This is a genomic window from Pseudomonas sp. GW-45, from assembly GCF_056896675.1.
This window is the reverse complement of the sequence record NZ_CM167674.1, coordinates 1,492,844-1,548,893: the sequence shown is the minus strand read 5'-3', so window position 1 is coordinate 1,548,893 and position 56,050 is coordinate 1,492,844. Positions and strand designations below refer to the sequence as shown.

At 54.9% G+C, this 56,050-nt stretch carries 58 protein-coding genes and 3 pseudogenes (2 of these 61 cut by a window edge); 41 read left to right on the top strand and 20 right to left on the bottom strand.

Annotated elements, in window-relative coordinates:
* Nucleotides 1–294 carry the 3' portion of a hypothetical protein gene (locus AC1XYH_RS07040; RefSeq protein ID WP_483325917.1) on the top strand. The gene continues 138 nt to the left of window position 1, outside the view, so the window shows 294 of its 432 coding nt (coding positions 139–432); its start codon lies beyond the left edge, outside the window; its stop codon occupies nt 292–294.
* Nucleotides 295–321: 27 nt separating this feature from the next.
* Here the strand turns inward: AC1XYH_RS07040 and AC1XYH_RS07035 are convergent, their stop codons facing one another.
* Nucleotides 322–1,554, bottom strand: coding sequence for a cation:proton antiporter (locus tag AC1XYH_RS07035; protein WP_483325916.1), 1,233 nt, complete (start codon nt 1,552–1,554; stop codon nt 322–324).
* 224 nt (nt 1,555–1,778) lie between these two features.
* Nucleotides 1,779–2,150, bottom strand: coding sequence for a hypothetical protein (locus AC1XYH_RS07030; RefSeq protein ID WP_483325915.1), 372 nt, complete (start codon nt 2,148–2,150; stop codon nt 1,779–1,781).
* A gap of 121 nt (nt 2,151–2,271) precedes the next feature.
* On the opposite strand from AC1XYH_RS07030, the gene AC1XYH_RS07025 reads away from it, so the two are divergent.
* The 4 genes from AC1XYH_RS07025 (at nt 2,272) to AC1XYH_RS07010 (ending at nt 4,543) form a co-directional block, all read left to right on the top strand.
* On the top strand, nt 2,272–2,712 hold the full coding sequence (locus AC1XYH_RS07025; protein ID WP_483325914.1) for a MaoC/PaaZ C-terminal domain-containing protein: 441 nt from the start codon (nt 2,272–2,274) through the stop codon (nt 2,710–2,712).
* Between the two features lie 316 nt (nt 2,713–3,028).
* Nucleotides 3,029–3,340: a hypothetical protein gene (locus AC1XYH_RS07020; protein ID WP_483325913.1), complete on the top strand. Its 312-nt coding sequence runs from the start codon at nt 3,029–3,031 to the stop codon at nt 3,338–3,340.
* Between the two features lie 100 nt (nt 3,341–3,440).
* On the top strand, nt 3,441–4,220 hold the full coding sequence (locus AC1XYH_RS07015) for a DUF4062 domain-containing protein (protein WP_483325912.1): 780 nt from the start codon (nt 3,441–3,443) through the stop codon (nt 4,218–4,220).
* Between the two features lie 101 nt (nt 4,221–4,321).
* Nucleotides 4,322–4,543: a penicillin-binding protein gene (locus tag AC1XYH_RS07010; protein ID WP_483325911.1), complete on the top strand. Its 222-nt coding sequence runs from the start codon at nt 4,322–4,324 to the stop codon at nt 4,541–4,543.
* Nucleotides 4,544–4,579: 36 nt separating this feature from the next.
* On the opposite strand, the gene AC1XYH_RS07005 is transcribed toward AC1XYH_RS07010, so the two are convergent.
* The gene (locus AC1XYH_RS07005) at nt 4,580–5,290 is read right to left on the bottom strand and encodes a GGDEF domain-containing protein (RefSeq protein WP_483325910.1); all 711 of its coding nucleotides are present in this window, start codon (nt 5,288–5,290) and stop codon (nt 4,580–4,582) included.
* A 199-nt stretch (nt 5,291–5,489) separates the two neighbouring features.
* Here AC1XYH_RS07005 and AC1XYH_RS07000 point away from each other — a divergent pair.
* Nucleotides 5,490–7,042, top strand: a protein-coding gene (locus tag AC1XYH_RS07000) for an IS3 family transposase (protein WP_169850854.1) whose coding sequence is annotated in 2 segments (ribosomal slippage) — nt 5,490–5,952 and nt 5,952–7,042 — 1,554 coding nt in all. Because the reading frame shifts where the segments join, the coding sequence is not laid out codon by codon here.
* A gap of 20 nt (nt 7,043–7,062) precedes the next feature.
* Here the strand turns inward: AC1XYH_RS07000 and AC1XYH_RS06995 are convergent.
* A complete protein-coding gene (locus AC1XYH_RS06995; RefSeq protein ID WP_483325909.1) occupies nt 7,063–7,782 on the bottom strand; it encodes a CHASE domain-containing protein in 720 nt (239 codons plus the stop codon).
* Between the two features lie 368 nt (nt 7,783–8,150).
* Between AC1XYH_RS06995 and AC1XYH_RS06990 the strand changes: the two genes are divergently transcribed.
* Nucleotides 8,151–8,717, top strand: a complete 567-nt coding sequence (locus AC1XYH_RS06990) for a DUF2959 family protein (RefSeq protein ID WP_483325908.1) — start codon at nt 8,151–8,153, stop codon at nt 8,715–8,717.
* Here the strand turns inward: AC1XYH_RS06990 and AC1XYH_RS06985 are convergent.
* Nucleotides 8,674–10,226 (bottom strand): IS3 family transposase gene (locus AC1XYH_RS06985; RefSeq protein ID WP_169850854.1). Its coding sequence is split into 2 segments (ribosomal slippage): nt 8,674–9,764 and nt 9,764–10,226, totalling 1,554 coding nucleotides; the frame shifts between segments, so codons are not numbered across the junction. The genes AC1XYH_RS06990 and AC1XYH_RS06985 overlap by 44 nt on opposite strands.
* On the opposite strand from AC1XYH_RS06985, the gene AC1XYH_RS06980 reads away from it, so the two are divergent.
* Together AC1XYH_RS06980 and AC1XYH_RS06975 are read left to right on the top strand one after the other, a co-directional pair.
* Entirely contained in the window at nt 10,169–10,465 is a 297-nt protein-coding gene (locus AC1XYH_RS06980; protein WP_483325907.1) for a DUF2959 family protein, read from the top strand. The genes AC1XYH_RS06985 and AC1XYH_RS06980 overlap by 58 nt on opposite strands.
* 189 nt (nt 10,466–10,654) lie before the next feature.
* Nucleotides 10,655–11,071: a hypothetical protein gene (locus AC1XYH_RS06975; protein ID WP_483325906.1), complete on the top strand. Its 417-nt coding sequence runs from the start codon at nt 10,655–10,657 to the stop codon at nt 11,069–11,071.
* A 103-nt stretch (nt 11,072–11,174) separates the two neighbouring features.
* Here the strand turns inward: AC1XYH_RS06975 and AC1XYH_RS06970 are convergent, their stop codons facing one another.
* The gene (locus AC1XYH_RS06970) at nt 11,175–12,302 is read right to left on the bottom strand and encodes a zinc-binding dehydrogenase (RefSeq protein WP_483325905.1); all 1,128 of its coding nucleotides are present in this window, start codon (nt 12,300–12,302) and stop codon (nt 11,175–11,177) included.
* 504 nt (nt 12,303–12,806) lie between these two features.
* Between AC1XYH_RS06970 and AC1XYH_RS06965 the strand changes: the two genes are divergently transcribed.
* The 5 genes and pseudogenes from AC1XYH_RS06965 to blaOXA all read left to right on the top strand — a co-directional run.
* Nucleotides 12,807–13,688: a mechanosensitive ion channel family protein gene (locus tag AC1XYH_RS06965; protein ID WP_483325904.1), complete on the top strand. Its 882-nt coding sequence runs from the start codon at nt 12,807–12,809 to the stop codon at nt 13,686–13,688.
* A gap of 201 nt (nt 13,689–13,889) precedes the next feature.
* Nucleotides 13,890–14,789, top strand: coding sequence for a YihY/virulence factor BrkB family protein (locus AC1XYH_RS06960; protein WP_483325903.1), 900 nt, complete (start codon nt 13,890–13,892; stop codon nt 14,787–14,789).
* 268 nt (nt 14,790–15,057) lie between these two features.
* On the top strand, nt 15,058–16,257 hold the full coding sequence (locus tag AC1XYH_RS06955) for a serine hydrolase domain-containing protein (RefSeq protein WP_483325902.1): 1,200 nt from the start codon (nt 15,058–15,060) through the stop codon (nt 16,255–16,257).
* A gap of 202 nt (nt 16,258–16,459) precedes the next feature.
* On the top strand, nt 16,460–16,948 hold the full coding sequence (locus AC1XYH_RS06950; RefSeq protein WP_483325901.1) for a GFA family protein: 489 nt from the start codon (nt 16,460–16,462) through the stop codon (nt 16,946–16,948).
* Nucleotides 16,949–17,125: 177 nt separating this feature from the next.
* Nucleotides 17,126–17,809 (top strand): annotated as a pseudogene (blaOXA, locus tag AC1XYH_RS06945) (class D beta-lactamase); the annotation flags it as partial.
* 3 nt (nt 17,810–17,812) lie between these two features.
* Here the strand turns inward: blaOXA and rarD are convergent.
* Entirely contained in the window at nt 17,813–18,718 is a 906-nt protein-coding gene (rarD, locus tag AC1XYH_RS06940; protein WP_483325900.1) for an EamA family transporter RarD, read from the bottom strand.
* Between the two features lie 211 nt (nt 18,719–18,929).
* On the opposite strand from rarD, the gene AC1XYH_RS06935 reads away from it, so the two are divergent.
* From AC1XYH_RS06935 to AC1XYH_RS06920, 4 genes are read left to right on the top strand one after another with little or no spacing between them, the layout of a single operon-like run.
* Complete coding sequence (locus tag AC1XYH_RS06935) at nt 18,930–19,136, top strand: ParD-like family protein (protein ID WP_483325899.1); 207 nt, start codon at nt 18,930–18,932, stop codon at nt 19,134–19,136.
* Nucleotides 19,137–19,170: 34 nt separating this feature from the next.
* Nucleotides 19,171–19,902, top strand: coding sequence for a type I methionyl aminopeptidase (gene map / locus AC1XYH_RS06930; RefSeq protein WP_483326322.1), 732 nt, complete (start codon nt 19,171–19,173; stop codon nt 19,900–19,902).
* Nucleotides 19,903–19,947: 45 nt separating this feature from the next.
* Nucleotides 19,948–20,304 carry a MerR family transcriptional regulator gene (locus AC1XYH_RS06925; protein WP_483325898.1) on the top strand — a complete coding sequence of 119 codons (357 nt, stop codon included), beginning with the start codon at nt 19,948–19,950 and terminating at the stop codon, nt 20,302–20,304.
* A 58-nt stretch (nt 20,305–20,362) separates the two neighbouring features.
* Nucleotides 20,363–20,743, top strand: a complete 381-nt coding sequence (locus tag AC1XYH_RS06920; protein ID WP_483325897.1) for a carboxymuconolactone decarboxylase family protein — start codon at nt 20,363–20,365, stop codon at nt 20,741–20,743.
* A gap of 73 nt (nt 20,744–20,816) precedes the next feature.
* On the opposite strand, the gene AC1XYH_RS06915 is transcribed toward AC1XYH_RS06920, so the two are convergent.
* The 3 genes from AC1XYH_RS06915 to AC1XYH_RS06905 all read right to left on the bottom strand — a co-directional run bounded on the left by AC1XYH_RS06915 (nt 20,817) and on the right by AC1XYH_RS06905 (nt 24,510).
* Entirely contained in the window at nt 20,817–22,508 is a 1,692-nt protein-coding gene (locus tag AC1XYH_RS06915; protein ID WP_483325896.1) for a sensor domain-containing diguanylate cyclase, read from the bottom strand.
* Nucleotides 22,509–22,665: 157 nt separating this feature from the next.
* Nucleotides 22,666–22,797 carry a putative transporter small subunit gene (locus AC1XYH_RS06910; protein WP_483325895.1) on the bottom strand — a complete coding sequence of 44 codons (132 nt, stop codon included), beginning with the start codon at nt 22,795–22,797 and terminating at the stop codon, nt 22,666–22,668.
* Nucleotides 22,798–22,857: 60 nt separating this feature from the next.
* On the bottom strand, nt 22,858–24,510 hold the full coding sequence (locus AC1XYH_RS06905) for a sodium:solute symporter family protein (RefSeq protein WP_483325894.1): 1,653 nt from the start codon (nt 24,508–24,510) through the stop codon (nt 22,858–22,860).
* Nucleotides 24,511–25,145: 635 nt separating this feature from the next.
* Here AC1XYH_RS06905 and AC1XYH_RS06900 point away from each other — a divergent pair.
* Complete coding sequence (locus AC1XYH_RS06900) at nt 25,146–25,388, top strand: hypothetical protein (RefSeq protein WP_483325893.1); 243 nt, start codon at nt 25,146–25,148, stop codon at nt 25,386–25,388.
* The gene (locus tag AC1XYH_RS06895) at nt 25,385–25,978 is read left to right on the top strand and encodes a hypothetical protein (protein ID WP_483325892.1); all 594 of its coding nucleotides are present in this window, start codon (nt 25,385–25,387) and stop codon (nt 25,976–25,978) included. The genes AC1XYH_RS06900 and AC1XYH_RS06895 overlap by 4 nt, the downstream gene beginning before the upstream one ends.
* A gap of 63 nt (nt 25,979–26,041) precedes the next feature.
* Here AC1XYH_RS06895 and AC1XYH_RS06890 read toward each other — a convergent pair whose 3' ends face one another.
* The gene (locus AC1XYH_RS06890) at nt 26,042–26,566 is read right to left on the bottom strand and encodes a lysozyme inhibitor LprI family protein (RefSeq protein WP_483325891.1); all 525 of its coding nucleotides are present in this window, start codon (nt 26,564–26,566) and stop codon (nt 26,042–26,044) included.
* A gap of 237 nt (nt 26,567–26,803) precedes the next feature.
* Here AC1XYH_RS06890 and panB point away from each other — a divergent pair, with 237 nt between their 5' ends.
* The 9 genes from panB (at nt 26,804) to AC1XYH_RS06845 (ending at nt 36,482) form a co-directional block, all read left to right on the top strand.
* Nucleotides 26,804–27,589 carry a 3-methyl-2-oxobutanoate hydroxymethyltransferase gene (gene panB / locus AC1XYH_RS06885; protein ID WP_483325890.1) on the top strand — a complete coding sequence of 262 codons (786 nt, stop codon included), beginning with the start codon at nt 26,804–26,806 and terminating at the stop codon, nt 27,587–27,589.
* A gap of 248 nt (nt 27,590–27,837) precedes the next feature.
* Nucleotides 27,838–28,539, top strand: coding sequence for an aspartate/glutamate racemase family protein (locus tag AC1XYH_RS06880; RefSeq protein WP_483325889.1), 702 nt, complete (start codon nt 27,838–27,840; stop codon nt 28,537–28,539).
* Between the two features lie 75 nt (nt 28,540–28,614).
* Complete coding sequence (locus AC1XYH_RS06875; protein WP_483325888.1) at nt 28,615–29,226, top strand: LysE family translocator; 612 nt, start codon at nt 28,615–28,617, stop codon at nt 29,224–29,226.
* A 78-nt stretch (nt 29,227–29,304) separates the two neighbouring features.
* The gene (locus AC1XYH_RS06870; RefSeq protein ID WP_483325887.1) at nt 29,305–29,721 is read left to right on the top strand and encodes a GFA family protein; all 417 of its coding nucleotides are present in this window, start codon (nt 29,305–29,307) and stop codon (nt 29,719–29,721) included.
* A gap of 238 nt (nt 29,722–29,959) precedes the next feature.
* Entirely contained in the window at nt 29,960–30,475 is a 516-nt protein-coding gene (locus AC1XYH_RS06865; RefSeq protein WP_483325886.1) for a sigma-70 family RNA polymerase sigma factor, read from the top strand.
* A 5-nt stretch (nt 30,476–30,480) separates the two neighbouring features.
* On the top strand, nt 30,481–31,467 hold the full coding sequence (locus tag AC1XYH_RS06860) for a FecR domain-containing protein (RefSeq protein WP_483325885.1): 987 nt from the start codon (nt 30,481–30,483) through the stop codon (nt 31,465–31,467).
* A gap of 141 nt (nt 31,468–31,608) precedes the next feature.
* Nucleotides 31,609–34,008, top strand: coding sequence for a TonB-dependent siderophore receptor (locus tag AC1XYH_RS06855; protein ID WP_483325884.1), 2,400 nt, complete (start codon nt 31,609–31,611; stop codon nt 34,006–34,008).
* Between the two features lie 66 nt (nt 34,009–34,074).
* Nucleotides 34,075–34,956 (top strand): alpha/beta hydrolase, encoded by an 882-nt coding sequence (locus AC1XYH_RS06850; RefSeq protein WP_483325883.1) that lies wholly within the window; start codon nt 34,075–34,077, stop codon nt 34,954–34,956.
* 416 nt (nt 34,957–35,372) lie between these two features.
* Nucleotides 35,373–36,482: a zinc-binding dehydrogenase gene (locus AC1XYH_RS06845; protein WP_483325882.1), complete on the top strand. Its 1,110-nt coding sequence runs from the start codon at nt 35,373–35,375 to the stop codon at nt 36,480–36,482.
* Between the two features lie 75 nt (nt 36,483–36,557).
* Here AC1XYH_RS06845 and AC1XYH_RS06840 read toward each other — a convergent pair whose 3' ends face one another.
* Nucleotides 36,558–37,331, bottom strand: a complete 774-nt coding sequence (locus tag AC1XYH_RS06840; RefSeq protein ID WP_483325881.1) for a substrate-binding periplasmic protein — start codon at nt 37,329–37,331, stop codon at nt 36,558–36,560.
* A gap of 143 nt (nt 37,332–37,474) precedes the next feature.
* On the opposite strand from AC1XYH_RS06840, the gene AC1XYH_RS06835 reads away from it, so the two are divergent.
* A complete protein-coding gene (locus tag AC1XYH_RS06835; RefSeq protein ID WP_483325880.1) occupies nt 37,475–37,912 on the top strand; it encodes a DUF3465 domain-containing protein in 438 nt (145 codons plus the stop codon).
* Between the two features lie 90 nt (nt 37,913–38,002).
* Here the strand turns inward: AC1XYH_RS06835 and AC1XYH_RS06830 are convergent, their stop codons facing one another.
* Together AC1XYH_RS06830 and AC1XYH_RS06825 are read right to left on the bottom strand one after the other, a co-directional pair.
* Nucleotides 38,003–38,848 (bottom strand): MOSC domain-containing protein, encoded by an 846-nt coding sequence (locus AC1XYH_RS06830; protein WP_483325879.1) that lies wholly within the window; start codon nt 38,846–38,848, stop codon nt 38,003–38,005.
* Nucleotides 38,849–39,043: 195 nt separating this feature from the next.
* Nucleotides 39,044–39,307, bottom strand: coding sequence for a DksA/TraR family C4-type zinc finger protein (locus tag AC1XYH_RS06825; protein ID WP_483325878.1), 264 nt, complete (start codon nt 39,305–39,307; stop codon nt 39,044–39,046).
* Between the two features lie 121 nt (nt 39,308–39,428).
* Here AC1XYH_RS06825 and zapE point away from each other — a divergent pair, with 121 nt between their 5' ends.
* Both zapE and AC1XYH_RS06815 read left to right on the top strand, forming a co-directional pair.
* The gene (gene zapE, locus AC1XYH_RS06820) at nt 39,429–40,586 is read left to right on the top strand and encodes a cell division protein ZapE (RefSeq protein WP_483325877.1); all 1,158 of its coding nucleotides are present in this window, start codon (nt 39,429–39,431) and stop codon (nt 40,584–40,586) included.
* A gap of 102 nt (nt 40,587–40,688) precedes the next feature.
* Nucleotides 40,689–40,952, top strand: coding sequence for a YebG family protein (locus tag AC1XYH_RS06815; protein WP_483325876.1), 264 nt, complete (start codon nt 40,689–40,691; stop codon nt 40,950–40,952).
* A 255-nt stretch (nt 40,953–41,207) separates the two neighbouring features.
* Here AC1XYH_RS06815 and AC1XYH_RS06810 read toward each other — a convergent pair whose 3' ends face one another.
* A complete protein-coding gene (locus AC1XYH_RS06810; protein WP_483325875.1) occupies nt 41,208–41,753 on the bottom strand; it encodes a DUF411 domain-containing protein in 546 nt (181 codons plus the stop codon).
* Between the two features lie 189 nt (nt 41,754–41,942).
* Between AC1XYH_RS06810 and AC1XYH_RS06805 the strand changes: the two genes are divergently transcribed.
* From AC1XYH_RS06805 to AC1XYH_RS06790, 4 genes and pseudogenes are all read left to right on the top strand, one after another.
* Complete coding sequence (locus tag AC1XYH_RS06805; RefSeq protein ID WP_483325874.1) at nt 41,943–42,260, top strand: cupin domain-containing protein; 318 nt, start codon at nt 41,943–41,945, stop codon at nt 42,258–42,260.
* Nucleotides 42,261–42,539: 279 nt separating this feature from the next.
* On the top strand, nt 42,540–44,438 hold the full coding sequence (locus tag AC1XYH_RS06800) for an alpha/beta fold hydrolase (protein WP_483325873.1): 1,899 nt from the start codon (nt 42,540–42,542) through the stop codon (nt 44,436–44,438).
* 192 nt (nt 44,439–44,630) lie between these two features.
* A pseudogene (locus tag AC1XYH_RS06795) lies at nt 44,631–45,359 on the top strand (cache domain-containing protein); the annotation flags it as partial.
* Nucleotides 45,360–45,488: 129 nt separating this feature from the next.
* Nucleotides 45,489–46,277 carry a methyl-accepting chemotaxis protein gene (locus tag AC1XYH_RS06790; protein ID WP_483326321.1) on the top strand — a complete coding sequence of 263 codons (789 nt, stop codon included), beginning with the start codon at nt 45,489–45,491 and terminating at the stop codon, nt 46,275–46,277.
* A 59-nt stretch (nt 46,278–46,336) separates the two neighbouring features.
* Here AC1XYH_RS06790 and AC1XYH_RS06785 read toward each other — a convergent pair whose 3' ends face one another.
* The 5 genes from AC1XYH_RS06785 to AC1XYH_RS06765 all read right to left on the bottom strand — a co-directional run bounded on the left by AC1XYH_RS06785 (nt 46,337) and on the right by AC1XYH_RS06765 (nt 50,704).
* A complete protein-coding gene (locus AC1XYH_RS06785) occupies nt 46,337–46,927 on the bottom strand; it encodes a TetR/AcrR family transcriptional regulator (RefSeq protein WP_483325872.1) in 591 nt (196 codons plus the stop codon).
* A gap of 236 nt (nt 46,928–47,163) precedes the next feature.
* Complete coding sequence (locus AC1XYH_RS06780) at nt 47,164–48,489, bottom strand: glycerophosphodiester phosphodiesterase family protein (RefSeq protein WP_483325871.1); 1,326 nt, start codon at nt 48,487–48,489, stop codon at nt 47,164–47,166.
* Between the two features lie 229 nt (nt 48,490–48,718).
* Nucleotides 48,719–49,336, bottom strand: a complete 618-nt coding sequence (locus tag AC1XYH_RS06775; protein ID WP_483325870.1) for a TPM domain-containing protein — start codon at nt 49,334–49,336, stop codon at nt 48,719–48,721.
* Between the two features lie 19 nt (nt 49,337–49,355).
* On the bottom strand, nt 49,356–50,099 hold the full coding sequence (locus AC1XYH_RS06770) for a TPM domain-containing protein (protein ID WP_483325869.1): 744 nt from the start codon (nt 50,097–50,099) through the stop codon (nt 49,356–49,358).
* Entirely contained in the window at nt 50,096–50,704 is a 609-nt protein-coding gene (locus tag AC1XYH_RS06765; RefSeq protein WP_483325868.1) for a LemA family protein, read from the bottom strand. The genes AC1XYH_RS06770 and AC1XYH_RS06765 overlap by 4 nt, the downstream gene beginning before the upstream one ends.
* Before the next feature lie 161 nt (nt 50,705–50,865).
* Here AC1XYH_RS06765 and rhlE1 point away from each other — a divergent pair, with 161 nt between their 5' ends.
* The 5 genes and pseudogenes from rhlE1 to AC1XYH_RS06740 form a co-directional block, all read left to right on the top strand.
* The gene (rhlE1, locus tag AC1XYH_RS06760) at nt 50,866–52,122 is read left to right on the top strand and encodes an RNA helicase RhlE1 (RefSeq protein ID WP_483325867.1); all 1,257 of its coding nucleotides are present in this window, start codon (nt 50,866–50,868) and stop codon (nt 52,120–52,122) included.
* 211 nt (nt 52,123–52,333) lie between these two features.
* Nucleotides 52,334–53,671 carry a DUF1329 domain-containing protein gene (locus AC1XYH_RS06755; protein ID WP_483325866.1) on the top strand — a complete coding sequence of 446 codons (1,338 nt, stop codon included), beginning with the start codon at nt 52,334–52,336 and terminating at the stop codon, nt 53,669–53,671.
* Nucleotides 53,672–53,884: 213 nt separating this feature from the next.
* Nucleotides 53,885–54,694 (top strand): annotated as a pseudogene (locus tag AC1XYH_RS06750) (cache domain-containing protein); the annotation flags it as partial.
* A gap of 63 nt (nt 54,695–54,757) precedes the next feature.
* Nucleotides 54,758–55,600, top strand: coding sequence for a methyl-accepting chemotaxis protein (locus AC1XYH_RS06745; RefSeq protein WP_483326320.1), 843 nt, complete (start codon nt 54,758–54,760; stop codon nt 55,598–55,600).
* A gap of 211 nt (nt 55,601–55,811) precedes the next feature.
* On the top strand, nt 55,812–56,050 hold the start of the coding sequence (locus AC1XYH_RS06740) for a hypothetical protein (protein ID WP_483325865.1). It continues 316 nt past the right edge of the window; the window shows 239 of its 555 coding nt (coding positions 1–239); it begins with the start codon at nt 55,812–55,814; its stop codon lies off the right edge, out of view.

Sequence of the window (56,050 nt, the reverse complement as noted above, 5' to 3'; positions counted from 1 at the left end):
TCAGATACCCGCTACGTAAGGCGTATGCTGGCTGCTGCAAAGGTTGTCACATCTGATCAAGAACTGCCCTTCACTTCTTGGGATGCCCTACCCGATCTAGCCTTACTGCCCATCAAACATCATCAGAAAGATGGCAAAGCATTCTGGCATTGGGTGGTTTTCCAGCGGGTTGACGGGCAGCCTTGCGTGCTGGACTCCGCAAGCTATCTAGACTCGAATATCCGCACCGACTTTGCCGAGATGCAGCCGCAATGGTTTATCGCGGTCGGTACGCAGCCCGCCGTAGCGAGCTGATTCAGAAGGCGCTATGTGGCAGGTGCTTCAGTCGCCAGCACCCAACACCTTCTTGACCGTCAAACCCTGCACCAGGATCGAGAACACCACGACCACATAGGCCATCGTCAGAATCATATCGCGCTCTTCGCCTAGTGGTAACGACAGCGCAAGCGCAACCGAGATACCGCCTTTCAGGCCGCCCCAGGTCAGGGCTTTTATCGGATTGGGTTTGAATTCTTTAAAGGGTTTTAGAGCCAATACGGGTATGCCTACCGCAACGTAGCGGGCTAAGAGAGCCAGCGGAATCGCAACCAGGCCAGCCACTACCGCGTGCCACTCAAAGACGATGATGAGCAGCTCGAGCCCCACCAGCAAAAACAGCACGGCGTTTAGGACTTCGTCGACCATTTCCCAAAAAGCATCCAGCTGTTGCTCTGTCTTTTTAGACATAGCGAACTGTCGTCCATGATTGCCCAGCATCAAACCGGCGACGACCACCGCCAGCGGGCCAGAGGTGTGCAAGCGGCTAGCCAACGCATAGCCCCCAGCCACCAGCGCCACGGTGACTAATACCTCTACCTGATAGTTATCCAGATGCTTCAGCAAGTGATAACCCAACAACCCCAGCAAGAACCCCAGCACCAGCCCACCCACGGCCTCCTGCAAAAAAAGCATACCAATGCTATCCAGCGATGCCTCACGCTGACCCTGCGCTATCCCCAAAATCGCTATGAACATCACCACCGCAACCCCGTCATTAAACAGCGACTCGCCGGCAATTTTGGTGGTGAGACCAGAGGGAGCGTCTAGCGATTTGAGAATGGCTATCACGGCTACCGGATCGGTTGGCGCCACCACAGCACCAAACAAGAGGCAGTAGATAAACGGCAATGGGCTACCCAACCAGCCCAGCACGTACCACATGGCGCCACCCACGAGGAAGGTGGTGACTACTACCCCCAAGGTCGCTAGCAACGCCACCAGCCACTTCTGGTCGGCCAGCTCATCCAGATTCACATGAAAGGCCCCGGCAAACAGCAGAAAGCTCAACAGCCCATTGAGTAGCGTCGGCCCCAGGTCGGCCTCGCCCACTAGCTGTTCAGCCCAATCCGCCACGCTGCTCATGCCGAGGTGATTAAGCCCAAGCAATATGAGCGAGAAGATCAACGAGAATGCCATGATGGCGATACTGCTGGGCAGGCCAAAGAAGCGCGCGTTGATATAGCTAAACAGCGCAGCGAGGCTCAGCAAAATGGCGATAACTTCGAATAGAGACATGGTTCCCTATGTCCTGTTGTAGATAGCTGAAATGAGAGTTGCAGCGGCAGCATAGCTAGGCTTTATCCAGAGGCATACTGAGTAAAGCCAGAACTGCGTAGAAGGTAACTAAAACACGAAAATCGTTTTATAAAACAAGAACAGTGACGCAAGAAAGGCGCCTGACAAAAAATCACTGCGGGCATGCGCCTAACCGCCAAGAAAAAAGGCGCGTAAACCGCGCTCTACAGCCCCAGATACTCGGCAATCAAAAACGCCTCGCCCTGCCCTTCCTGCTTACCAAAATAGCTAACTGGCTCGCGAACATCGCCCTCGATATAACCTACCTCGCAATCAATATCGTATTTTTTGGCAAGATCATTAAACAGGTTCACCGGGAAATTTAACTGAATGTGCTTTTTTACCGGCTGGCTGATACCCAGCTGCCAGTCTTCAGAGTCGTCGCTATCACATTCATTGATCAGGGTTACATGATTCGCTTCGTTCGCATCGGCGTACGCCTGCAAGGCCGTTTGCAGCTCTGGCAGATTTTGTTTGAGCTTTTTTTCCTGCTTTTCATCAAGGCGGTCGCAGGCGATGAGAACATATATAAGCATGTGGGTTACCCGTGTTGGATTCAGCGGCTACTCTACCACAGGCCATTGCCTTGCTTAACGCACAAACCAGCGGCCCGGCGGCCGTGCTAACAACCCCAGCCACATAAAGACAAGGAGTCACATGAGGTATTTTGCAGACATACTGCCCGGCGAAACATTTACCCTGGGGCCGCGTGAGATTACCGAGGCAGACTCACTGCGCTTCTGCCAGGAGTTCGACCGCTTGCCGATTCACCTGGACCCAGCCCACGCCAGCCAGTCGATTTACGGCGAGCTAATCGCCAGCGGTCTGCATACCCTTTCACTCACCGCCTCCATAGTGGTCGACGGCTTTCTCAAACACACTTCAATGACCGGCGCATCCGGCATGGAACAAGTGCGCTGGCATCGCCCGGTTACCCTCCCTAACCTACTCAGTGTGAAAGTCACCATCCTGAGTACCAGCCCACCGCAGCCCGGTAAAGCGTTTGGGGTGATTAGCTGCAAGCTAGAAACCACAGACTGCAATGCGCAGCTGGTGATGTCTGCGATTGTGAACTATTTGCTTGGTGCTGGTGAATAACAACTGAACTCCAGGAAGCCCCATGGTTGGCAGGGCCAAAAAACTGGAGCACTATGCCAGTAACTGCAAGCCGGCAAACGCCTCCCCCCAGATGCGGCAAGGACGCCCGCTTACAGCTTGAATGCAACGCGCATTCGGTATAACACGCGACTAATGGTGTTAAGCCGCATGCGGTATAACGTGCACAAATGAGCTGAGGTAGAACATGGAAGATACTGGTTTTATGAGCCTTTTACTTATAACGCGTGGCGGCCGCCGCGCGTTGTGTCGACGTGTTCGATCTAATCACTGTTAGGTCTATCAATAAGGTGCATCTATGAATAATCAGGAATGTCCGCTGTGCGCTGTAACGGCAGATTTCAAGGTTGTTAACTCACCCTTCGGCAAAATTTTTTCATGCAAAGAGTGCGGTGATTTTTTTATTGATTCGGCTAGCGAGAACTATCTTTTAGAAATTGCAGAAGTTACACGAACAGAACTTAGAAACAGATTAACCGAACTAGCCAAGTCCAGTAAAAATGAACGGCTTTTAGTTATTCGCGAGCCGCGAAACGATGAGATTCATGGAGATGGCCACGGGGTCGCAAAATTGAGAATGCTTACCGAATGGAAAAATCGGAGCGCGTAGAAAAGACCTAACAAATGGTTCAAACCGTTCGCTGCGCTCGCTCGGACGGGCTAAAGCCCGCCCCTTAACCAAACGTTAGACATTTTAGGGAAGGCTCAGTGTGCCAATCACCATATTCGTGAGTTCGACGTTTGCTGATCTTGAACGACACCGAAGCCTCGTGAGAGACGCCATTACGCGACTTGAACACGCGTCAAAGGCAATGGAGTTTTTCGGGGCCCTTCCTGAGAGTCCCAAACAGGAGTGTCTGCGTCTAGTTCGGGCATCTAACGTATATGTTGGCATATTTGGCATGAGGTACGGCTTCGTTGATGCGTCATCCGGAAAGTCGCTGACCCAATTGGAATACGAGGAGGCACAAGCAATTCGGTTGCCTAGCCTCGTCTATTTGATGGATGAGGACTTACATCTTCTACCGCCGAAGCATGTAGAGGCTGGAGAATCGGCACTCAAGCTCCTGGATTTCAAGAAGACGCTGAAGAAAAACCACGTAGTGAACTTCTTCTCTTCCCCAGAGGACCTCACCGCAAAAGTAACTCAGGATCTAGTGAAGCTCCTGGGTGCTATAGAGCGCACTCCGAACGCCCAGGTCTTATCCCAGATCGCGGTCAATTCGGTTCTGCGTCACCCGCTCACAGAACCGCGCTACAACTTCCTAAAAGGCAAGATTGACCGCATCTTCACGCCTCCGCCACCTGACGCAATACTTCGAGAAGCATTAGAGCTCATCATCGGTGGAGACAAAATGGCGGCAGCCTTTGTCCTTAGCAGAGGAACGCCCATGGGAATGGACGAGGCTGTTGATGGCCTCATGGCCATCGAGAAAATGCTGAACGGCATCCTAGAGAACTCATCAAAGGCAAATTCGAAAGATGTCTAACAAGCGGCAGCACGGTGACCGCTTCTCCGCCGCTCCGCGGCTACAAATCGGCACGTGCCCCGGGCGTTATGAATACAGATAATCAGAGAATGAGTAGATAAATGAGCGAAAAAATGAGTGAGTCATCCCTGAACGCATTGAAAGTCGCGTTTACTTACATGCCAAGATCAATTGAAGTAACTAAATTTGAGTACGGTGATCGTTACCAAAAAGTCTTAGACCACATTGAAACAGTGAGAGAAATATTATTGATGAATGACGTTGACCCTGAAGAGGTTTATGGTGAAATAAACCCGGAGAGCTCCCCGAATTCAACCTATTAAGCGGCCAGTAAACCGCCGTCAGTTGACGGTTTTTGCTCAACACATTTCCACTCTATTTCGACCCGCATGTTTCGCACGGTAGAGCGCAGCGTCTGCGTGTTGCTTGAGTTCATCCAGACTGTTGGGCTCCCCCGGCACCATTGAGCATACGCCTGCGCTGATCGTCACTCGATTACTGACATCGGAAAACTCGTGCTGCATCGCCGCCTGTTCAATGGCGGCTCGACAGGCTTCGGCGACGAGCTCGCCATTTGCCGTATCGGGCAGAATGATCGCGAACTCTTCCCCTCCGTAGCGGGCCAGCATATCGGTCGGCCTGCGCACGACACCCTGTAGAACGCGCGCTACATTTCTCAGGCACTCATCACCAGCGGGGTGCCCATAATGATCGTTGTAGAGCTTGAAGTGATCAATATCCAGCATGATCAATGACAGTGGTTGGGTTTGTCGCACGCCCCGAGCCCACTCCTGTTCGAGAAATTGATCAAAATGCCTTCGGTTCGCCAGTTGGGTCAAGCCGTCGGTAAGCGACATCTTCTCCAGTTTTTCCTTGCTGGCAACGAGAGCGCGGTTCCGATTGACGTTGATCAGCGCATAGATCACCAGCAATGCAATGAAAAAAGAACCTGACACCATGATCAACGCCGGCAGAAAGCTACGTCGGGCATCGATATAGGTCTGTGACGGCTTGGCTTGAATCTTCCAGGTGCGGCCCGCCACGTCGGCCAGCAGGGTTTTATACCCCATTTCACTTACCCACCTGGAAGCTGCAGGATCGGCATTGCTGTACAGCGGGTTAGGTTGCGCGTCGGTAACGTCTACCACCTGAAACAGCAGACTGCGGTTGTTTCTGATACCAATCGCTTGATTGCCCCCGGTGTCAGGCTAGTTGTCGCCTGAGCTGATTTATCAAAACGATAGATCGGGGGCGTCAAAGAGAGCTGTAATGTCGAGCTATTCACCTGAGCGTAAAGCTGCCCTGCTGAACAAGTTACTCCCGCCACTCAACCACTCCGTAGCTGAGCTCGCTCGCCAAGAAGGTGTCCCCGAAGCGACGCTGTATGCTTGGCGCACCAAGCTCAAAGCAGGAGGCGCGGTAGTGCCTGGAGACAAGAACAACACCGATGACTGGCCCGCTGAAGCCAAGTTCGCAGCGGTATTGCATGCGGCCACCCTGAGCGAGATCGAGCTCAGCGAATACTGCCGCAGCAAAGGTTTGTACCCCGAGCAAATCAGCGCGTGGCGTCAAGCCTGCATTACGGGCCAGATGTCCGCTAAAGCGCAGCTCAAGGCAGAGCGAGATCAAGCACGTGCCGACAAGAAACGCATTACCGAACTGGAGCGCGAGTTGCGGCGCAAGGACAAGGCGCTGGCGGAAACCGCCGCCATATTGGTACTGAGAAAAAAGATGAATGCCTTCTGGGGAAACGACAGCGAGGACGTTTGACCTCGCTGCCAGAACGGCAACAACTCGTTGAACGCTTTAACCACGCCGTCGCCTCTGGCGCGCGCAAGGCGGTGGCCTGCGCAGAGATCGGCCTGTCGTTACGCAGCCTGCAACGCTGGGCGCTGACACCGGTTATACAGGCCGATGTGCGTACGACCACGCCACGTCCGCGCCCGAGCAATGCCCTGAGTGCTGAGGAGCGTCGCACCATCCTGGAGGTCTGTAACAGCCCGCCATTTGCCAGCTTGCCGCCGAGTCAGATCGTGCCAAGGCTGGCCGATCAAGGCCGCTACCTGGCTTCAGAGGCGACCTTTTACCGCGTGCTGAAAGCCGCTGATCAGCAGCATCGCCGCGGTCGCAGTCATGCGCCGCACAAGCACGCCGCACCGACCACGCACAGTGCAACGAAGAGCAATCAGGTCTGGTCATGGGACATCACCTACCTGCCATCGCCAGTGCGCGGGCAGTATTACTACCTGTACTTGATCGAGGATATCTACAGCCGCAAGGCCGTGGGCTGGGAGGTTTACGAGCAAGAAAGCGGCGAGCGGGCGGCCGGACTGATGCAGCGTACCGTGCTCGGCGAGCGCTGCGCGGGCCAACCCCTGGTGCTGCACTCGGATAACGGTGCGCCAATGAAATCAGTGACGCTGCTGAGCAAGCTGTACGACCTTGGCATCACCCCGTCGCGCGGACGACCCCGTGTAAGCAATGACAATCCCTACTCGGAATCGCTGTTTAGAACCCTGAAATACTGCCCGCAATGGCCGCAGGATGGCTTTGCCGATTTGGAAGCCGCACGCAGCTGGGTGCGCGACTTTATCCGCTGGTACAACCATGAACACCGCCATAGCCGCATCCGCTTCGTGACCCCGGCACAGCGCCATCGCGGCGAGGATCAAGAAGTACTGGCCAAGCGTCATGTGCTGTACCAGCAAGCCCGTCATAGACACCCTCATCGCTGGTCAGGTGCAACGCGAAATTGGCAACCTATCGGCGCCGTCACACTCAACCCAGAGAGGGAGCAGCCGGCAGTGAAAATAGCAGCTTAAAAACACGGCTGACGCGACAACTACCTTGCAAAACGCCGATTGGCCAGTTCCCCAACCAGAAAGACGCCGTTAATGTAACCATAATGGGCCTCACGCCGCTGTTCCAGGTTGGTCGGTCGGCCCTTATAAAGGGGAGCAAACACCAAAAAACCCTGCTGTTTTTCAGACTCTTGCACCAGTTTGATGCCAGCAGTCGCAACCATCCTGCCCGTGTCGCGTGAAGTTTCAATTGCTGCGCGTCGATTGGCTTCACTGGCTAGGTCAAAACCCATCGCAGCACCATTCTTCTCCAATGGCGCTATGAACTGCACAGGGACGTACCAGCTCCGTTCGGCTACAGGAACCACTCTGTTTTCAGCATCACTTTCGCTAAGACGCCAATCCGGAAAAAGGCGCTGCTGTTCCCTTTCCAAATTCGCTATCTGGTTGCGCTCAATGGACGGGGCCCAAGCAAAGGCCATGATCGCAGGTGAACGCTCGAGTATGCCTTGGGTGATGGATTTGAAACGCTCAGCGTCCATACCGGGCACAACCTCGATGGCCGCTTTCAAAGCAAAAAGCACCTCGAGGTTGAGAAGTACCTCCCGCTCCAATACCGCCGCAATCTGGTCAATATCACCCTGAAATTCGTTGGAAATTGCCAAGGTATCCTGAACGTAAAAGCTACGACTCAATGCCGCGCAGAGAGACAATCCCAGCACAGCCAGGATCACAATCGGGACAAAGGGAGAGCGCTTCAACTTGGCGGCCGGCGGCCGCTTGGGCCCCAGAGTTCTAACGCGCTTCAATGCAAAGGGTCTCCAACGTAATGATTCAAGTGAATAAACACTGACACTGATCTCGCAGCAATTCCTGAATATGACGATCCATGAGTGCAACAGTTCCGCACAGACGCATAGTGCAGCAGGCAGATTGCCAGCACCATCACTCCGTGTCATGTAACTGTCCAAGCTCACCTGACAGCACTCGCTCCTGAACGGGCAAGGACTACCGACAATCCCGCTTGTGTGATTTCGTCATCCAGACATACGCTATGCGTAATCCTGTGCGCTAAGGCGGTCATCTGCTCTGATCTAGCTCATCTGAATTTAACTAGAGGTAATGACGCATGTCGTTCATTCGTTTGCTTTTCGTTTCTTTGTTGGTGGTGGCAGCCGCGGGCTGTCAGTCGGCGTATTACGGCGCGATGGAGAGAGTGGGCGTTCACAAACGCGACATCATGGTTGATCGCGTGGAGTCGGCTCAGGAAGCGCAGACCGATGCAAAGGAGCAATTCGAGTCCGCCTTGGCGCAATTCCGATCCATTATTCAGATCAAGGATCAGGACCTGGCCACACGCTACGACAGACTGAACGACGAATACGAAGACAGTAAAGCCGCAGCTAAAGCGGTGACCGTGCGCATTGATGCGGTCGAAGATGTTTCCGAGGCATTGTTCGATGAGTGGGAGGATGAAATTGAGCTATATAGCAGCGCCAGCCTCAAACGCCAAAGTGCAGCCAAGCTAATCCAGACACGACGGCAGTACCAGGGACTCATCAAGGCTATGCGCAGTGCAGAGGCCCGCATGGAGCCAGTATTACGAGCATTCCACGGCGTTTTGCAAGGTAGTTGTCGCGTCAGCCGTGTTTTTAAGCTGCTATTTTCACTGCCGGCTGCTCCCTCTCTGGGTTGAGTGTGACGGCGCCGATAGGTTGCCAATTTCGCGTTGCACCTGACCAGCGATGAGGGTGTCTATGACGGGCTTGCTGGTACAGCACATGACGCTTGGCCAGTACTTCTTGATCCTCGCCGCGATGGCGCTGTGCCGGGGTCACGAAGCGGATGCGGCTATGGCGGTGTTCATGGTTGTACCAGCGGATAAAGTCGCGCACCCAGCTGCGTGCGGCTTCCAAATCGGCAAAGCCATCCTGCGGCCATTGCGGGCAGTATTTCAGGGTTCTAAACAGCGATTCCGAGTAGGGATTGTCATTGCTTACACGGGGTCGTCCGCGCGACGGGGTGATGCCAAGGTCGTACAGCTTGCTCAGCAGCGTCACTGATTTCATTGGCGCACCGTTATCCGAGTGCAGCACCAGGGGTTGGCCCGCGCAGCGCTCGCCGAGCACGGTACGCTGCATCAGTCCGGCCGCCCGCTCGCCGCTTTCTTGCTCGTAAACCTCCCAGCCCACGGCCTTGCGGCTGTAGATATCCTCGATCAAGTACAGGTAGTAATACTGCCCGCGCACTGGCGATGGCAGGTAGGTGATGTCCCATGACCAGACCTGATTGCTCTTCGTTGCACTGTGCGTGGTCGGTGCGGCGTGCTTGTGCGGCGCATGACTGCGACCGCGGCGATGCTGCTGATCAGCGGCTTTCAGCACGCGGTAAAAGGTCGCCTCTGAAGCCAGGTAGCGGCCTTGATCGGCCAGCCTTGGCACGATCTGACTCGGCGGCAAGCTGGCAAATGGCGGGCTGTTACAGACCTCCAGGATGGTGCGACGCTCCTCAGCACTCAGGGCATTGCTCGGGCGCGGACGTGGCGTGGTCGTACGCACATCGGCCTGTATAACCGGTGTCAGCGCCCAGCGTTGCAGGCTGCGTAACGACAGGCCGATCTCTGCGCAGGCCACCGCCTTGCGCGCGCCAGAGGCGACGGCGTGGTTAAAGCGTTCAACGAGTTGTTGCCGTTCTGGCAGCGAGGTCAAACGTCCTCGCTGTCGTTTCCCCAGAAGGCATTCATCTTTTTTCTCAGTACCAATATGGCGGCGGTTTCCGCCAGCGCCTTGTCCTTGCGCCGCAACTCGCGCTCCAGTTCGGTAATGCGTTTCTTGTCGGCACGTGCTTGATCTCGCTCTGCCTTGAGCTGCGCTTTAGCGGACATCTGGCCCGTAATGCAGGCTTGACGCCACGCGCTGATTTGCTCGGGGTACAAACCTTTGCTGCGGCAGTATTCGCTGAGCTCGATCTCGCTCAGGGTGGCCGCATGCAATACCGCTGCGAACTTGGCTTCAGCGGGCCAGTCATCGGTGTTGTTCTTGTCTCCAGGCACTACCGCGCCTCCTGCTTTGAGCTTGGTGCGCCAAGCATACAGCGTCGCTTCGGGGACACCTTCTTGGCGAGCGAGCTCAGCTACGGAGTGGTTGAGTGGCGGGAGTAACTTGTTCAGCAGGGCAGCTTTACGCTCAGGTGAATAGCTCGACATTACAGCTCTCTTTGACGCCCCCGATCTATCGTTTTGATAAATCAGCTCAGGCGACAACTAGCCTGACACCGGGGGTCCAGGACCAAGTGCTGTTTCTAAAGCACAATCTGAATGCGCGCGCGATTGACTCGCTACAGGGTGAACTGGGGAGTATCGAAACCGACGTTGCCCAACTGATCAGGGAGATGGAGAGATCCATTGCCGAATCAGACGCCTTTATCAGCAGCCTCCAGAATTAGAACCAATGAAGTTAGACGAGCAACCACTCCAGACCCTTTGAGCCATAAGGATGGAATATTCTAGGTAACTATCTGAAACTTGTTTGCCGATGATGGCTAGTTTTGGGGATTGTTAGTTGGATCACAATGCCAATAATGCTAATTCTTTTGTATCAAAAATAAGAAGCAGAGAATGTGGAGAGCTCAAGAATGAGAGCATTTATTATTATTTTTACCGTCGCCATACTGACAGGTTGCGTAGGCCCCACCGTTCCGGTCCAAGGTTACAACGGATTGACGGTTCCGCCGTCAACGTGGAGAACGCAAAATTATCGTGTCCCGGGTGAAAATACTGGGCTGTTACTACTCCAGCGCGATACGGGCATGAGAGGCGCTGCATGCAAGCCTGGAATTTCACTCGACGGTGAAGATATTGCGCGTATTGATGTGGGTCAGAAGCTTGAGATCCACTTGAATGCCGGGCGGTATTTAGTTCGTGCGAATCCGAATCCAAACTGCGCAGCAAGTGTGGCGGAAACCTATGTAGAGATTGCGGAGTCTAGCACTACGGCTTATCGCCTAGGCTTTGTCGATCGCCAGATGATCTTGGTGCCTGCCGGGCAGTAGCTGGCGCCTGACTATTATTTTGTATCATCGAACAGAGCGGGATAGGCGCTGAAGTCGATCCGACTCCAGCGCCCAAGCTAGCCTTGCGGCCAGAGACTGAAACTTAGCTCTGTGGCTTGATCAGGAACTTCTCTCCGGTGGCTTGCTTGCCGTAAACCGCCATCGACTCCAGTTTTAACGCACCGGCCAAGGACACTTCGTGAGTGTAGCTACTGGCGAAGGTGGTTTTGATCTCGGCGGCGATGCGCTTGCGCATGGCAGCGACGGTGTCCTTATTCAATTTCCCTAACGCGCTGAACAACAAGAAGCCGTTCACACCCCAAGCAAAACCGAAGCTGCGGTTCAGTGTGATGGGGCCGCGATCAAGGCCGCCATAAACGTAAACCTGTTTGTAGATGGTAGATCCATACACGCTGTATTCAGTGATGTCGCGAGAGACGGCCACTTCCATACAGGTGAGGATATCGCTAGTCAATCGCCCGCCACCGATAGGGTCGAAGGCGATGGTCGCGCCGGTTTCGATCAGTGCCTGGGTCAGGTCAGCCATAAAGCTATCGCTGCTAGAGTTGACCACGTACTTGGCACCCAGATCGCGCAGCAAGGCTTCCTGTTCTGGCTTGCGGACGATATTGACCAGGTCGATGCCGTCGGCGATGCAGATGCGGTTAAGCATTTGCCCGAGGTTAGAAGCGGCGGCCGCGTGAACGATAGCCTTGTGACCTTCAGCGCGCATGGTTTCTACCATGGCCAATGCGGTCAGCGGGTTAACGAAGCTGGAAGCGGCCTCAACCGCAGTAGTACCCGACTCCAGTTCCAGACAGCTCTGCACATTGGCACGGAGAAATTTGCGGTAGCTACCACCGCCGATGAAGGCGACGGTTTTTCCCATCAGCGCTTGTGCAGCGGCGGATGAGCCAGCAGCGATGACGGTACCAGCGCCTTCGTTGCCCACGGGTATCGCCTTGCCAATGCGATTTTTAACAGCGCCCATAAACTTGGCCGGGAAATCGGCAGTGATGACCGGGCGATCGGCGCTACCGGATTGCTTGGCAGTCGTCATATCGGCCGCGCTGAACATCACGCCCAGATCCGACGGGTTAATGGGGGCGGCTTCGATGCGGATGATCACGTCGTTTTCGCCGGGCTCGGGAATCTCGATCTCGCGCAGGGCGAGTTCCAGCTTGTTGTTTTCGCTAATGGTGGAAATAAGTTCGATGTTGGTATCTGACACTTTTATTCTCCTGAAAAAGATAGGTGCTCTGGCACTGCGCTAACCGGTGTTAGCGCATATAACGAGGGGCAAGCCCTTAGCGCCTGAGTGATGCGCGTCGCTGGACTGTCTGATCGTAGCCTAAACAGTGCGCTGCCACCCAAACTGACATGCCTTGGGCTTCGTTCTGTGCATTATTGCGCTAATGATCAACTCGCCGTCTTTTATCCGAGGTCGTGAGGCACACCGCAACCGAGCCCGGTGAGTTGATCGCGCATGCGTAATAGGTGAATGAAGCGAGCCTGGTTACACCGAAATAGCATTTTACCGACGGTCAACTGATCGCTATTGTGAGCGAGAGCCGATGAGTGTTGTTGTCCGCAGCCGGTTGGTGACCAGGGTATTTATGTGGTGTTTATGAGCTGATAGCGCGCTACCAACTTATACACAATGGCATAGTCGCTCGCGGGCCGCTTCGGGTAAAACTGAATTACTCTCGATAATAACAAAGTACAAGGAAAGCTGATGGAGTTTGATATTAATCCTATCGCTATTTTAAAAGATCAGCTGCAAGGTGCCCTGACATCAACCATCGAAAGCGCCCCGCAACTGATCGCCGCTCTGGCTTTTTTGTTTTTAACCTGGCTGATCAAAGTCATTGTGGTGAAAGTGTTCACTAAAGCGAGCACGCGATCCGGTTTGCGCCCCTCTCTGCAGGAAGCCCTTCGTAAAATCATCGTCATAGGCATTTGGAGTATCGGCATTTTGATTGCGGCGATGATAGCAATGCCGGGGTTAACGCCAACCAAACTGTTGGCTGGCCTGGGGGTTGGGTCCATCGCCATTGGTCTGGCGTTTAAGGATACCTTTGAAAACCTGCTGGCCGGGCTGCTGCTATTGATGCGCGAACCCATGCGCATTGATGACTATATTGAATGTGAAGAAGTCGAAGGACAGGTCAAGCACATCAGCATCCGCGATACCTATATCCGGCGCACTGATGGGGTACTGACCATAGTGCCTAACGGGTACCTCTATTCGAATCCGTTGCGTATTTTGACCGAGCAATCATCGCGGCGCATCACCATTCAATGCGGTGTTGGCTACAGCGAAAATGTGGACGACAGCCGCGAGGTTATTCGTAAAGCGGTGGAGAGTGTCAAGACGGTCAATAAAGATAAGCCGGTACAGGTTTTTGCGCAGGGTTTTGGCGCGAGCTCAATTGATTTTGAGGTGACATGGTGGACCCAGAGTAGGCCTGTTGATATTCGCGAATCTCGCGACCAGGTAGTAGCGGCCGTTAAAAATGCGCTGGATAAGGCAGGAATTGAAATTCCATTCCCACAACGAACACTGACATTCAGTGGTCCCATTCCCTTTGCTGGAAAAGACGATAAAGAGTCGTAACGCCCGAATGGGCCTTGGTCTGGCGCTGGCTCTATTTTAAGCATGCGTTGACTACCGCGTCTGACGACAGGTTTTCTATCCTATGGCAGGTGTTTAGGCTCGGTGCCCATGCCTATAATGCCTCCTACCCGCGAGATTGACTTCGAGACAAGGTGTTTTGACGATGGTTTTAAGCTTTCACCGCAACGTGTCCCTATGATCATGTACTGGTTCAGCATTTTACGGGCCGCGATCAAGAACTGGCTCGATAGTCAGGCCTTTATTTATGCAGCTGCATTGGCGTTTTTTACTGTTTTTTCCATAGCGCCGGTTCTCGTTGTGGTTGTCGCGCTGGTGGGTCTGGTTATTGGCGAGAGCGCTGTTACCGGGCAACTCTTTGGGCAGCTGGAGGGTACGCTTGGTCCAGAAGCCGCCGAGACAATACAAACTGCAGTGGCTAATTCACAAATCGACCAGAGCGGCATCTGGCCGGCGTTAATCGGGATATTTGCCACCATCGTGGGTGCCACCACGGTGTTCGCAAAAATGCAGCAGTCGCTGAATCAGATATGGGGCGTTGCGCCCCGCCCTGCTCGAAACAACCTGTGGGTATTTATTAAAAGTCGCTTGCTGTCGCTCACCATCATTCTGGCAATTGGCTTTATTCTGCTGGTCTCGCTGATGTTGTCCGTCATTTCTAGCGCCATTATGGCCTACGCGAAAGATTGGCTGCCTATTCCGGGTGGAACTATGGTCGGTGTGGAGTTGGCCCTGTCGCTGGTCGTGACCACGCTGTTGTTCGCTGCCATGTTCAAGATCCTGCCCGACGTAGTGCTGTCGTGGCGCGACGTGCTATTGGGGGCGTTTATTACGGCAGTGTTGTTTACGGTGGGCCGCACCCTTATCTCCATTTACCTGGCCTATACAGCAACGGCGTCAGCCTACGGCGCCGCAGGCTCCCTGGCGCTGCTGCTGCTGTGGGTTAACTACTCCTCGATGATCCTGCTGTTCGGCGCGGCCTTCACGCGGGCCCACCTGGAAGGTAGCGGTAGGCAGGTGCGCCCCAAGAGCACGGCGGTACGTGTGCAACGGGAATTGATAGGTGAAGCGCCGAAAAACTGAACACAGATCGCCGCATCACCTCGGCTAGCCTGCAGCGTGCAGCATCACGCTGTAGCTAGTCTTCAGTTGCCAAAAACAGTCGCGCCGCTGCCTGACGTCATCTGCAAAATGTTGGGTGTGTTCTAGAGCCCGATAACCGACTTGCAGCAAGAAAAACATTCCCCTATCAACTATCCCAAAATCACCACCGCTTATACGCCAGACAACATCGCCCAAAAGCCTCCCCGCTCCCCTACTATGGCCAAACAAAAATAATAGGAGAGTAAGCGTGAAAAAAGGGATCATCTCGATCGTATTGCTGCTGGTAGTGGCGTGCGGCGTTTTCTGGGCCACAGCCGACAAGGATATGCGCAGGCTGGTTTTGAGCTTCCCCACTAGCCCTAATGTGCTTTTCTGGTCTACCGCGCAGCGCGATGCCGGTTTTCGTGCGTTGGACCGCGTACCAGCCTTGAGCGAGTCGCGGGTCATTGCTGCCGGCGAAAATGTGTACCCACTGCCCGAGGGTGCGCCGCTGGAAATTGGTATAGACATTGATGCTTATATGCGATCGCAACGCGCTGCTGCTTTGGTAATCGTGCAGGACGGCAAGGTGCGGGTTGAGGAATACGGATTGGACTTTGGCCCTGAAGGTCGCTGGACCAGCTTCTCGGTTGCCAAATCCTTCACCTCCACGTTGGTGGGCGCCGCCATCAAAGATGGCTACATCAAAAGCATCGATGACATGGTGTCGGACTATATCCCTGATCTAAAGGGCTCCGCTTACGACAACGTGACGATCAAGCAGCTGCTGACCATGACCTCCGGCGTAGCCTGGAATGAGGATTACGCTGATCCGCAATCAGATGTGGCGTTGTTTAACGGTCACAAGGCTGAGCCGGGCGTGGATGTGACCGTGAGTTATATGCGGCAACTGAAATCCGAAGCGGCACCCGGTACCAAGTGGGTTTATAAAACCGGCGAGACCAATTTGATTGGCGTGCTGGCTAGCTCTGCCAGCAACAAGACCTTGTCTGACTACCTTTCCGAGAAAGTCTGGAAGCCCTTCGGCATGGAGCAGGACGCCACCTGGCTATTGGGCTCCACCGGGCATGAAATCGGTGGTTGCTGCATGCAGGCTGCAACCCGTGACTTTGCGCGCTTTGGCTTGTTTATCATGGGCGGTGGTATGGCCGGTGGAGAGCAGGTGTTACCTGACGGTTGGATCGCAGCAGCAACCACCAAGCAGGCGGATATCGGTGTGCCCGGACACGGCTACGGCTATCAGTGGTGGACGCTGGATGATGGTGCCTACGTGGCCCAAGGGATTTTTGGCCAGGGCATCTTTATCGATCCCAAGCGGCAGCTGGTAATTGCCTCGAATGGCAACTGGCCGCAGGCAACTGACCGGCAAGGAGGCAATCAGGCTAAAGAGCGTTTGGCCTTTTACCGGCAGGTGCAATCGGCAATCGATGCCGAGGCAAAGCCTTAGTTTAGTGGGTTAAAAATCACTGCTTAGAACCAGAGCTGGGGAGCCAAGCTGCAGCGACATGCTGATGTTGTTTGGCTCCCCACTTAACCCATAACCCAATGCGCGGCGTTCTGTTGCTCATCGACTGCTAACCTTACCTCTGTTAACGGCAAGCCACCCGCCTCTCTCGCCGGTGGTCCTTCAAACAATCGGAGGTAAACCCATGCATCTCAAAGGCTCCTGCCACTGCGGTCGTGTTCAGTTCTCACTGGAATCCGCTCAGCCCTACCCCTTCAATCTCTGCTATTGCTCCATCTGCCACAAAACAGCGGGTGGTGGCGGTTATGCCATCAACCTTGGCGGCGATTATCAAACGCTCAAGGTTGATGGCCAAGAGCACGTAAAGGTGTATCAGGCGATGATCACCAATGAGACCACCGGTGAGCCGCGACAAAGCTCGGGGCAGCGGCATTTTTGCAGCGAGTGCGGCAGCGCTTTATGGCTGTGGGACCCGAACTGGCCGGAGCTGGTACATCCACAGGCTTCTGCCATCGATACGGCTTTACCGGTGCCGCCGGAGCGCACGCACCTGATGCTGGGCTCCAAGGCGCCCTGGGTTAAAGTGCAGGCCGGCCCGAACGACAAGCTGTTTGATAAGTACCCCCGAGAGTCGTTAGCCGAGTGGCACGCGCGGTTGAGGCTTGGTGGTTAAGACTTAGCGCTTTAAAGTAGCCGTTAGTTCGCGCCTGCCGAAGGTGCTTTGCAAAACCGGAATAGCCTTGAGAACCATGCCTAAAATCATACTCTGCCTGCTGATTACTCTTGCTCTGCCGCTACAAGCCGCCCCCAAGAACGTGCCGACTGGGCCGCAGAATTTGCTGCGCAAGATGCCGTAGGCACCATTCTGGTGGTAGATGAGCGCGTACCGAATAAGCCTATTGCTTGGGTGCATAATCAGGAGCGCGCTGCGCAGCGCTTCTCGCCCGCCTCTACCTTCAAAATTGCACACACGCTGATGGCGCTGGATGCTGGCGCGGTGCGCGATGAGTTTCAGGTGTTCCCATGGGATGGCATTGAGCATAGTTTTGCCGGACACAATCAGGATCAAAACCTGCGCTCCGCCATGCGCAATTCAACCGTTTGGGTTTACCGAGGTTTTGCAAAAGAAATTGGCGAAGCTAAAGCGCGAGACTATTTGCAACGCCTTGATTACGGCAACGCGGACCCTTCCGTAGAGCAAGGCGATTATTGGATTGATGGCAAGCTGGCGATTACTGCCGAAGAACAAATCGAGTTCTTGCAGCGCCTCTACCGCAACCAACTACCCTTCACTATTGAGCATCAACGCCTGGTTAAGGATTTGATGATCGTAGAAGCCGACCGCAATTACATTCTGCGCGCTAAAACCGGCTGGGAGGGTCGTTACGGCTGGTGGGTTGGCTGGGTTGAATGGCCAAGCGGGCCGGTATTCTTTGCACTCAATATCGATACGCCCAATCGGTTAAACGACCTGCCAAAACGAGAAGGAATCACCCGCGCCATTCTCGCAACCATCGATTCCGAGCTTAAGTGAGTATCAAGCCGCCGGGCGCTTTCTTGCGCCTTGTAGCGTTCGCCAAGCTGACCAGGAATATAACGCCAGAGCGAGCCAGATAAGCGCAAAGCTGGCCAGCTGTATGCCGCTGATCGCTTCCTCGAATACAAACACCGCAATCAAGAATTGCATGCTTGGATTGATGTACATCAGAAAGCCCACCGTGGCCAAGCGCAGCCGTCGGGCCGCCCCAGCGAAGGCCAACAGCGGGATCGCAGTCACCACGCCACTCGCTACCAGCAGCAATAGCGTGCGGGCATCCTGAGTAAAATGCGACAGCTGCATCTGGGCCAGCGCAGCCAGAGCTAGTAAGGCTAACGGTAACAACAGCAAGGTCTCTACAAACAAGCCAGACAACCCATCAAGCAAGATCTGTTTGCGCAGCAAGCCGTAGGTACCAAAACTCAGCGCTAGAATCACAGCAATCCAGGGCATGGTCCCCAGAAGGGCCAATTGCACCAGTATGCCCAATACCGCCAACGCAACCGCCACACCCTGCAGGCGCGCCATACGCTCGCGCAAGATCAGCATGCCCAGCACCACATTCACCAGAGGCGTTAAAAAGTAGCCGAGGCTGGCCTGTAGCACATGGCGTGTTTCTACCGAGTAGATATACACGCCCCAGTTCAACGCAATCAACACGGCACAGGCCAACACTCGGCCCAGTCTTGCGGGGTGCGCTAATGCCTCCACTACCGGAGCCCAACGGCGCATCAAGGTGATAACCATCGCCAGAAATACGCACGACCAAACAATCCGGTGCACCAGTATTTCGTAAGCCGGTACGCCATCAAATAATGCGAAGAACAGCGGAAAGCAGCCCCACATCATGTAGGCGCTGAGGCCGTAGGCGATGCCCTGGCTATTTTCGTTGAGTTTGCTGGCCATTCAAAGCTCGGTTAACTAAGAGTGTATAAGTCCCGCCAATTCTACAGGCGCTGCGGCTACTGCATAACGAAACTCAGACGCGGGGCCAAATAGAACCCCATGTGCAGCCATAGTGACTATAGGCCAACTTTGATGATCACTTGCGGCGCTCCTTACATCAGAATATGCTTCATATACGAATCATATATGTTGCATATATTCAGAGGTCGCTATGGGTATTGTCAAAATCAGTGATGAGCTGCACGAAGATGTGCGCAGGGCTAGTTCAGTTATGGTGCGCTCCATTAATGCTCAAGCTGAGTACTGGATAAAAATGGGCAAGCTCGCCGAGGCCAATCCGGACATGTCGTTTTCTCAAATCATGCGGGAGCAAATGCAGCATGCCGACATTGATATGAGGAATATCGTCAGTGGATGAAATAAAACTGAAAGGCCCAAAGGAGCTGGAGCTAATGCGCGAAGCCGGTCGGCTTTTGGCGTTAGTGTTTGACCATCTGGATAGCCAGGTAACAGCCGGTATCTCCACGATGGACATCAACAATCTGGCGGAGCGGTACATCGTTGGACAACTTGGCGCCCGCCCCGCCAGCAAGGGCCAGTATGGCTATCAATATGTACTGAATACTTCGGTCAACCACGTGGTGTGCCATGGCGTACCTGCAGATACCCAAATACTGAAAACAGGCGACATCGTTAACGTTGATATCACATTGGAAAAAGGCGGGTTTATCGCTGACTCCAGCAAAATGTATATGATTGGCGATGTGCTCCCGCTCGCAAAACGGCTAATCGATACAACCTATGAAGCCATGTGGCAAGGCATCCGAACCGTTAAGCCGGGCGCCACTTTGGGCGACGTTGGGCATGCCATTCAGCGCTACGCAGAGCAACACGGTTACTCCGTTGTGCGTGAGTACTGCGGGCATGGCATAGGTCGGGAAATGCATGAAGAACCGCAGGTTATGCATTTTGGCCAGCGTGGCAAAGGCCTGATTCTACGCGAGGGCATGACGTTCACCATTGAGCCGATGATCAACCAGGGCAAAGCCAAGGTTAAGCAGAAAAAAGATGGCTGGACCGTAGTGACGGCGGATAAGAAGCTATCGGCGCAATGGGAACACACCATCGCGGTCACATCGTCTGGCTACGAAGTACTTACGCTCCGGGATGATGAGCGCATCTGAGCAATACGCCTTACATGCTGCAGCCTTGTAAGAAGGACTTATCGAATGAATATGCGCGAGTTTTCTGCACAGTCAGGCCTCTCAGCCCACACCCTCCGATACTACGAAAAGATTGGCCTGCTGCCGGGAATTCAGCGCAACGCCAGCGGGCACCGCGCCTTTACCTCACGGGATTTGGAGTGGGTCAATTTCATCGTTAGGCTCAAGGATACCGGCATGTCGTTAGATAACATCCTGGCGTATTCCAAACTCAGAGCCGCGGGCGATAGCACGCTGGGGAGAAGACAGCACATTCTGGAAGAACACCGAGATGCCCTGAAAACCAGAATAGAAACCGAGCAGCTGCACTTGAAAGCCCTGGACGCAAAAATCACGCACTACCGATCCCTAAAAGCCCCTTGACTTAGAGTTAGCTCTAACCCGCATTCTGCCTCCACACAAACGAAAGTGGAGCGCGATCATGAGCACATCGAGATACCAGGCTGGCCTTGAAAAACTAACAGAAATAGATGGCGAGGCAGGCCACCAGGTGATCGAAAGCCTTAAGGATGTGTGCCCCGATCTGGCCAAATACACCATCGAGTTTCCTTTCGGCGATATCTACTCGAGGGAAGGTCTGGATATAAAATCGCGGGAGATCGCTACTGTGGCTGCGCTGACGGCTATGGGGCATTGCGCACCGCAGCTCAAAGTCCATGTGCAAGCCGCATTAAATGTGGGTTGCACGCCAGAGGAAGTGAAAGAAACCGTACTGCAAATGGCGGTATATGCTGGCTTTCCGGCGGCGTTGAACGGCATGTTTATCGTGAAGGAAGTGTTGGTCGAACGAGGATTGCTTTAGGTGTCAAAAGCCTTCAACTGGATATCGCAAACGGTATCGTTTATTGCTTGTACCGTTTGCGAAAACGCGTTGTTCAACTGGTCGCGCCCGGCTTGTCCGTCGCAGACATGATCTCGGTATACCGGCACACACGATTGCGTCCGCCGGCCTTAGCGGCATAGAGCGCTTTATCCGCCAATACCAGCAAGGTTTCAAGGTGGTCTGACTTGCCTGGTTTGAGACACGCGACACCCACGCTAACAGTTAGTACCAGCTCACCCTCTTCTAGTACCAGCGGACTTGCCTCAATGCTTGCCCGCAAACGTTCTGCAACCTCGACGGCCATCTGCTCGGTCGTATTTTCTAGCATTATTGCAAACTCTTCGCCGCCAACGCGCGCGAGTATGTCGGTTTCTCTGAGAGCCTGGAGGGCCATTTGTGCCAGACGCACTAAGGCTCGATCACCTACAGCGTGTCCGTAGGTGTCATTCACCTTCTTGAAGTGGTCGGCATCAAACATAATAACGGCCACAGTGCTATTGGATCTCGCCGCCTTTTTCAGCGCGGTTTCACCCAACTCAAAGTAATGACCACGGTTGCTCAGGCCCGTGAGGGAATCGGTACGAGCAGTTGTTTCAAGCTGAAGATTGACTCGCTCAAGCTCTTGCGTACGGTCGGCAACGCGTTGTTCCAGATGGGCGTTGAGTTCGTTCAACTCTCGTGTTTTACGAGCCAAGCGACGAACCAGGTCACGCAATACAGACGAAAGCGTTTTGACTTCGGCGTAATCCTCGCGTACTTGGAACAAGGTATCCGCTTTTTCAGGATCCCACTGATTCGCCTCTCGCGTGATGCTAAGCAAAGGTCTGGTGGTCCAACGCGCTGCAAGAGAAACGAACAGAAGCAAAATAGGCGCGACCAATAGCCCAACAATGATCAAAGACCTCTGCAACTCTCTCGCCGTGCCGAAGGCCTCGGCTGCGGGTTTACGGACTAACACCAACCAGTTGAAACTTCTGTACTCGGCTGCCCCCTGCAACCGAGTGAAACCAACAAGGTAGTCCTGCGCCTCAGCCAAGCTGTCATTGAAAGCGAGCTTTGTGGTCAGGTGCCCGGAGTTGCTAGCCTTGACCTGCTCAATCAGCGCATCAGGCAGGCGCTGACGCGTACTACCGGGCGGGCCGATCAACACCACACCGGATTGATCAGCCACGATGAACTCTGCATTGAGCCGCCTGCGCAGGGGCGTCATTAACGACTGACCCATGTTGGCAACCCAATCAAGGTATAGATGAGCGCCTAGCACCCCCAACAACTTGCCCTCTTCCGAGCGCAGTGGAAGTGCCAAATCTAAAAAACGCAACGGCGCGGAGGTCGGGTTATAGAGTTTCTCAGCTAACAGAATGGCATCATGAGCATCACCCATATAAGGTTGTTTTAACGCTTGATTGAACCAAGGTCGCTGACTCACGTCAGCCCCCCGCAGCAGCCCTCCATTACTCTCGACGACAACCCCTTCGGGAGAAACAAAGCCAATCCAGGCATAACTAGAAAAGTTATCTTGCAGCGAATCAATTATTGGAGCGAGCTCTGCTTCTCGCCCCTGCTCTAATAACGGGGTAATAAAAGCGGAAACCACATTGAAGTCGTTATAGCGTTCAGACAAATCGAGATCGATTTTATCTCGGAACTGAATCGCTATTTCTTCCAGATTTTGACCGGTCGATGTGCGCAATGCTTCAACCGCAAGATTGCTGACCAGCCAAGTGCTGCCGGCCGTAGCCACAACAGCCAAGCCGCCAAAGAGCAGGATAAGACGGCTTTTAAGCGTGTTTATTATTTTGATGAGGGAAATCCTGCCTAGCGTCTATTGGGCATATCGTATAGCCACTATAGCTATCCTTACCCCTTTTCGGCTAGATGCAGACAATGCTCATCTTGTTTTACACCAGCTCGCGCTTCTCGCGCCGCGCCACCTGAATATCTTTCACCGTAGCGATGCCAATGACCGCCAGTACAGCGAGTGATATCAACGGCCAGATCAGTACATATAGCGCCAATATAAAAGTTTGCATGTTCGTTCCCATTATCTGGCTGGTGCGCTTTTGCACACCAGCGGATGGAGTCAATTCAGCTTAGGCTTCTGCGGCAGGCTTGGCTGGATCGTAATTGATGACATTTTGATCGATCTGCGAGAAATCGAATTCGCTTGAGCTCATCAGGCTCACAGCAATGCAGACGATAGTGCTGACGCCATATGCCATCAGCGAGGCCAGCAGCACGGTGTAATCGCGCAGGAAGCCGACGCAGAGGAAGGCCAAGCCGATAGCGCTGATTGCGCCGACGATCAAGCCTACGCGACGTCCGCAGAACCCAAAGGTCATCAGGCCCAGCACCACGCCACCGCCCACAGCTGCGAGCAACTCAAATAGCACAGCAACGGCGCTGACCATAGGCAGCAACTCGAAACGCGCGATGCAGAACATCAACAGACCAGCGACAACCGCTGAGGTGAAGGCCGCATTGGTAACGCGATTCCAGAAGCAGCTGGCGATGACGGGAAAGACGATGGCGCCCCAGAGCGCACCAACGAAGACCAGCATGATCAAGATGTCCATCGAGAAGCTGGCAAGGATTACCCCAATCAGCGTCGCGACCACCATGGTCAACCGGCCGATAAACAGCATCTTGGTGGGATCAGGCTTGTTTTTGGCAATGTTTTTGCCATACACATCGGCCATAACAATCGCCGACATGGCGGACAAATCCGAGTCAGCCGTTGAAGACAATGAACCGATCACCAGGATGAAGAACAGCCCGATAAAGATGGGCGACAGGTACATTGACACCATTTGCGGTATCAGGTTGTTCATGTCGCCGTCGATAGGCTCCATGCCGGTCATCAGCGCCATCAGACCGATCATGCCGAGCCCGATCACAATGGCGCCGTAGCCGATGGTTGCGGTGATAAAGGTCGGTTTTATGTGATCTTCACGTACCGCAAACAGCCGCTGCGAGATAGTCTGGTTGCCGATAGCGTAAGCCAGCACCGCTACAAAGAAGGGCGCGCCCTGATTGAGGATGGCGTCCATCGAGAACAAGTTCGCCTGTTCTGGCGTGAGGAAACTCATACCGTCCGATAATGTCTGCGGCCCGCCGAGTGCAAAGAGCACCGCTGGAATGATCAGGATGGCGACCGCCATCATTGCCATCAGCTGCGCAAAGTCAGTAAGTACCGAGGCGCGAAAGCCAGACCACAGGGTGTAAGACAACACCCCTACCCCGGCGATCACCACGCCAGCCTGGAACGACAAGGGCGAGAGAACGGAAACCAATGCACCCGATGCAGTGAAGTTAACCATCAGGCTGATGATGCTACCCAGAATATTGGAGGACGCGAGAATCAGCTGGCTGGACGAGCCATGCCGCGCGTGAATCAGCTCACCCAAGGTGTGCGCGTTCGGCGCCAGCTCGCGAAAGCGGCGACCAAAGGGATAGATAAACAAAATCATCAGGGCGCCCCACAACCCGTAATGCAAGGGGCCAGAGATGCCGTAGGTATAACCCGAGGTGGCGGCTCCGTAAAACGAGGCAGCCCAGATCCAGGTGGCGGTCATGCTGGCTGCGCCAAGACCAAAACCGATCTGATGGTTGGACACCATGAAGGCGTCGGTATTTTCCTTTTTCTTCTTGATCAGCAAGGTCAGTAGATAGGTTCCGCCGTAAAAGGCCGCAAGCAACACGAGGACGGTCAGTGTCGAGAACTGGTAAAAACTTTCTTCGTTCATTGAGTACCCATAGGCTTTGCAGCCTGATCATCCTTCGTAGCAACCAGAGTTCCATGCAAGGAGCGGCCGCCACAGGACGTAAGCAAAAACAGAACATCTTTCTAGGTATGTCTGCAGCGAGATGAAGACCACGGTTGGCGGTCTGATGGTGCAAGATCGAGCGTCGTAAACGCCGTAGTGATGGGGGCCAGATAACCGCTCACAGCAGATCGCGAATGCGCACTGAAAAGGTCGGACCGGTCAGCCACCCTACGCGCTCAACCGCCCCCCGTCCAGGCATGCTTCCCAGCAACGACGCGCTTTCTAGCTCTACATGGGCAGTTGGTATTCACTGCCGACGGTTAAACTCAGCTATCCGGCGCGGCTGTAAACGGGCGGCTCTGCACGACTGAAGCATTACGGGGACGACTGAAAAACACCTTTGGGCGATAGGCGACTTTGATGATTTTCACGCATCATCGCCTAGGACCAGACTGTCGACGGAGCTTGGTGCGCTGGCCAGATATTCAGCTAACATCCTATTTCGGTTCTATCTGAATTCAGGATTAACCCACGTCGAAAAACAGGGACGTAACCTCATGAAAACCCGATCGTTTGCACTAATAGCTGGCCTGATTTTCAGCACTGGTTGCGCGGTGAATGACCCAACTTTCACCCACCAGGGAAAAACCCCGGAACAGGCATCAGAAGCCTATCAGCAGTGTTTGTATCAGGCTGAAATTGCTACCGCTAACGCAGGTGCGACAGCGCCCCAATATGACGGCAAGGTGTCGGATGCGGTGAGTTCGGGTGTAGCAGACGGGATTGCTAGGGGGTATGAGCAAGGAAATTTAGTAAACCATTGCATGAAAATGCAGGGTTATAGCAAATCCTCATGATTGAACCGAGCGTACATCCAGACACCTACATCCATATACGTATACGTATTCTGATGGGCATGGTGACGAGTCTTGCGCTAGCCCGCCTGTTGACCGGACTGGCGAGATTCGTCCAGCACCCTGGTCGTATCCGGGTTCATTGGATTCATATTGGCTGGGTGTTTTTTTTGCTGCTGGCCGTGCTGCGGTTCTGGTGGTTTGAATATACGCTTTCGAATGTATCCGCCTGGAACTTTGGCAGGTACATCTTTGTTACCGGATTCGCGGCGCTGCATTTTTTCCTGGCGACTATGCTATTCCCTGATGATATGTCGGAATTTGACGGGTATCAGGGATATATGGAAGCAAGGCGCGGCTGGTTCTTCAGCTTGGTTGCTGCTCTGTTGATTATCGATTTGATGGATACGCTGCTGAAAGGGCAACAATACTATGCTCAGCTGGCCTTTGGTTTTCCTTGGGCAGATATCGTACTCATTACTGGCGCGCTGCTAGCCACGCGGTTAGCCAGCAAGGCTTACAACATTATCTATCTAGGCGCTTGCCTGGCATCACAGGTTCTGTGGGTGGTATTCCGGACAGCCCAAATGTAGTCGTGTGGGCAAGGCTGGAGGTTCTGGTGACAGTGAAACCGTCCAGCCTTGCATGACGTTATTCTATTGAAGCCCCTGGCGCTCGATCACATCCGACTGAAGCATGATCGATCCACTGCAAACATCCCCTTCCTCTGCTCCATCCAGCCATCTTTTTAGATAAGTGACACGCTCCAACGTAAGAGAGGCCCTGGAATCTAATGTGCACATCGGCAGCACACTACCGTAATACCCCTCCTCGTCCATGTGTGGATACTCTAGTGCAAGGTCTGCATCGCGTGATGTGATCCAGGCCAGCTGAGCGCTTTTTAACTTATCTAAAAACAGCTTATCGTCTGAGTAAATTTTCCGTATTTCGTTATAAACACGATTAAGCTCCGCGTCTGCCTCTTGGTAGCCCATATCTGCACACCCAGACATATCTGCTTGTGTTACCGCAACGTTTAAGCACGACTCATATTCTGAAGCCTGTGCTAGCGGCGCGATGGTTATAACCGCGAGCAACGGAATAAAACGCATTATTTTCAAAATCACCTCCGCAAAAAAATAACGGCCCCTGCTGTCAGGCGGTTTGCAATCAACCAGCAAAGAGCATCCTCTCTCAATTTTTCACAAGCTCGTGCAGAAAGCATAGGCGGTGTGGCATCGATGAGCCAAAAGGCGCTGCTTATTTCTACAAAAAACCAACATAAATCGTAGTAATGATGCTTGAGCCCATCGCCATTTACTGGTATTTCAACAACACGATGTGGCTTGCTGCCCTGCCCTGTTCACTGGCAGCACTGAGAACCCACATCGTTTTCCAGCTAATTGGGAGGCATCATCATGACACTGCACGCAGCTGATTTTATTGCCCGCAAGGGTAAACATCCCATCACCATGCTGACCGCCTACACCTGCCCGGTTGCCCGTGGCATCGAGGCGGCGGGTGTTCCGGTGATTCTGGTCGGCGATACCGTGGGTATGGTGGAGATGGGTTTTGAAAGCACCCGTGATGTAACCCTTGAGCACATGGAGTATCACATTGGCGCAGTACGCCGGGGTGCGCGTAATACGCACATCATTGGCGATTTGCCCTACCTCACCGACAGTGATCCGCAGACGGCGCTGACTAGCGCTCGACGTTTGATCGCAGCCGGCGCCAGCAGCATCAAGCTGGAAGGCCCCAAGGACGATATCATTCGGCATCTGGTTGAAAATGGCATTGCCGTGGTGGGCCACACTGGGCTCACGCCACAAACCGCGACCTCGTTCAAGAAGGTCGGCAACACCGAGGCCGAGGCTCAACGCATTCTCGATGAAGCCAAACTGATTGAGCAAGCCGGGGCCTTTATGGTGGTGCTGGAGCACATTCCCTATAACCTTGGCGGGCTGATCAGCCGATCACTCAGCATTCCGACCATTGGCATTGGCGCGGGGCCGGAGTGTGATGGTCAGGTGTTGGTAATCAATGATGCGCTGGGCTTAGGTGACTATTGGCCGCCGTTCTCCAAACAGTATGCGCATGTCAGCGATACCATCCTCAAAGTGGCCCGCGACTTTACCGCCGAGGTAGAGTCGTTGGAATTCCCCAATAACATTATCCAGTTCACCGGCAGCGGTAAACGCTGATGCCTGCTCACTCATAGCAGACGCGTTATCTTATAAAGCCCGCCCACTAGCCCTTTGGGGGCGGGTATTCTGACTGCCTTCAGGGTAGTAACGACCAGCTTTGGAGGTTGTCTGAAATCCGAAGTCCGAAGTCCGAAGTTCCCAATTAACTTACTGCACCGACCCAAAGTCACCGACAGCTGTACCCTTCACCCTTACCATCCCAACGTTAGACTGTGAGTATCAATCCAGACGATCAGGGAGGTCACATGCAAACCATAGGCTTACTCGGCGGAATGAGCTGGGAATCGACTCAGAGCTACTACGCGGCCATAAATCAGGGCATCAAACAGCAGCTGGGTGGCTTGCACTCGGCCAAACTGGTGCTCTACAGCGTAGACTTCGCCGAGATCGAAGCGCTCCAGCAACGCGGCGATTGGCAGGCTGCGGCTGATATTCTCGGGCACGCCGCACTATCACTGCAAAACGCCGGCGCTGACTTTCTGGTGATAGCCACCAATACCATGCATAAGGTGGCAGACGAGATTCAGGCACAGCTGCGTATCCCACTGCTGCACATTGCCGATGCCAATGCAGCGATGCTGCTGCAACAAGGCGTTACCCGTGTCGGGTTGCTGGGCACGGCGTTCACCATGGAGCAACGTTTTTATCGCGAACGGCTGGAAAATCAGGGCATTGAGGTGCTGATTCCCCATGCAGATGAGCGCAATGACGTACACCGGGTTATCTATGCTGAACTCTGCTTGGGTGATATCCGCGGCAGCTCACGCGCGCGCTATCTTGAGATCATCAAGAACCTATCTGAACGCGGCGCACAGGGCGTGATTCTCGGCTGTACCGAAATAGGTCTTTTGGTTAACCAAAACGACACCAAAACGCCGCTGTATGACACTGCGATAATTCATGCTGACGCCGCCGTGAACAAAGCGCTCGCGGAGGTTCGCGATTAGCTTGCAACCCTGTTTCCATTTGTTCTGTTTGCATCTACCTTTGATAAACCGACTTCCCGCACAATCGGAGCCCGCTTGGACGCCTATCTGTTATTTCTGATCATTGCTGTCGCTACCGTGATGAGCCCCGGCCCTGGCGTCTTACTGACGCTGACCAATGCCATTCGCTTTGGCGTTCGCGGCGCTATCGGCGGGATGCTGGGCTTGGCAGTGGGCGCGTTTATTGTGGCTGGTGTTTCCGCCACTGGGCTGGGTTTGTTACTAGCAACCTCGGCTGTGACTTTTACCGCGATCAAGTTTATCGGTGCGGCTTATCTGATTTATCTGGGCATCAAACTCTGGCGCTCACCCGCCACCCCGATCGAGTTGTCGCGGCGCAATCGCAGTAGCCTGTTTCGACAGTTTATTGAAGGTCTTAGTTTGCAGCTGACCAATCCGAAAGTGGTGTTCTTTTTTCTTTCGATATTGCCCCAATTCGTAGACTACCGCGCTGGCCACTTCCAACAGTTTGCACTGCTGGTTGTCACTTACAGCTGCGTGCTGATGATCGTTCACCTGCTCTACGCGTGCCTGGCCCGAACCACACGCCGGTGGTTGGCCTCAGACAAAGGAGGCCGCCTGGTGAGCCGTCTTGGCGGCGGCACCTTCATCTGTTTTGGCCTGGGTTTGGCCGCCACCAGCCGTTAAGACTATTGCTGCAACGGCTACGCACTGGGGGCAGTGGCGCAGCTGTCTTACCCTATTCCTGACACCCAAGGAGCTCCCGTGGCCGAGATTACCTATCCTATTCATGGCGCCTGCCAGTGCGGCGTCATCACCTATGAACTCTTGGCAGCACCGCAAGCGGTGGTCGCGTGCCACTGCAAGGAGTGCCAAAAGCTATCGACCAGTGCTTTCAGCATCACCGCTTTGGTACGCGCCAGCGACATACGTTTCAACGGCCCACAATCGCACTGGAGCCGAATCGCGGAAAGCGGCAACATCAACGCAGCGGTGTTTTGCGGGACCTGCGGAAACCGTATTTACCACCTCAATCCGGCACAGCCAAACGTCATCAAACTCAAGCCCAGCAACCTATCGGATACTCGTGTCATACAGCCAACCAAGCACGTGTGGATAAGCGAGAAGCAGGCTTGGTTTACTATCCCGGATGGCGTAGCGGTATTCGACAAAGATCCTTGAGATCACAATTTCTTGTGCATCTATTGGCAAACTACATTTGAGCCCTCTTTCCGGGCAAGCTAATGCGCCCACTAGTAAGCTCGGCCATCCACAGACACCCTGGCGTCTAAGTTTTGCCCAAGAACAAGCCAGGTACACATCTTTTATTGTAATGCGAATCATTATCTTTTAATGTTGCGCAATTGAACTGCCGCCAAACGGCGGTCTGTGTTCTGTCACTCCTAGACCAGACTGCGCCATGCCCCCGATTGAACCCAACTCCAGCATCAATGTTGCTGCGCTTTATAGTGAACATCACGGCTGGCTCTTTGCCTGGTTGAGGCGAAAGCTGGGCTGCTCCGAGCAGGCAGCGGATATGGCGCAGGATACGTTCGTACGCGTACTGGTACGCGATGAACCCGTCAGCAACCACGCGCCTAAGGCGTTTCTTTCCACCATTGCCCGTGGACTGGTGATTGATCATTGGCGGCGCAGTGCCCTGGAAAAAGCCTATCTCGACGCGCTGGCGCAGATCCCCGAACAGTTCTACCCCTCCGCCGAAGAGCACCATCAAACCCTGCAAACGCTGGAGCAGATAGCCGCGTTACTCGATGGCCTCAAAGCAAAAGTACGTACGGCATTCCTGCTGTATCAACTGGGTGGTATGACACATGCGCAGATCGCCAAGCAACTGGGGGTTTCTTCACGCACCGTAGAACGCCATGTGGCTGACGCGTTGTTCCACTGTTACCAATTGCGTTACCGCGAGAACTGATACCCATGGATGCTGCGCGCCACGCTGGCGCTACTCTGTCGGACGATGTCGTTCGCACCGCGATTCAATGGCGGCTCAAGCTGGATTCCGCCGAAGATAAAGCGCTGGTGAACGCGCGCATCCAGCGCTGGTGTCAGCAACAACCTAACAATGCCTTGGCCTGGCAGCGACTGGGTGGGCTTCAACAGGAGTTCGATGGCTATGCCGCTGCTCTGCCCCGCCGCGACATTACCATTCCTGTGCTGCAGCGCGCGGGCGCCGATCTGCAACGCCGCAAGGCACTCAAACTCTTGATGCTGGCGGTCGCGGTGGGTGGGCCCGGCAGTTGGTTAATCGCACAGCAACCGGGGATTGCCGCTGACTACGCTGCCGGTACCGGAGACCGTCGTCGCGTTACTCTGGCCGACGGTACACAACTGCTGCTCAATACGCGCTCCGCAGTGGATGTGCGTTTCAGCGCAACCGAACGGCTATTGGTTCTGCGTGAGGGTGAAGTGCAGATCAACAGCACAGCGGACCCAAGTAGCCTGCGTGCAAGCCCCCTGCGCGTGCAATGCCAGCATGGCTTGTGCGAAACCCTGGGCGCACGTTTTGTGCTACGTGATCAGGGCGATCACAGCGAACTGCTGGTACAGCAAGGTGAGATTGAAGTCACCAGCCGTTCAGGACAACGGCTGATCGCCAGCCACGGAGAGCACTATGCACTGCGCCATCAGCGTATCGATCCTATTGCGGCTCAACAGATAGACCCCACCGCCTGGACCCGTGGCATGTTGGTAGTCAACGACATACGCCTCGGCGACTTTGTTCAGGAGTTGGCGCGCTACCGCAGCGGCATCATCGGCTGCGATCCGGCGGTGGCGGGTTTGCGCCTATCCGGTGTATTTCAGCTCGACCAACCAGAAGCCCTGCTGGATAACCTGTCGCGCACCCTGCCGGTCAGCATTGTCTCGCGTTCACGCTTCTGGGTTCGGGTTGTCGCTCGGGTATAAACCAGACGTTGCTGCGCCTGATCATTTTGCCCACACCGCCTATCAAAAACGCTACCCCTTTTTAATTTCAGTTTTTTTGTCGGCATTTTCGACGCCATCCGGTTAATGAGATACAACCTCAGCTGAGAACGGATTTGATTTATGCGCGCAATAGCAAATGCCCCACGCCACAGCGGCTATCGATTGACCAGCAACTGCGGCGCCGCCGTATGCATGGCACTGGCCTTGGCAGCAGCCAGCCCTCTGGTGCTGGCTGCTGATAACCACAGCGCCGTGCGCACCCAGCACAACCTCTCGGTACCCGCTGGCTCACTCGCCACGGCGCTCAGCAGCTTTGCCCAACAGACCGGCATCAATCTTTCCTTCTCCCCCGCCCAGGTACAAGGCATTAACAGCCAGGGGGTACGTAACGCGCAATCAGTAGACGCCGCCTTGAATGCGCTGCTCAGCGGCACCGGGCTGGCGGCACAGAAGAGCAGTTCCGGCTACGTACTGGTGGCGGCACCGACCGATGCAGACACCTATCAGCTCTCACCGCTGACGATCGAAGCGGACCAGATGCGCCAATCCGGTGTTGCTCCCGTGCCCGGCTATTTTGCTGACAACAGCCGCACTGCTTCCAAGACCGATACGCCGCTGCTGGAAACCGCACAAAGCATCAGCGTAGTGACCGCGGAGCAGATTGCCGACCGTAAAGCAGTCTCGGTAGAAGAAGCAGTAGCTTATTCTGCCGGTGTCAGTGTCGGCGGTGCTGGCCTCGATCCACGCTTCGACCAAATCAATATTCGCGGCTATGCAACGGCAACCAATGCCGACTATCTGGATGGCATGCGTCAGGCCAACAGCGGCTGGTTGTCGTATTTCACTACCGATCCATTCGCGCTGGAGCGCATTGAAATCCTCAAGGGCCCTGCTTCGGTGCTTTATGGCCAGATCAGCCCCGGCGGCATGGTCAACCGCGTGAGCAAACGGCCCAGTGAAGACGCGGTACAGCAAATCGAGCTGCAATACGGCAGCAACGACCACGTGCAAGGCCAGTTCGATATTGGCGGCCGCCTGGATGACGACGGTGATGTGCTCTATCGTTTCGTGGCCATCGCCCGTGATGCCGATACCGACATTGAACTGGTGCCCAACAACGTGGGACTGATTGCGCCCTCCCTTACCTGGCGCATAAACGAGCAGACCGATCTGACTGTGCTGGCGCAGTATCAGGACCGCGAAACTGCCGGTTCGCCCCGCCCCTATCAGGCAGGCGAAACGCTGACGAATTTCTGGCCCGGTGATGAAGATTTCGACAAGCTAGATCAGCAGCAGACGCTACTTGGCTACGAGTTTGAACACCGTTTCAACGACACCTTTACCGTGCAAAACAACCTGCGCTACGGCCACACCAACACCACCAACCAATACACCAGCCCTAGCCTGCAACCCGGCACTAGCGTGCTCAACCGCACGGCAACCGGCCTGTACGAAGAGATGGACGCCGTCACCACTGATACCCGACTGATCTCCAGCTTTGAGACCGGTGCCCTGCGGCATACGCTGTTGAGCGGGTTGGACTACGCCTATACCGATTTTGATGTGGAGTACTCTAGCGGTGCTGCGCCTTCTATCGACATTAATAACCCTGACCACAACCAGCCCATCGCACGGCCGCGCAACGTGTTGGGTGAGCAAAGTGGCGTCACGCATCGCAGCGGCGCTTACTTGCAGGATCAGATCGAATGGGGCAACTGGCGGCTATCTGCCGGCCTGCGTCAGGACTGGGTAAATACTGAAACCACCAACGAGCTGAACAGCCTCAAGAGCAAGACCCACGATGACCAGACCACCGGCCAGATTGGCGCGCTCTATCTGTTCGAGTCCGGCTTGGCGCCTTACCTAAGCTATGCCCAGTCCTTCCTGCCGCAAACCGGCACCGACCGCAATGGCGATGCCTTCGAGCCAACTGAAGGCGAACAACTGGAGCTGGGCATCAAATACCAACCACCGGGCAGCAGTACCATGCTGACCGCGTCGGTCTATCAATTGGTGCAGTCCAATACGCTCACCAAGTTGCCGAGTGATGTTTTCAGCGAACAGAAAGGTGAGCAGACGTCGCGCGGTTTGGAGTTGGAGGCGGTATCCGATCTCACCGAAGACCTGAGCATGACTGCCAGTTACGCCTTCAATGATGCAGAAATCACCGAGAGTAAAGACGGCAACAAGGGCAATACGCCATCGCTGATGCCGAAACATCTCGCTACCCTCTGGCTAGACTACACACTGGCATCCGGCCCATTGCAAGGGTTGGGCGTCTCCGGTGGTGCGCGCTACTCGGGTAGCAACTACAGCAATAGAAGCAACACCGACAAAAATGAGGCTTACACTCAGGTAGACCTGGGTGCGCACTATGATCTGCGTGGTTCTGCAGACGGCATTCGGCTGGGCGTGAATGCCAAAAACCTGACCGACAAGCGCTACATCGTTTGCGAAGACGGCTATTGCTATCGCGGCGCTGGCCGCGCGGTCATTGGCAGCGTTAGCTACCGTTGGTAAGCCTGTGCACTCCCCTCTGCGGACGGGAGTGCACTCTTCATATAAAACGATTTTGTGAGCTTCTCCATGCAGCAACCATTTTATTCCAGCAGGTTCCTGGCGAGCCTGCTTATGCTTTTCAGCGGCGCTCTGTTTGGCTGGCCAGCGATGGCAAGCCCTGCGCTTGAGAACGAGCCAGCCGTTACCCTAACTGGCACCCTCGAATGGCAAATGCAAAATGAGCAAGGCCAGCCGTATCGCATTCTGATCAGCAAGCCTGAGGGCGACGTGCCCTATACCGGTGGTTATCCGGTGCTTTACGTGCTGGACGCCAACGCCTATTTCCCTTCGTTTCACGCCGCCAAGCGTGCGCAAAAGCAGTACCGCCATGCGATCATCGTCGGCATCGCTTATCCCGGTGATGAGCCGCTGAACTTCCTGCGGCGAGCGTACGATTTCTCGCCACCGGTGCCGGATGATCGAAACACACCGCCGCAAGGTGGCCAGGACGAGTTGCTGGATTTTTTACAACACCAGGTTATGCCCGCCGTTGCTGAACGCTTCCCTGTGGACACCGGCCAACAGAGCCTCTTTGGCCACTCCTTTGGGGGTATGTTTTCGATCTATGCACTTTTCACTCGCCCGGCGTTGTTTGATCACATAGTCGCAGCCAGCCCAAGCCTGTGGTGGTACGACCGCTACCTTCTAACGCCTGAGCGACCGTTTATCGAAGACGTAGCGCAAGGAAAAATCGACGCGACTCACTTGAGCCTGGCGCTGATCGTTGGTGAGAGGGATTCGCCGCAGGAGATTCAGGATGCACAGGCACTGCAACAGCGCCTGCAGCCATTGTCGGTTTGGGGCATGCGCAGCAGCGTGCACATCGAGCCCGGTGAAGATCACATGGCGGTGCCGTTCAAGATCGAATCGAGGGTATTGCAAGAAGTGCTCACCACGCGGCGACGTTAGGCCGTCAGCTCCCCGGCTCAGGCAACCTGTGCCGGTTTTTGGGTGGTTGGCAGTTCACCCAACCGGACAATACCTGTGATAAGCCAGTATCTGATTCAATACGTACACAAAAAACGTCGCTGCCAACAAACTGATTACATTTTTACCTTGCCCCAACACTCAACTGAAAGGGACAATCCGTGCATCGTTTCGCTTTGCAAGAGCGTCTCAAGGTAGGCGAGTTCGCGTTTAATTAATCCTCGCAAACCAGAGCGGCGGCTTGTCGCTAGTAGATTCAATAATGCTAAATGGCTCGCCCTCCACGCGCACAATGGGCAAGCAGAGATTGAAGCTACTGGGCCGTTTAATACTTGCACCGCCGAGTCCGTTTGAGTAAACAAGATAAGTAAGTAATCAAAAAATAACAGGAGAGCATAATGAGTCGTCAGGCAAAAGCTGTGGTTTGTCGGGAATGGGGCCAGCCGCTTCAGGTAGAAACCATCACCGTAGATGGTCCAAAACGCGGGGAAATAACCATCAAAGTCGCCGCCTGTGGCGTTTGCCACAGTGATCACTCTGCCGCAACGGGCAAGATTCCCTACCCGGCTCCGCTGGTTCTGGGCCATGAAGCCGCTGGCGTCGTAATTGAAGTGGGTGAAGGTGTAACCGCGCTCAAAGAAGGCGATTATGTGGTCAGTACCTTCATTACCATGTGCGGCAAGTGCCGCAACTGTGTGCGCGGCCGCCCGGTGCTCTGCGACAACGCTCGCAAATCGATGACCACATTACCCGACGGCACCGTGCGTACCCACGGCAAGGATGGCGAAGACCTGAATGTCTTTGGCGCCTGCGGCGTGATGGCTGAATACGCCACGTTACACGTGGATAACTGCGTAAAAATTGACGACGACATACCGATGTCCAGCGCGGCGTTGGTCGGCTGCGCGGTCATTACCGGCGTCGGCTCCGTCTTTAATACGGCCCAACTGGAGCCCGGTTCACGTGCTGCGGTCTTCGGCATCGGCGGTGTGGGCTTGAATGCCATTCAGGGCTGTGTCACCGCTGGCGCCGAAATGGTCATCGCGGTAGATACCAACGCCAATAAACTCGAAATGGCCAAAGAATTTGGTGCGACCCATACCATCAATATCACCGAGGTAGATGACGTCAGCAAAGCCATCAAGAAACTCAGCGGTGGCGGCGTGGATTATGCTTTCGAGTGCGTTGGCAATGGCAAAGTAGTTGAGCAGGCCTTTAAAGCACTCGGCCGCGCTGGCACGGTTGTGGTTGTGGGTGTGGCAGATGGTCAGGACAAAACCTCGATCAGCACCTTCGCGATACCAGCCGATGAACGCACCATCAAAGGCAGCTGGTTGGGTTCAGCGCGTCCGCAGTACGACTTTCCGCGGATTCTCAACCTCTATAAAGCCAACCGCTTAAAGCTGGACGAGCTGGTCACCCAGACCTACAACATCGACGATGCGCAGCAAGCTTTTGACGACATGCTGGCAGGCAAAAACGCACGTGGTGTGATCATCTTCGAATGAAAATCGCTTCTCACTAACAATTGTCCGACGTTGTGCGCAGGCCGTGAGGGCCTGCCACCTGCCAATGACCATTAGCTATTGCTGCTGGAGCTGATTCTGGGGCGGCGTAGATGACACTGCGGCCTCGGTTCCCCTTCGAAACTGAGCATGTAATGCCTGCAGATAACCCTGATCATACATAGTCTGCATCACTGCGGTGATACGCGGCACCAGGTCAGCATGATTGCGGTGCAGGTAGTGATATACATGCTTTTCACTTAGCGCCGGTGGCAGTGCCCGAATGGGCGCTTCAGGCATCTCACGGGCCATACGCAATCCTGCGATATCCACCGTTATCGCAGCATCAACACGCCCACGTACCAGCATTTGCATCACCTGACTGGGCTCGTTAACAAAGACCCACTCCACATATCCCGGCAGTTTCAATTGGAGGTCTACGCCACGCAAAGCACTGAATCGTACCCGCCTGCCACCCAGTAGGGTTGCCAAATCAGGCGTGTCGTCCACAACGAAAGCGGCGACTTTCAAGGTTTCCAGCGGCACGGGAATGGGGATCACATCAGGATGGTTGGCTTCAAAACCTTCCAGCATGCCCACGACGCCATCCAGCGTACCTTCTTGCAGCATGCGCGCCTCGCGTAATGGGGGGATAGGCTTGGGTAGCACGGTGATACCGGCACGCTTATAGATTTCGACGATCAAGGGAACGGCGATAGCATTGACCGGATTCCCCGGCAACAGCGAGAGAGTAAGCGGTGCTTCTTCGGCCACAGCTGTGCCCGAGCAGAGCTGCCAAAGCAGCCATACTCCGCAGATCTTTGCTGTATACCGCCGCGCGCTATCAGGCATGCATCACTACTCTTCTTTTAACTTTCAGATTAGCACAGACCACGAAATACATTTGTAAGCCCAAGCCTTAACTTGCCTGTTAAGCTCGTTAGCCGTAGAAGAGGCGTACGCCTCCATCATCTCATCAGGGAGCTTGGCCAGCCATGCGGAAGTCGATCTATATTGCTGCGGTACTCGGCTTAGCCTATCTGCTGAGCTACGTCTCTGAGCCAAGTGATGGGGCTTTGGTTTCACCTGCACCGGCCAGTAGCTCCGAGCAGGTTATGCAAGCCTATGAGAACCGGCAAAGCGATGTGCAAGTACGTGGTCAAGGCACTGTGTTGAAAGTGCTGGCTGACGATACGAAGGGCAGCCGCCATCAGAAATTCATTTTGCGCATCGCAGAAGGTCGTACGTTACTGGTAGCTCACAACATTGATCTAGCCCCACGTATCCCACAGCTACGCGAAGGTGACCTTGTTGGTTTTAATGGGGAGTATGAATGGAACAACAGAGGCGGGGTACTGCATTGGACGCACCACGACCCTGGCAACAAACACGCCGACGGCTGGCTAACGCACAATGGCAAAACCTATCAGTGAGCAACGCATTAATCAGAAATCGCGTGTGGTAACTGCTCAGTCGGTCAAACTTTTATGAGCGGCGGAACAATCGTTAAATACGCTCTGTACTCAACGCTTAAAATAAACCGGGTCGCCTACCTGCAGCATTCCGGTCTGCAGCGTATCAGCGTATACACCCAGGTTTTGCTCTGCTTCACGCACCACCGCGCGCAATAAGCGCTTGTCTGTGGGCAAGCCTTGCTGCGCTCGCGTGATAGCACCGCAGCGCGGTGCAGTTCCGCTGCAGAGCATACCTGCCTCCCCTACTTGCAGTTGCCCACCCAGCCATGCTTGTTCGACCAAGCCGGGCTCGGTATCCAGGGTATCGATAACTAAATTGGGTCGAAAGCGCCGTACATTCCAGTCGCTATCGGGTTGCAGGCCACGTAAATACTCGAGACTCGCGGTCGTCAGTAGATGAAAAGGTGAGACCAAAAAATAACTGCCGGGCAAAGACACATAGTCGATCATGTCCTGCGGCATATCGCTGAAATCAGGTAGCGGCTCACTAGCCTCACGTTCGAAGGTCGCTTTCAGTTCATCAAGCCAGCTGTGCTGATTGGTTTTATAGCGTTTGAACCCTTCTAGGCCGAGCTGTGCGCTCAAGGGTTCGAGCAAAGACGCATGGCCCACGAGATCGGAAATAGCTGTGTGCACCTCAGCCGCATCACTGCGCAGAATACGACCATTGGGGAAGCATAAATTAACAAAGCTTCCAAGCTCGACCTGCGAGGCGGTTATGCGCAACAACTCAGGCCTGAATTTGCAGCTTTGAATCTCATTACGCGCACGGTCGCGAACTGCCCAGAGTCGATCTCCCATAAGCCCTTTCGGCGTGAGCGCACAACTTTGTAATGCCTCGCCGGCCATTCCCTTAACGGGATAGCGCCAGATTTCCTTAACTCGACCCAACATGCGCATCGCTTTGCCCCCGTGAGAGCCATCTTGTCGCGCCAAAGGGCCAATGCAGTGCACTGAAGTTACCCTGGCAACGGTGTTATAGGCTATGCGCCTAATCGCCAAACCAGTAGTAAACCCAGCAAGAACCGCACCAAGACGCGAGACACTTGCGTTACATTCCCCCGCAGAGCATGCGATATCAAGTGCTCACTACCGCAGTTGACTGTCCTTGCTGCCGCGGCGATTGTAGCCACTGCCGCCCGTGCGCTGGTCGGCAGCACTCTGACAGACGATACACAGACGTACACCGGGCACTGCCAGCCTGCGTGCCTCGGGGATCAGCTTTTCACACTCCTCGCAATACTTCAGGCTTTCACCGCGCGGCAGCTGACTACGCGCACGCTGCACCGCTTCATCAACGGTATCGTCAATTTGCTCTTGTACTGCGCCCTCACGGGCCCACCCTGTTGCCATCACACACCTCCCGAAGTGTTCAACTTGTTATAGCATCGTCCGCATTTCTGCAGTCGTCAAAGTCGCCTGTGACAATCTGCAGCTTGCCGACCACGGCCGATTTCCGTCAGTATCTGTGACCATGACCGCACCCTCACCGCTCACCGCCTATCAAAATGCCTTGCAACAGCAGGGCTTCACCCCAGACGCGGCGCAACAGCGAGCTGCGCAAATGCTGGAGGAGTGTTACCAGGCGCTGCATGCAGGCCGCGAAACGCGCGGCGTATACCTTTGGGGGCCGGTCGGCCGGGGCAAAACCTGGCTAATGGACCGCTTCTACGACAGCCTAAGCGTCCCCAGCAAGCGCCTGCATTTTCATCACTTCATGGGCTGGGTACACAAGCGCTTGTTTCAGATCACCGGGACCGCTAACCCGCTCAAAGCACTTGCCAAGGAAATGGCCCAGCATGTGCGCGTACTTTGTTTCGATGAGTTCTTTGTTACTGACATCGGCGACGCAATTTTGTTAGGCGGTTTGATGAGCGAGATGTTTGAGCAAGGTGTTGTGATGGTCTGCACCTCAAACCTGCCACCCAACGAGTTGTACGCAGACGGCTTTAACCGCGAGCGCTTCATGCCCGCCGTCACTGCAATTGAAAAACACATGTGGATTGCCAGGCTCGACGGCGCTGCGGACCACCGCTTGCATCCTGGTACACCCTGCAAGCGCTACTGGCTTAGCACCGATGCAACAGACCAGAAGCCACTGGATGCGGTATTTACTCGTCTTTGTGGCGAGCGCTCCCAAAGCAACGACCCGGTACTGTTAGGCCACTTGCAAATTCCCTGCGTACGTCGCTGCAGCAAAGCTGTCTGGTTCACCTTTCGCGCGCTATGCAGCAGCTCATTATCCGCGCTGGATTTCATCAGTCTCTGTGATCGTTTCCCAGCCATACTGCTGAGCGAGGTACCCAACCTGAGCAGTCCACAGCGCGCAGGGCTGATCGCACGGGGTACCGAAGACGGCGCAGAACGTATCGAAGCCGGCGACCGCGAGCTACCCAGCCTGTCGGTGCATGATGACAGCGTGCGCCGCTTCATCGCCTTGGTCGACGAGTGCTACGACCGGCGCATCCCTTTATATATCGAGGCTGCCGTGCCCTTGGAAGACTTATACACCGAAGGCTACCTCTCTTTTGCCTTTGAGCGCGCCCGTAGCCGATTACAGGAAATGCAGCTACAGCGCTTCGGAACCGGCAATAGCAATGAACCAAGCGAGGCAATAAATCAAATAACTTGATACTGTATTTTCATACAGTACAATAGCCAGCACTCGCGTCAAGCTGGTTACCGCTTTTTGACGCAGCATCATTTTGAAATCGCATTCAAGCCTGAGGTGTGTATGGCCGTTGAAATTGTGTATCGCAGCAGCAGAGACCCGGAGCAGTTGTTCATGGATAAAGCCGAAGCAGACCGTCACGACAAGATGCTGGAACTGGCAGAAACCCTGGGCGATGTACTGCAGCAGGCAGTCCCGGATCTGAGTGAGAAACTGGCTGAAGAAGTCAGCATTTTCATGGCGCGTAACCGCGAGGTATTCGCCAAAGCCTTCAAGAGCAGCCCTGACGCGCTGAGTAGCCTGACGGAAGAACGCGCTGAAGCTTGAGCTATAGCGCGCAGGCTATTCGAGGGCATTCATACATGCCCTCGCCCACCATTACTGATACATCCAGAAGTTTGGATGCACGCTGCTTGCAGCCACGGTAGCAGTTGAGTTGTTACGCTTAAGAATGCGCTTGAGTATCGCCATGGTCTTGCTCCCTGTGGGTTGTATTGAACACAGGGAGCATGATCAGGCAGCTCAAACAATTTATGAAATGGATTAGGTCTATAGTTGTTAATGGTAAAAAACTATCGATAGCTACTGATCAGCGGCACTATCGACCTGTGCGTACACCTCAGCTTCACCATCGTGCTTCAACAACAAAACCTGATAGGGCATAAAATCATCGCCCATCTCCATACCGGGACTCCCAACTGGCATGCCAGGTACCGCCAAGCCTATGGCTCCGGTCGGTGGCTCCGCCAAAAACGCCTGTACGTAACGCGCAGGTACGTGGCCTTCAAATACATAACCATCGGCAGAAACTGCGGTATGACACGAGCGGTATTGGGGCGCTATGCCGTGTTCCGTTTTCACCCCAGCGAGGTCTGCGGGGTGTTGCGCGCTTGTACTTAAACCCGCGCTGTCGAGATGCTCGATCCAACCTTCACAACAACCGCAGCTCGGGCTCTTAAATACCTGCAGCAAGTCGGTCGCCGGTTGTTCCGCCAGCATCGACTGGCTTTCTGGTGGTGTAAGGCTGCTCTGGGTTTCAGGTTTTGGTGGTTCCGGCTCGCTGCAAGCCATCAGCAAAGGCAGCGCGCCAACCGTCAACACTAACCAACGTGGAACAAACGTACGCATGCAAACCTCCAGACAAATAGAACCATTGAAAATCTAGCGCAAAAGATTAGCACGCGTCTGCGCTGCCATCCCTTGGTAACTGTAACTGTCGATTTCTTCACAGCTGTAAATCCCCAAAACCGCCCGCTACAGCTAGATTAGTAACAGGTTGGTCGTTCAGGCTACCAAAATACGAAACGGAGCCAAGTCATGAGCGGTAACTACCCCGATAAGATTCGCACCCTGCCACTATACGACGGTCGATTTGATGCCTACAAGCTGGCCGCTGAAGGCGCAGACGTACTTTTCGCCTCCTACCCTGCGGGAACCAAAATCCCTGCGCACACGCACGATACCGATAACTATGGAGTGGTCATCCGTGGTGAGATTATCCTCACGGTGGCCGGTGAAACGCGGCATTACGGCGTTGGCGACTGGTACCACGTTGCGGCGCATGTTGAGCACGCGGCCGCTTTTGATCAGCCAACTGATGAAATTGAATTTTGGTTCAGCGAGATCACTCGCTGAACTGATTCCGCCATCGACTTACCTCTTTTCACTTCCTCACCTGCGCGTCCATCAAAAACCGAATAGCACCCGCCTAACGGCATGAACATTCATTCATAATTGCTTGACAGTATACACTTGTACGCTGTTAACTTCTTATCGATGCTGTTTTTCGAGCCGCGCGGTGATGCAACGGGCTGAAAGAGCCACTGGCAAGGGCAAGCGGCTAGGCATCGCCGTTATTCGGCGCCACCGATTAAACCGACCAAACACACAATAATTACAAAAGGTATCTCCATCATGACTCGCCATCACGGCATTAACCGTGCCCTGCCCTTGCTTGGGCTTTCATCCATTATGCTCGCAGGCTGCCTGTCCGGCGGCGGCAGTGACTCGGATGACGATACTGTTTCCAGCGGCGTATTCATTGATGCGCCCGTAGCCGGCCTGCACTACGCTACCGATAGCCGCAGCGGCGAGACCGATAGCGCGGGGACGTTCCATTATCAAGGCGCAGAAACCGTACGCTTTTCACTGGCGGGTATCCCGTTAGGCTCAGCCAAGGGCGCGAAACAGCTCACACCATTGGATATTGTGGATGACGCCACCGCCATCAATGCCCCTGCGGTACTCAACCTTTCACGCTTCCTGCAATCGCTGGATGCAGACGGCAATCTGAGCAACGGCATTGAAATTACCGCCGGCATCAGCGATGCGATTAAGGACTACCTGAGCACCAACCCCGGTGTGGCAATCGACTTCAGCGATTCCAGCGCCTTTGAAACCGACATGGGCAACCTGTTAGCCACTCTCAATACGGCGGGCGTGTTTGCCGAAAACGCCGATGCAGGCAGCCGCGCACTGACCGCCAAACTTGACGCCTTTAATCACCTGCTTGACTCGCTCGATAAGGAGCGCAACAACAGCGTCGCTTTCAATTTTCGGCCAGTGCTCTTCATTCACGGCGGCGCCGGCTCTGCCTCACAGTTCGAGTCGCAAGCCATGCGTTTTCGCGCCAACGACTACCCACGTAGCTATCTAGCGGTTTATGAGTACGACACCAGTAGCAGCACCGGGCAGAATCCAATAGACCCAGTACAAGCAGCCAAACGCAACATCGAGATCAACGCGATTGTCGACCGACTGCTGCAGATATCCGGAGCAGACAAAGTGGATCTAATGGGTCACTCGATGGGCACAGGCGTAAGCCTGATGTACCTGGGTGAATCGGAGAACGCCGCCAAGGTCGCGCATTACACCAGCATCGATGGTGCTGCTTTAACTGCACCGCCCGGCAATGTGCCAACGTTGGCGCTTTGGGGGCAATATGTTGACCGTGAAGTGGCCGGTGCGGAGAACGTTTACCCTGATCCAAACATGCCGCTGGGACATATTGAGGTGGCCACTTCGGCAGATTCTTTTGCGCGCATTTATAACCACTTCAATGGCAGCCAGCCAAGCACCAAGCAGATCGCCGACGCCGAAGGCGATAGTATTTGGATTGCCGGGCGCGCTAGCTTGTTTCCCCAAAATACCGGCGCCGAAGGTACAGAGTTACGTATTTTTGAAGTCGACCCAGCAACCGGCGTACGCCTGAGCGACACCCCGGACCACAGCATGCCGATCAGCACTGACGGTAATTGGGGGCCATTCGAGCTGACCAAAGGTGCGACCTATGAATTTGGTCTGGACCGGGAAATCGCCGGTGCCGATCATTACTTCTATCGTGAAGGTTACCTGCAGGATAGCCTTTTCGTGCGCCTGAACACCTCGTTGCCCGGCGCCGGCGTTGGCGCTTATTTGCACCGTAGTGCTAACCATACCAACATCATGGTCGCTCGCGACCGCGAGCTGTGGGGTGATCAAGGTGATGAGAACGACAGCTTGACGGTGAATGGCACTCAGGTAGTCACCAACGTCACAGCGCCGCTGCTCAAACGCACCAGCAGTATCTTCCTGCATGATCGTAACAGCGATGGCGTTAGCACCCTGCCGGGGCCAGACCCATTCTTTAACGCGCTGCCGTTTATCTCTGGCCTGGACCTGTTCATCAAGGCTTCGCCTGGCGCAGATAAACCTATCAATATTGAGCTGAAGCCACGCGGCGGCAAGGGTGCGATCCAACGTATTACCATTCCAAATTGGCCGTCTGATGAGATCAGGTCCAATTCAGTACAGTTCAGAGACTACGTTCAGTAAATAGTGTAACCATATGAATTGCATGAATACCTAAGCGGTGTTCATGTAATTCCTCGCACTACAGATCCTGCCTTTAACCAATAGCTATTTCCTTCCCGCCTGCTACGCTGAATCAAATACAAGAATAATGGCTTTGCGCTATGCCCCGTTGGCAAATTAGCAGCATAGCCAAGCCGGCCGGGAGCCTTTGCCATGAATATGTTGCGCCGCTTTTCCATCTTCCAGCGTCTGATAGCGGTCACTTGTCTGGTGCTGATAATAGTGCTGGGGCTGGTGGCTGCTTTTGCGCTGGATTATCGCAGCAGCCTGTTTGATAGCCGCTCGGTAAAAACCCAGCATCTGGTCGAGTCCGGCATGGGCGTAATCGAGCATTTTTACCAGCTGCAGCAGACCGGTGAGCTGACCGAAGAGCAGGCACAGTCGCAAGCCGCCAACACCCTGCAGGGGTTACGCTACGGCAACAACGATTACTTCTGGGTGCATTCCAACGACCTGCAGATGATCATGCACCCTTTCAGCACCAAGCTGGTGGGCAACAGCGTCGCTGATGTGCAAGACCCAAACGGTAAGTATCTATTCCGCGAAATGGTCAACGTGGTTAAGAGCCAGTCAGCCGGATTTGTGGATTACATGTGGCCTAAACCGGGGGTAACCGACCCGGTTCCGAAAATCTCCTATGTCTCAGGTTTCAAACCTTGGGGCTGGATTCTCGGCTCAGGCATTTATCTTGATGACGTGAATCAGGCTTTCTGGACCGACATGATACCCAAGCTGACGCTCGTCGCACTGGGGCTGATCCTGCTGGTCGGCATCAATCTATTGATCGCACTGAGCATAAGCCGGCCAATCGCCCAGGCAGTCGCGGCAATGAATGATATTTCTACCGGCGACGGTGACCTCTCGCGCCATTTGGATATCAGCGGTAATGATGAGGTCAGCGGTTTGGCCAAGGGTTTCAACGCGTTTACCGACAAACTGGCACAGGTTATTGATGACCTGCGCGATGTGGTTGAACGCAATCGGCGCATTGCCACCGAGGTTGGCGTGGCCATGAGCAAAGCTGAGGTCTCCTATAATCAACAAAATAGCGAGCTAGACACTATCGCCTCGGCGGTGGAGGAAATGAGCGCTACTTCGGACGAAGTAGCGCAGCGTATGTCCGACTCTGCCGACGCCGCCAGGCAGGCCAATGAGCAAGTTGTCAACGGTCAGCAAACCGCAGATACCACCTCTCGGACCATGGAAATGCTCGCTCGGGATATTGCCCAGGCCGGGGAAGCCGTGAGCGAGTTGAATGCGCAATCGCACACCATCGATTCAGTGCTGGGCGTGATCCGCGCCGTAGCGGAACAGACCAATCTGCTCGCCCTAAATGCCGCCATTGAAGCCGCGCGCGCCGGAGAGCAGGGCCGCGGTTTTGCGGTGGTCGCCGACGAAGTACGCACGCTCGCCAGCCGCACTCAGGCGTCAACCGATGAAATTCGCAGCATCATCGACTCCCTACAAGCCGGCACGGCCAAAGCGGTTAGTTCAATGGAGGGGAGTTATCAGCAATCCGGGGATATGCAGCGACAGGTAGAAGGCTCGCGCACGGCGCTGCAATCGATCGCTAACTCAGTGGATACCATCACCGATATGACCAGTCAGGTAGCGGCGGCGGCTGAAGAGCAGTCACGCACCAGTACCGAGATATCCTCAAGTCTTAGCCAGCTCAGCAATCTGGGCGACCGCGTCATGCTTGAACTACAAGATACCGCTCGTAACACCCAGCAGTTAACTGAAGCCGCGGCCCAACTAGACCAACTGATAGGCCAGTTCAAGACCAGTCGCAGCGCTTGAAAAATCGGTTTATAGGCCGCCTGTTCGAGCGTAACCAAGTGCGGCCCAATCAGCCCAGTTCAGCTGGCGGCCGATGACGCTGGCTTCTCGTTTACCGGTACAAAGTAGGGTTCAAACAGCGCCGACATCTGCTTATAACCCCAGTCCAGGTGCTCTTTGGTCACTTCGCTGATGCCGTGACGTGAATGCAGGTACTCAATCCAGTAGGTCGAAATGATCCACGAGTTCTCCAGCAATACCTCCAGCTGCGCCTCGGTCGCTTGCATACGCCCACTTTTAACCATTTCCGATAGGTTCTTGCGGCCCTGCCCCTGCACTTGGTCAGACAGTTCCCGCAACCCCGCGCGCAGCGCAGGTTCCATAGCGAAGATGATCATGCTGTCGCGATAAAAAAACCGCCATTCCCACATTACTTGGAACCAGGCGCGCATGTCCTGCTCTTGCTCTGCTAGCGCTAGTTGCTCTTCAGCAAATTGCTCGAACAGCGCCGAAAGAATATTGGCCTTCTTTTTGAAGTAGTAGTACAGATTGCCCTCGTTAATACCCGCTGCCTGGGCTATGGCTGCGGTGGTGACTGACGCAATACCATGATCGTTGAACAAAGTCCGGCATATGACCAGAATCCGTTCGCGGGTGCTTTGACGCTTCATAATGCTGCCTTACAAAATAGAGAGAATCTGGCCGTCCAGAGCACGTGCCTTGGATCGATTGAGTGTGTGAAAGAGTATCCCACTTTTCAGGCATGTGGCAGCGCAGCCTGTGACAACGGCAACCTGGCACCAAGTGCATTGACCGCTAGAGGGAGCTGAATGAAGGATTATCTGACGTACTGAAAAGTGCGCTACCAAGGCCGTCCAGCGTCGGTAGCGCACCTAATAAAAAAGCGTTATTTGATATTCATACAATTGGCATAAAAGGTTGTGGTCGCTGGCCAGTCTGAAAAAATTGCGATCACGCCCACATCCTGCGCCAGCACATCAATGACCTTCAGCATGTCGCCGTCGTTATTGATCGCATCGGTCACGCTCTGGTAATACCAGCCACCGCCAGTCGCCAACGGCCCTGCCCTTTCCATCGACCATGCGATCAGATCCAATCCAGCGGCACGCGCATTTTCGGCGTACTCAGAGGGCACTATTTCGCCACGACCATCCAGCGTAATCAGCTTCCAGATCGCCGGCGCCAGAACCCGCACACCCTGTGCTCGCAGCTCTTCCATATAGGCTAGAGACGAGGTTTCCGGGGTGATTGGTGACTCATCGAGAAATACCGCCTGGTCGGCGAACTCGGGCATTTCTTTGATCCAGAATGTTACATCATCCAGCTGGAACGACTGCGGCCAGACATCGCGCGGCTTGATACCTGCATCCAGATAATCCTCCAGCATCTGCCGTGCGTAATCCTGCTGGCTGTAGTCGCCCTCGTAAGGCATGTCTACCACCGGGGTTTTCAGCTCAGGGGTAAACTTGACGCCCAGCGTTTGCAACAGCTCAATACTTTCCTTGTGGCTCAGCAGCGTGCCACGGCTGGCGTACAGGTCCGTGCGCCAATCGGCTGTGCCTTTGACGTACTCCTCCGGCGTGGTGGCCATTGGGTTAGATGCGTCCATTTTGCCATCAAGCATCTTGAACTCGGCCAAGGTGATATCACTGGTGCGGCATTCCGCCTGCGCCGGTGTGCCACTGGCCGGGTCTGCCGCCACAAAGGGCTGCGTGCACTTGGCATTTAGTTCTGGGATGGTGACGATGTTGGTGGTGGTGTGCAGGTCATTCTGTGCGTGGCGGCAAACCAATTCGCGATCCTTGGTGAAAGCCACATCGCATTCGACTACACCCGCGCCCATGCGCGCTGCCGCAACATAGGACTCCATCGTGTGCTCGGGAAATTGCAGGGGCGCGCCGCGATGGCCAATGGAAAACTCCGTGCGCTTCATATTGTCGGTGCGACAGGATTGCAGCTGCGTCTTCAACGCGCCCTCATCCATGTCATCAACCAGCCATTGCGGGCGTGGCCCTACCTGAACATCAGCTTGGCGCTTATGCCGCTGCTTCAGCTCCGCCAGCTTGGCGTGTAGACGCTCAAGGCCGGGAGATGCTCGGTTATCGCTGTGATGCCCGTTGTTAGCAAACCAGTTTTGGGCGCTGACACCTGTGCTGCCAACCATCAAACCGCCAACCAACAACAAAGTTACCGCTACAGTGCGAGACGTCATACCAGACTCCTTCTGAAATGAGTGGATGTGCCTGCACAGGGTTGCGCGCGGGGAATGACAACGGCGTGACGCCGACGTGAATAAAAAAACCGCTTGGCAGAAACTGCGCAAGCGGTCGCAAAATGCGCTGCTGGATTCACTTAAGCGTTTAAACACGCCTATAACTGCAACAATTCATCCTGGGCATCGCTGAAAATCCAGACAACGCAGATCGTTCTCCAGAAGCTTCCTAGTTAAGCACCACCAAACGGTTAGGCAGCTCATTGCGCTCATGGGTTGCGGGTACCTGTTGGGCCAGTTGCGCTCCACAGGTGTCGATGCAGTCCAGAAAGCCTTGCAGCACTTCACCCTTGCCGACCTGCGCGGTAAAGGTTGCCACTATCGATTCCCAAGCAGCGTCATCAATGCGGCTGGAGATGCCTCTATCCACCATGATCTCGACATAACGCTCCGCCTCGGAGACAAAGATCAGCATGCCGGTCTCACCTTCGGTGTGATGCAGGTTTAGCTCAATAAACTGGCGGCGCGCCAGGTTAGACGCGCGCCAATGCCGTACCGCACGCGGGACGAGTTTGCTGGTAATACTCGGCAGTCGGAACAACATCGCCAACACGGCAAAAGAGCCCCACTGCGTCAGCAGTAATCCATTAATATCCAGCCAACCAGTGAAATACACCACTGCACCCGGTAGCACCAGCGCCAACAGGCTGGCCCACAGTAGCGGGATATAACGGTAGTCGTCCGCCTGGCGCGCCAGTACGGTTACTATTTCGGCGTCGGTATGTTGTTCGATGCGATCAATCGCATCGGCAACCTGTTGCTGCTCACTATTTGATAGAAGCGTCATTGTGCATCCTTCATTAAAATCACCATCCGCCCGATGCCCCGCCGCCGCCAAAGCCGCCGCCTCCACCGCCAAATCCACCACCACCGCCACCGCCGCGTGAACCACCCGCCAAACCGCCGAGTAATGCACCCGCCAAGAGCGCGCGTCCAGTGCCGCCGCGACCGCCACGGCCACCACCGCCCAGCATTGATGCACCAATCATGATCAACACCAGAATCAGTGCGCCGGCCGGTTTCTTCTCTTTCTTCTCGGCACGTTCAGCCACCGCAAGAGGGTTACCGCCGAGCACCTGAATCATCGCGGCTGCGCCCTGCACTATGCCCTGCTCAAACTGGCCCTCGCGAAAGGCTGGGGTCATGATGCCGTTGATGATGGTTGAGGACTGCGCATCGGTTAGCCGGCCTTCCAGCCCGTAACCCACTTCGATACGAATCTTGCGATCATCGCGCGCGACAATCAGCAAGGCGCCGTTGTCTTCGCCTTTCTGTCCGATGCCCCAGGCACGACCGAGCTCAACGCCGTATTGCTCAATGCTCTGGCCCTGCAAGCTGGGCACGGTAACCACCACCACCTGCTCGCTGGAGGCCTGTTCGTGCGCGGCCAGCATTTGCGTCAATTGTTGTTCGGCGCCTGGGCCCAGCAGCTCTGCCTGATCGACCACACGGCCGGTCAGCGTTGGCAAAGCTTGCTCGTCAGCGGCTACTGCTATCGCCGCCCCGGCCGAGAGCATCAACGCGCATAGCAGGGATACCATCAACCTCATTCGAAGCTCACTGCGGGCGCTTGTTCAGCGTTCTCGGTGGTCGCTTCGAAGTTCTCACGGATAGGCATGTCGCTGTACATCAAGCTGTGCCAAACGCGACCCGGAAAGGTACGAATCTCGGTGTTGTACTGCTGGATCGAGTTAATGAAATCACGACGCGCAACTGCGATGCGATTCTCGGTGCCTTCCAGCTGGGATTGCAGTGCCAGAAAGTTTTGGTTGGATTTGAGGTCAGGGTAACGCTCTGATACGGCCATCAAGCGGCTCAAGGCACCAGTCAACTGACCTTGCGCCTGCTCGAACTGGCGCATCTTAGCCGGATCGTTAAGGTCATCCGCGCTGATCTGGATCGAAGTCGCCTTGGAACGTGCCTCTACTACGGCAGTGAGGGTTTCCTGCTCCTGACGGGCAAAGCCTTTAACTGTTTCGACCAGGTTTGGAATCAGGTCGGCGCGACGCTGATACTGATTCTCAACTTGCGACCAGGCAGACTTTACCTGCTCGTCATAAGTAGGAATATTGTTGATACCGCAGCCTGCCAACAGGCTGCTGAGCAACACCAGAATCGCCAGGTGCCAGGTCGTGCGAAGTTGCTGCGTGTTCATGATGTGTCGTCCGTCAGGGTGTTTATATTGGAGGCAAACCGCGCCATCACGCGCGAATCACCCGTTAGCAGAACACGAATGAGCTGCGGTTTAAACCCCACACGGGCACTGGAGCCGCGCAACGGGTAAACTAACGCTCTGTTCAACTTTGTGACCACACCATGACCTTCGCCTCTCTCGGCTTGATCGACCCGCTGCTGCGCACCCTGGAAGACCTCGACTACCAGACGCCCACGCCCATCCAGGCGCAGGCAATCCCCGCCATCCTCAAGGGTCGCGACCTTCTTGCCAGCGCGCAGACCGGCACCGGCAAGACCGCCGGCTTTGCTCTGCCCCTGCTGCAGACGCTGACCCAACAAGGCTCAGTGGTCGCCAGCAACTCGGTGCGCGCGCTGGTGCTGACGCCCACGCGTGAACTGGCCGAGCAGGTACTGCAAAGTCTCCAACGCTACGGCGAACACTTGCCGCTGCGCAGCTATGCGGTTTATGGCGGGGTGTCGATCAATCCGCAGATGATGGCGCTGCGCAAAGGCGTAGACGTTCTTGTGGCCACGCCCGGACGCCTGCTCGACCTGTACCGGCAGAATGCGATCAAGTTCAATCAGCTGCAGTTGCTGGTGTTGGATGAGGCCGATCGCATGCTCGACCTTGGCTTTGCCGATGAACTGGACCAACTATTTTCCGCGCTGCCGCCTAAACGCCAGACTCTGCTGTTTTCTGCCACCTTTTCCGCACCCATTCGGCAAATGGCCGACGGCATGCTGCGTGACCCGCTGATGATCGATATCAGCCCGCGTAACAGCGCCATCGCTAGTGTCGAACAATGGCTGGTACCCGTCGATAAGAAGCGCAAGACCGAGTTATTCCTGCAGTTGCTGGCCGAGCGCAAGTGGCCGCAAACACTGGTATTCGCCAAAACCCGCAAAGCCGTTGAGCTGCTGCTCGAAGCCGTGCAGGCGCAGGGGGTGAAGGCCGACTGTATTCACGGCGACCGACCACAGCCATCGCGTCTACGTGCTCTCGAGTGTTTTAAAAATAATGAAGTCAGCATGCTAATCGCGACCGATGTGGCAGCCCGTGGGCTGGACATTCCGGAACTGCCACTGGTCATCAACTTTGACCTGCCGATCAATGCTGAAGATTACGTGCACCGTATCGGTCGCAGTGGACGCGCGGGTGCTAGCGGCGAAGCGATCTCATTAGTCAGTGCCGATGAAGTCAGACAGTTGGCCGCCATCGAGACGTTGACTCAAAAGTTGCTGGAGCGCCGCGAGCAAATCGACTTTGCGCCGGAACATCGGGTGCCTGAGACGCGAGTTGGTGGCCAACTGATAAAAAAACCAAAGAAGCCGAAGAAACCCAAAACCTATGGCGGCAAAGGCAAAACCCATCTCGGCAACTGGTTTGATCAGTCCTGAACCACATTAAGCCCGCTGCTCAAGCAGTTTGCGGGCAGTCTAAGTGTCTTCGGGCTTTGTAGCTTTTTGTAGCCTACCTCACAGCAAACCGGCTTTGACGTTACAATCCCGCCCGCCGCGCGCGCATGCCCGCGCGATGTAACGCACCCGCACCCCAACATAAGCACGCCGCCGCCACGTATTGGTTAGGTGTGTCGCAAGGAGCAAAACCATGTACAGGATGTTCGCAGCATTGCTGCTGACTGTTGCCGCAGGCCAAACATGTGCCAAAGTTGATCCGCTGCAGGCCGACCGTTTAGGGCGAGATTTAACGCCACTGGGCGCTGAGCAAGCCGGCAATAGCGATGGCACCATCCCGTCCTGGAATGGCGGCGTTACCGCCCCCAGCAACTACCGCCCTGGCATGCATCACCCTGATCCGTACGCGGCAGACGCTGAGCTTTACCGCGTCAATGCGCAGAATATGGAGCAGCACAAAGAGCAACTGCCTGCCGGCCTGGTGGACCTCTTACAGCGTCATCCGGATTACGCTATGCGAGTACTACCTACTCGTCGCAGTGCATCAGCTCCGCAACGCATCTACGAAGCCACCAAGGCTAACGCTACCAAGGCGGAACTGATTGCCAACGGCAACGGCCTTCGCGGCGCTGCTGCAGGCATCCCGTTTCCAATTCCGCAAGACGGTATCGAAATCATCTGGAACCACATCCTGCACTACAAGGGTGATCAGAATCATTTCATCAACAACCAGGCCGTGGTTATCAATGGCAACAGCAACCTGATTAAACGCGATCGTCAGATCTACTATGTTTATGGCCGTGAAGGTATGACCACTGCTGCGCTCGACAATACTCTGCTGCTCTACAAGTACGTAGTCACTGCGCCCGCCAAACTGGCTAATACTGCACTGGTGGTGCAAGACCCACTGGACCAAGTGTTAACCACCCGCAAGGCCTGGCGTTATAGCCCGGACAACCGTCGCGTACGCCGCTTGCCAACGCTCGCCTACGACTCCGTGCAACCAGACACCAGTGATCTAGCCACCGCCGATGTACTCGACACCTACAACGGCGCGCCAGACCGCTACGAATGGAACTTAGTCGGCAAGCAGGAAATGCTGGTCCCCTACAACAGCTACGCCGTGCATCAAAAAGGCATAGCCTACGACCAGATAGTTCAAGCCGATACGCTCAACCCAGAACTGCTGCGCTACGAACTGCACCGCGTCTGGATGGTTGATGCAACCTTGCGTACCGGTTACCGCCACCCCTACGCAGCGCGTCGTTTTTATATAGATGAAGATAGCTGGCAGATTCTCGCGGTTGATCTGCGCGACAAGGACGGCGAGTTAATTGGCCTGCAAGAAGCTCATCCGATCAACTACTACGACGTACCCATGGTCAGCAGCACGCTGGAAACGCTCTATCACTTGAAAGACGGCAACTACTTTGTAGATGGGCTAGATAACAACGAACCCATGTACGACTTCAACGCGCGGATCAACCCACGGGATTTCTCACCGCAGGCATTGCGCCGCGAGGGGAATTAAAGCTAAACCGCTACTTTCGTTCAGCTGCATAACCGCGCAGGTCTGAGTTAATCAGACGCTCAGACCTGTGTGCTGTTCTATTAATGTTGCGCTCAGCCACCCCCCTGGCGACCGAACGCGGACATGCCAAAACGAATCCGCTTACAGCCTAACCTGCATCATTAAGGCGCTACAGTTAGCGGCCATCCAGCCGATAACAACCCCAGGCGTCGCATGCAACGTGTTAGCGCCCCTCCGGAGAGCACGATGCGCCTGACACTGAAAAGCAAAGTTGTTTTACTCGCCCTCATTCCCATAGCGCTATTCGCTTTGGTGATCAGTGGCGCGGTGGTAAAAACCCTGCAAAACCAGGCAGAAGACCAGATTACCCAAACGCGTGAACGGCTGATGCAGGAGAGTCGTGATCAGCTGCAAGGTTACATTCAGATCGCGCTGGGCTCAGTACAGACACTTTACGAACAGTCAGCAAACGGCGACATGGAAAGCCGCGCTGCTGCCATTGCCATACTGTCAAAGATAGAATATGGCAATGATGGCTACTTCTTTGCGCATGACTCCAATGTCGTACGTCTGTTTCGCGGTACCAGCTCCAAAGATGTAGGCTCAGACCTGAGCAATCGTCAGGACTCCAACGGGGTGTATATCAACCGCGAATTGGTCCGAGTTGCCAAAAACAATTCCTATTACGTCAACTACGCCTCACCGCTACCCGGCAACGAGGCTGTATCAGTCCCCAAGCTAGCCTACAGTTACTACCTGCCAAAGTGGGACATGGCACTGGGAACAGCCATCAACCTGAACGGCATAGACACCCAGGTAGCGGCAGTACAAACCTCCATCGACGAGCGCATCAGCAATATCATTACCAGTATTTTGCTCGTCGCTGTAGTCATGCTGCTGGTGTTCGGAATATTCGGGGTCACGCTGGCGAATACGTTTTTGCGTCCGCTACTACGCCTTAAACAAAACCTTGATGATATCGCCGAGGGTGATGGCGACCTGACTCACCGTCTGCCCGTTACCAGCGACGATGAGCTCGGTGACCTGGCTACTGCCTTCAACCGCTTTGTAGAAAAAGTACATGGCATGGTTCGCCAAACAGTCGACATGACCGGTCAGCTCACACAGCTGGTAGGGGAAGTTAACGCGCAGGCCCAACGCTCCGAGCAAGCCATGTCTCAACAGCGCCAGGAAACCGATCAGGTAGCGGCGGCTATCAATGAGATGTCGTCCGCAGCCCACGAGGTTGCCCACAGCGCGCAAAACGCCTCCGAAGCCGCTCAGCAAACTGATCGCGAAGGCCAGGAAGCCAAGCGCGTAGTCGATGGCAGCATCAAGCAAATTCATTCTTTAGTGATGGAAATCCGCGACGGCGGCAACTCTCTGGATAAGCTGAACGAAGACGTGCAATCCATCGTCAGCGTACTCGGCGTTATTCGCTCTATTGCCGACCAGACTAATCTCCTCGCGCTCAACGCAGCGATTGAAGCTGCCCGCGCGGGCGAGGCAGGTCGCGGCTTTGCAGTCGTTGCCGATGAGGTTCGCGCGCTGGCAAGCCGCACTCAAACCAGCACGGCAGAAATCCAAAACATGACGGACCGTCTGCTGCAAGGTACCGCCGGCGCAGTGAAATCCATGCGCCAAGCCAGCGACACCGGTGAGCTGACCAGCGAGCATGCAAACCAAGCAGGCGCCTCGCTGGATGCAATAGCCAACCTGATCGGCACTATCAACTCCATGAACGCCCAGATTGCGAGCGCCGCAGAGGAACAGACTGCCGTAGCCGAAGAAATCAATCGCAGCGTGCACCAGATCGCAATGACCGTTGAAAAAGTTGCCGACGAAACCCGTCAAGGCGCGGATACCACTCGCAACCTGTCAAACCTAGGTGAGCGGCTGGGCACGTTGGTGCGTCAGTTCAAGATTTGATCCAATCTTGCTTGCGGCTTGTCCTGCGTACTCAACGTAGGGCGCAAATCTGTACGCGCAGCCATTCATGAGGCAGCTAGACCAGCACTCTAGCGCGCACCATGGGGTTCGAGCACTGATGCTTTCATGAATAGCGCATACTGTATCCGCGCTCAGACGGCGCTGATACCATTCGGCGCAACGAAATAAAAACTAACTCAAGGGATTGAACATGCACACAGTTTTCCGTACGCCGACGCGTACTCTGGTATGCCTTGGCCTCGCTTCTCTCGCCGGCTGCGGTCTGATTTCATCTCAGGATGCGGTCACGCCCAGCGTGCTGCAGGTTAACGTGGAAAACGGCAACAACGAGCGCCCCGTCATCACCCTCTACAACGACGATTACGATTGCTTCGGCGTAAACCCCGTAGAGCTAGACGAACAAAACAGCAAAGCACAGCTACAAATACC

Excerpts from the sequence above, each read along its gene's own strand:
- AC1XYH_RS07035 (WP_483325916.1), bottom strand. The coding sequence starts at position 1,554 with ATGTCTCTATTCGAAGTTATCGCCATTTTGCTGAGCCTCGCTGCGCTG.
- AC1XYH_RS07030 (WP_483325915.1), bottom strand. The coding sequence starts at position 2,150 with ATGCTTATATATGTTCTCATCGCCTGCGACCGCCTTGATGAAAAGCAG.
- AC1XYH_RS07025 (WP_483325914.1), top strand. The coding sequence starts at position 2,272 with ATGAGGTATTTTGCAGACATACTGCCCGGCGAAACATTTACCCTGGGG.
- AC1XYH_RS07020 (WP_483325913.1), top strand. The coding sequence starts at position 3,029 with ATGAATAATCAGGAATGTCCGCTGTGCGCTGTAACGGCAGATTTCAAG.
- AC1XYH_RS07010 (WP_483325911.1), top strand. The coding sequence starts at position 4,322 with ATGAGCGAAAAAATGAGTGAGTCATCCCTGAACGCATTGAAAGTCGCG.
- AC1XYH_RS07005 (WP_483325910.1), bottom strand. The coding sequence starts at position 5,290 with ATGGGGTATAAAACCCTGCTGGCCGACGTGGCGGGCCGCACCTGGAAG.
- AC1XYH_RS06990 (WP_483325908.1), top strand. The coding sequence starts at position 8,151 with ATGTCGTTCATTCGTTTGCTTTTCGTTTCTTTGTTGGTGGTGGCAGCC.
- AC1XYH_RS06975 (WP_483325906.1), top strand. The coding sequence starts at position 10,655 with ATGAGAGCATTTATTATTATTTTTACCGTCGCCATACTGACAGGTTGC.
- AC1XYH_RS06965 (WP_483325904.1), top strand. The coding sequence starts at position 12,807 with ATGGAGTTTGATATTAATCCTATCGCTATTTTAAAAGATCAGCTGCAA.
- AC1XYH_RS06960 (WP_483325903.1), top strand. The coding sequence starts at position 13,890 with ATGTACTGGTTCAGCATTTTACGGGCCGCGATCAAGAACTGGCTCGAT.
- AC1XYH_RS06950 (WP_483325901.1), top strand. The coding sequence starts at position 16,460 with ATGCATCTCAAAGGCTCCTGCCACTGCGGTCGTGTTCAGTTCTCACTG.
- rarD (WP_483325900.1), bottom strand. The coding sequence starts at position 18,718 with ATGGCCAGCAAACTCAACGAAAATAGCCAGGGCATCGCCTACGGCCTC.
- AC1XYH_RS06935 (WP_483325899.1), top strand. The coding sequence starts at position 18,930 with ATGGGTATTGTCAAAATCAGTGATGAGCTGCACGAAGATGTGCGCAGG.
- map (WP_483326322.1), top strand. The coding sequence starts at position 19,171 with ATGCGCGAAGCCGGTCGGCTTTTGGCGTTAGTGTTTGACCATCTGGAT.
- AC1XYH_RS06925 (WP_483325898.1), top strand. The coding sequence starts at position 19,948 with ATGAATATGCGCGAGTTTTCTGCACAGTCAGGCCTCTCAGCCCACACC.
- AC1XYH_RS06920 (WP_483325897.1), top strand. The coding sequence starts at position 20,363 with ATGAGCACATCGAGATACCAGGCTGGCCTTGAAAAACTAACAGAAATA.
- AC1XYH_RS06910 (WP_483325895.1), bottom strand. The coding sequence starts at position 22,797 with ATGCAAACTTTTATATTGGCGCTATATGTACTGATCTGGCCGTTGATA.
- AC1XYH_RS06905 (WP_483325894.1), bottom strand. The coding sequence starts at position 24,510 with ATGAACGAAGAAAGTTTTTACCAGTTCTCGACACTGACCGTCCTCGTG.
- AC1XYH_RS06895 (WP_483325892.1), top strand. The coding sequence starts at position 25,385 with ATGATTGAACCGAGCGTACATCCAGACACCTACATCCATATACGTATA.
- panB (WP_483325890.1), top strand. The coding sequence starts at position 26,804 with ATGACACTGCACGCAGCTGATTTTATTGCCCGCAAGGGTAAACATCCC.
- AC1XYH_RS06880 (WP_483325889.1), top strand. The coding sequence starts at position 27,838 with ATGCAAACCATAGGCTTACTCGGCGGAATGAGCTGGGAATCGACTCAG.
- AC1XYH_RS06865 (WP_483325886.1), top strand. The coding sequence starts at position 29,960 with ATGCCCCCGATTGAACCCAACTCCAGCATCAATGTTGCTGCGCTTTAT.
- AC1XYH_RS06860 (WP_483325885.1), top strand. The coding sequence starts at position 30,481 with ATGGATGCTGCGCGCCACGCTGGCGCTACTCTGTCGGACGATGTCGTT.
- AC1XYH_RS06855 (WP_483325884.1), top strand. The coding sequence starts at position 31,609 with ATGCGCGCAATAGCAAATGCCCCACGCCACAGCGGCTATCGATTGACC.
- AC1XYH_RS06850 (WP_483325883.1), top strand. The coding sequence starts at position 34,075 with ATGCAGCAACCATTTTATTCCAGCAGGTTCCTGGCGAGCCTGCTTATG.
- AC1XYH_RS06845 (WP_483325882.1), top strand. The coding sequence starts at position 35,373 with ATGAGTCGTCAGGCAAAAGCTGTGGTTTGTCGGGAATGGGGCCAGCCG.
- AC1XYH_RS06840 (WP_483325881.1), bottom strand. The coding sequence starts at position 37,331 with ATGCCTGATAGCGCGCGGCGGTATACAGCAAAGATCTGCGGAGTATGG.
- AC1XYH_RS06835 (WP_483325880.1), top strand. The coding sequence starts at position 37,475 with ATGCGGAAGTCGATCTATATTGCTGCGGTACTCGGCTTAGCCTATCTG.
- AC1XYH_RS06830 (WP_483325879.1), bottom strand. The coding sequence starts at position 38,848 with ATGTTGGGTCGAGTTAAGGAAATCTGGCGCTATCCCGTTAAGGGAATG.
- AC1XYH_RS06825 (WP_483325878.1), bottom strand. The coding sequence starts at position 39,307 with ATGGCAACAGGGTGGGCCCGTGAGGGCGCAGTACAAGAGCAAATTGAC.
- zapE (WP_483325877.1), top strand. The coding sequence starts at position 39,429 with ATGACCGCACCCTCACCGCTCACCGCCTATCAAAATGCCTTGCAACAG.
- AC1XYH_RS06815 (WP_483325876.1), top strand. The coding sequence starts at position 40,689 with ATGGCCGTTGAAATTGTGTATCGCAGCAGCAGAGACCCGGAGCAGTTG.
- AC1XYH_RS06810 (WP_483325875.1), bottom strand. The coding sequence starts at position 41,753 with ATGCGTACGTTTGTTCCACGTTGGTTAGTGTTGACGGTTGGCGCGCTG.
- AC1XYH_RS06805 (WP_483325874.1), top strand. The coding sequence starts at position 41,943 with ATGAGCGGTAACTACCCCGATAAGATTCGCACCCTGCCACTATACGAC.
- AC1XYH_RS06800 (WP_483325873.1), top strand. The coding sequence starts at position 42,540 with ATGACTCGCCATCACGGCATTAACCGTGCCCTGCCCTTGCTTGGGCTT.
- AC1XYH_RS06790 (WP_483326321.1), top strand. The coding sequence starts at position 45,489 with ATGAGCAAAGCTGAGGTCTCCTATAATCAACAAAATAGCGAGCTAGAC.
- AC1XYH_RS06785 (WP_483325872.1), bottom strand. The coding sequence starts at position 46,927 with ATGAAGCGTCAAAGCACCCGCGAACGGATTCTGGTCATATGCCGGACT.
- AC1XYH_RS06780 (WP_483325871.1), bottom strand. The coding sequence starts at position 48,489 with ATGACGTCTCGCACTGTAGCGGTAACTTTGTTGTTGGTTGGCGGTTTG.
- AC1XYH_RS06775 (WP_483325870.1), bottom strand. The coding sequence starts at position 49,336 with ATGACGCTTCTATCAAATAGTGAGCAGCAACAGGTTGCCGATGCGATT.
- AC1XYH_RS06770 (WP_483325869.1), bottom strand. The coding sequence starts at position 50,099 with ATGAGGTTGATGGTATCCCTGCTATGCGCGTTGATGCTCTCGGCCGGG.
- AC1XYH_RS06765 (WP_483325868.1), bottom strand. The coding sequence starts at position 50,704 with ATGAACACGCAGCAACTTCGCACGACCTGGCACCTGGCGATTCTGGTG.
- rhlE1 (WP_483325867.1), top strand. The coding sequence starts at position 50,866 with ATGACCTTCGCCTCTCTCGGCTTGATCGACCCGCTGCTGCGCACCCTG.
- AC1XYH_RS06755 (WP_483325866.1), top strand. The coding sequence starts at position 52,334 with ATGTACAGGATGTTCGCAGCATTGCTGCTGACTGTTGCCGCAGGCCAA.
- AC1XYH_RS06745 (WP_483326320.1), top strand. The coding sequence starts at position 54,758 with ATGGTTCGCCAAACAGTCGACATGACCGGTCAGCTCACACAGCTGGTA.